The organism is Undibacterium sp. Jales W-56 (assembly GCF_025548535.1).
GTDB lineage: Bacteria > Pseudomonadota > Gammaproteobacteria > Burkholderiales > Burkholderiaceae_D > Undibacterium.
In genome coordinates this window covers 1-57,671 of sequence record NZ_JAJLQW010000007.1, presented here as the reverse complement: position 1 = coordinate 57,671, position 57,671 = coordinate 1, and the positions used below count along the sequence as shown (strand labels likewise).

The following is a 57,671-nucleotide window of genomic DNA, read 5'->3' as shown; positions in this document are numbered from 1 at the left end:
CATCAATATCTACAAGTGAATTGCAATGTCGTCGATGATCAGGGGCGACCCGTGACGGATTATTTCTTGGAATTTTTTGCCGATACCAAACGCAATAACACCGAGGCGAACGTATACCTGCATGCGAATGTCATTGAAGATGTTAAAACCAATTCGCAAAATGCGGCTCTGCGCAATCTGTATTTCGACCGTACCGATCTGATGGAAGGCTATTATCCCTTGCTGCCAAAAGGAACCGATCCGGTATTGTATATGTCGATCTCGGCGGCATCGCCGGGTGACAATATTAATTATTTTGAGCGCGAAAAAGTCGGTGCCGCGATGCAGATTCCGCTGCATTTTTTAAACGATGTGCAGCAGCGCTGGTTGAAGCGTAATTCGACTCACTTGTTGCAGATCATTATTCCGCGCATCCCGAATACCAATGTGTTTAAGCTGACTAAATTGGGCTGAATTTTTCTGCAGCGGCATGTCGCTGCCATATTTGGCAGTGCGGCTTGATCCCTGGCTAGGATTTATCGACGCCAGCCAAATCGATGATCGATTGGGCGTTCAGGTAGCAGCAGCTATTGCGGCCGTTTTGTTTGGCCTTGTAGAGCGCCGTATCTGCCGCTTCCAATAGATGTTGGATAGTGACATCCTGCCCCAGCAAATACGTGCTGATACCGATACTGATGCTGATTTGTTCGCTGATGCGCGATTTCAGATGCGGGATGGCCGACTCCCACACGGCAGCACGCAGTCTCTCGGCAAATTGCATGGCCAGCTCTTCCGGCATATTGGGGAGCATCAGGATAAATTCTTCACCGCCATAACGCGCAACGATATCGCTTGCTCTGGTCAATTGCGATTTCAGGGTCTTGGCGACGCTGATCAAGGCTTTATCGCCAGCGACATGGCCGTAGTAATCGTTGTATTCCTTGAAGAAGTCGATATCCACCATGAACACTGACAGCGGTAATTGTTGCCGCCTGGAGTGACCCATCGCCATCTTGAAATGCTCATCAAAAAAGCGACGGTTGTAGATGCCGGTCAGGCTATCGGTGGTTGCTTCTTTCCTGAATATTTCCGAATGCGAACGGAGTATTTTTTCACGCTTGATCGACGCACTGGAATCCATGATCTGGATCAGGCAATGCGTTTCATCCGGACCGGCCGGGAGGGGCGTGATCGTGATCGACTGGTGCATGCGACCGGACTCTTCTGACAATTCGCCAGGATTGAACAGCGGCAATGGCGAGCGGTGCAAGGCGTTCGATAGAACCGCAGGTAAGCCGTATTGGATGGTATTGCGTAGCGAGGTCAAAAACGCGGCGCTCGGTTTGTCGCTGAACACGTCAGAGATGGTCTTTTGCAATGCGGTTTTAGCATTGATCATGCTGTGTTTGACCATCCAGTCATTCCACATCAGGATGCGCTCGCTGGCGTCAATCAGAACCAGCCCCATATTGATGGCATTAAAAATCTGGCTAGCCTTGGCGCCGGTCAATTGTCCCGGATGCTTCATTAAATATTACCCAAGAAACGATCGATCTGATGTACGAGATTCGACAAGGAAGCGGAGCTGAGCAAGAAGATCAAATGGCCTTTGGAGTGGCGCCTCTCAATCGCCAGATCGATATGTAGTATCAAGATATACGGATGGTCCGCGTTCTGTCCTATGCGTTTGAATAGTTCGTCGGCTGAGGCGAGCGAATAGCTGGGGAGAGAGCTGTTAAAAGAGATATCCAGCATATCGGCAACGGCAGACAGGCAGGCATTGAGAATAATGTTGCCGAGTTCGCACATCGCCTCCTGCTCGAACTCTGCGAGTTCTTCGATGCTCATTTGCGAGCTCATCATGTCCCGCACAATTTCAAGCGCATGATCTTCGGAAAACAGTAATACGGCTTCGGCATTAAATGGTCCGGTGAACTGTTGCATCACCGCGCCGAAGCGATTGCTGTCTAAGGCCAGCATGGAGGCATTCAGTTCTGAAGTTTTCCTGACTTCGACTTTAGGGACCGACAATTTCACTTCATCACCGACGATCTCGCTCAGGCTGGCGGCGGCTCGCCCTGCGCCGATATTGAATACTTCGCTCAGGGCGTCGAGATGAATGTCGGTTAAAGAGTCCACTTAGTTTCCCAAGAAATGCGCTAGCGCTAAGGCGATCGATTTTTCGGTAACAGGTTTGGCGACAAAAACAGCGCCCAGTTTGGTAGAGCGACTTTGAAAAGTTTCTTGAATATTCGCAGAAAATACCACGATACGCATCTCCGGATGCTTGCTCAGAAGCAGTTCGGCGGCATCGGTTCCCAGCAAGCCTGGCATATTGATGTCCATGGTGCAAAAATCCGGACGCTCTTTATCGGCAATCGCAATCGCCTCATCGCCGCTGACTGCCTCCAGAATTTCCCAGTCTTCGTGCTTGGTTTTGATGTGGGCGCGAATGACCATGCGCGAGACTTTGCTGTCATCCACGATCAGAATTTTTTTGGGTGTTTGTGTTTGACTCATTGCCGTTTCTTTTTCTTTGTTTTTACGTGCCTCGATTTTAACCGAAAGAAAATCCTAAGACACCTTGTTTACACGCTTTAACTTCCTCCACAAGGTGGTTCTGCTAATTCCCAGATGGCGCGCCACCTCGTCACGATTATGGTGGAATTGCTCCATAATTTTCCATATGGAAACATTGTTTAATTCGGCTTTACTGGTCTGCTCAGTCGTTGCCGCATGATCATGTTTAGATAAGGTCAACATTGCCGTACCGGTGCCCGCGATTTCCGGGGCGATTGTTGCAATCAGGCCAGGTGTCAGAGCCTGCAAAGGTTCGGCTGCGAGAAACAAGGCCAGGCGCTCCATCATATTGCGCAATTCCCTGACATTGCCTGGCCAGTCATACTGTTCTACCAGTTTGCTGCAAGCCCGTACTTCCGCATGCAGGTTGGCGTGCGGACGGCTGCCCAGAGAGGCCAGCGCATGCTTTAAACACCATTCAGCCAAAGGAACCACGTCCTCTTTGCGATCCCGCAATGGCGGTAACTGTAAGCGTAGTACAGCCAGCCGATAAAATAAGTCGGAACGGAAACGTCCTTCGCGCATGCGGGCATCCAGATCGCAATGCGTCGCGCTAATAATCCTTACATCGACGGGGATCGGACGAATGCCGCCGACCCGGACCACTTCTCTTTCTTCCAATACCCTGAGTAAGCGGGTTTGCAGGCTTAAAGGCATCTCGCCGATTTCATCGAGAAACAAGCTGCCGCGGTGGGCCGCTTCAAACAAGCCGGCATGACCGCCGCGCCGCGATCCGGTAAACGCGCCCTCTTCATAGCCGAATAATTCAGATTCCAGCAAAGATTCGGCAATGGCGCCGCAATTGACCGCCACAAAAGGATGGCGCGCGCGCGGACTTTCCTTATGCATGGCCTGTGCCGCCAATTCCTTGCCGGTGCCGGTTTCACCTTGTATCAAGACCGTGGCAGGAGAGCGGGCGAACAGCATGACCGATTGCCGCATGCTTTGCATCGCCGGCGATTCGCCGCGCAGGTCGGCCAGACCGTGTCGTGCCCGCAGCGATTCGGTAGCCGGATGATGTCGTCCGCGCGAGGATTCCAGGCGGGTCAGGCGGGCTATTTCCAGCGCATCTTCAAACGATTGGCGTATCGATTCTGCCGAATACATGAAGATGCCGGTCAGTCCTGCTTCTTCCGCCAGATCCGTGATCAGGCCGGCACCGACGATGGCTGTAATGCCCTTGGCCTTGAGTTCGCTGATCTGGGCGCGGGCATCCTCTTCCGTGACATAAGTGCGCTGCTCGAGTTTGAAACCGAAGGTATTTTTAAAATCGACCAGCTCGGGCATGGTTTCCTGATACGTGATCAAGCCGATCTCGGGCGACACCCGTCGTGCCCTGGCGAGGGCCTGCATTACGTCAAAGCCGCTGGCTTTTGCGATCACCACCGGAACCGGCAAGCGGTTTTTCAGATAGGCGCCGTTCGAGCCTGCCGCGATCACGGCATCGCAACGCTCGGTTTGCAAACGTTCGCGCAGATGCTGCGCGGCTTCTTCAAAACCCATATGGATAGGCTCGATATTCGCGCTGGCATCGTATTCCACCATGATGTCGCGGAATAAATCAAACAGGCGCGAGATCGATACCGTCCAGATAACCGGTTTGTCGTTGCTGTCACGAGGAATCGGCGGTTGCGGGCGCATAGTTCACCTGGTGTGTTGGGGTTGATTGTTGTGTATCGGTAGCGGCGGATGTTTCAAATCAATTGAAATCGCATGTTTCGATGTTTCAAATTAAACGTCATTATGAAACAAAATTCATGGGATAGCGAATGAATTACCGCCAGCATTACAGGAGCTGCTTAATTAAGTTATTGATATTCATGGATTTTTTCATAAACCTGATTTGCTCAATGAGGCTGGCACGCTGATTGCAATATGCTCGGCAGCAAAACCCTATTCTGAAAGGTAAGAACATGAGTCAACTCTCCGCAGGCGCTGCGTTCCGCAAGGCCATGCAAGAAGAATCGCCCTTGCAAGTAGTCGGTGCGATCAACGCAAACCACGCCTTGCTGGCCAAGCGCGCCGGTTTTAAAGCGATTTATCTGTCCGGTGGCGGTGTCGCTGCCGGTTCGCTGGGCTTGCCAGATCTGGGTATTTCGAATCTGGACGACGTGCTGACCGATGTGCGCCGGATTACCGATGTCTGCGATCTGCCTTTGCTGGTCGATGTGGATACGGGTTTCGGTTCTTCCGCCTTCAACGTGACCCGCACCGTCAAATCGATGATCAAGTTCGGTGCGGCAGCGATGCATATCGAAGACCAGGTCGGCGCCAAGCGTTGCGGCCATCGCCCCGGTAAAGAGATCGTCAGCAAGTTTGAAATGGTCGACCGCATCAAGGCCGCCGTCGATGCACGCACCGATCCCAATTTCGTGATCATGGCGCGTACCGACGCATTGGCAGTCGAGGGTTTGGAGGCCGCGATTGAGCGTGCCCAAATGTGCGTCGAGGCCGGTGCCGACATGATCTTCCCGGAGGCGATTACCGAGCTGGCGATGTACAAGCAATTTGCGGCCGCAGTCAAAGTGCCTATTCTTGCCAACATCACGGAATTCGGCGCGACGCCTTTGTTTACGCTGGAAGAGTTGCGCTCTGCCGATGTCGGTCTGGCGCTATATCCTTTGTCGGCATTCCGCGCCATGAACAAAGCAGCAGAAAACGTGTACGGCGCGATCCGTCGTGACGGCACCCAGAAGAATGTGGTCGATACCATGCAAACCCGCATGGAATTGTACGAACGCATTAACTATCATGAATTTGAACAGAAGCTGGATGCCTTGTTTGCCCAGCAAAAAGCGAAATAATCATGCATATAGCGGAGTGTTGCATATACTCCCCTTAAATTTTTAAAAAAATAACCGATTCCGCATATCTGGATTGCGGGTTAAAAATATACTGGGTAAGAGTATTTATCCATATCGTTTAAATGGAGAACTACATGACTGAAGCCGCCATCCCTTTCAAACCGAAAAAATCTGTCGCCTTATCGGGTGTCACCGCAGGCAATACAGCCTTGTGTACCGTGGGTAAGACCGGCAATGATCTGCACTACCGCGGTTACGACATTCTTGACGTCGCCGATGCTTGCGAATTTGAAGAAATCGCCCACCTGCTGGTGCATGGCAAGTTGCCGACCGTTGCCGAATTGTCTGCCTACAAGACCAAGCTCAAGGCGCTGCGCGGTTTGCCGGCGAACCTGAAGGCGGCCTTGGAAACCTTGCCGGCTTCTTCGCATCCGATGGACGTGATGCGCACCGGCGTATCCGTGCTGGGTTGCACTCTGCCAGAAAAGGATGACCACAATATCCCCGGTGCGCGCGATATCGCAGATCGTCTGATGGCATCCCTGGGTTCCATGCTCTTGTACTGGTACCACTTCAGCCATAACGGCAAGCGGATTGAAGTTGAGACCGATGATGCATCGATAGGCGGTCATTTCCTGCATCTGCTGCATGGCAAAAAGCCCAGCGCATCGTGGGAAACCGCCATGCATACGTCCCTGACTCTGTACGCAGAACACGAATTCAATGCGTCGACTTTCACCGGTCGCGTGATTGCCGGCACCGGCTCCGACATGCACTCAGCGATTACCGGTGCGATCGGCGCATTGCGCGGCCCTAAACACGGCGGCGCCAATGAAGTCGCGTTTGAAATCCAGAAGCGCTACGACAATCCGGATGAAGCAGAAGCCGACATCAAGAAGCGTGTAGAGAACAAGGAAGTCGTGATCGGCTTCGGCCATCCGGTGTACACCATCTCGGATCCGCGTAACAAGGTGATCAAGGAAGTCGCTCGTAAATTGTCGGCCGAAGCCGGTTCCACCAAGATGTTCGACATCGCAGAACGTCTGGAAACCGTGATGTGGGATATCAAAAAAATGTTCCCGAATCTGGACTGGTTCTCCGCCGTGTCGTATCACATGATGGGTGTGCCGACTGCAATGTTCACGCCGCTGTTCGTGATTGCACGCACCTCCGGCTGGGCGGCGCACATTATCGAACAACGCATCGACAACAAGATCATCCGTCCGAGTGCGAATTATGTGGGGCCAGAAGATTTGCAGTTTGTTGCACTGAAAGACCGTAAATAAACATTTTTATCGAAGAGGTGCAGACAAGAATTTGTAGGGTGCGCCATGCGCGCCGATGCAATTTAATTCAGATTCAATTTGGATTGAAAACGGTGTACACGGTGCGCATGGCGCACCGTGTACTACGAACTGTGCCTTTGTGCTGAGAGGTCTTGATTTACCAATTTGGACAATATGATGAATACACAATTCCGCAAACAGCTGCCAGGCACTGCGCTGGATTATTTCGATACGCGTGCGGCGGTCGATGCGATTGAGCCGGGTGCTTACGACAGGCTGCCATACACTTCACGCGTACTGGCCGAGAACCTGGTGCGTCGCTGCGATCCGGCGACGCTGACCGATTCGCTGAAACAGTTTATCGAGCGCAAGCGCGATCTGGATTTTCCATGGTTCCCGGCGCGCGTGGTGTGCCATGACATCCTGGGGCAAACCGCGCTGGTCGATCTGGCCGGCCTGCGTGACGCGATTGCCGAACAGGGCGGCGATCCGGCCAAGGTCAATCCGGTCGTGCCTGTGCAACTGATCGTCGATCATTCGCTGGCGGTGGAGTGCGGCGGCTTCGATCCTGATGCCTTCGCCAAGAATCGCGCAATCGAGGACCGTCGCAATGAAGATCGTTTCGACTTCATCAACTGGACAAAAAAAGCCTTCAAGAACGTCGATGTGATCCCGCCGGGCAACGGCATCATGCACCAGATCAATCTGGAACGCATGTCGCCGGTGATCCAGGTCAAGGACGGCGTGGCGTTTCCCGACACGCTGGTCGGTACCGACAGCCACACCCCGCATGTCGATGCGCTGGGCGTGATTGCGATTGGTGTCGGCGGTCTGGAAGCCGAAAATGTGATGCTGGGCCGCGCTTCCTGGATGCGTCTGCCGGACATCATCGGCGTCGAACTGTCCGGTCGTCCGCAAGCGAACATTACCGCGACCGACGTGGTACTCGCTCTGACTGAATTCCTGCGTAAACAAAAAGTCGTCGGTGCTTATCTCGAATTCTATGGCGAAGGCGCAGCGGCGTTGACGCTCGGCGACCGCGCCACCATTTCCAACATGGCGCCGGAATACGGTGCGACAGCCGCGATGTTTTCCATCGACCAGCAAACCATCGATTACCTGAAACTCACCGGCCGCGCTGACGAACAGGTCAAGCTGGTCGAGACTTACGCCAGACATACGGGCTTGTGGGCGGACAGCCTGAAGAACGCCGAGTATGAGCGGGTCCTCAAGTTCGATCTGTCGAGTGTGGTGCGCAATATGGCGGGTCCATCGAATCCGCACGCCCGCGTCGCCACTGCCGATCTGGCCAGCAAAGGCATCGCGGGCAAATGGGATGACGTACCTGGTCAGATGCCGGACGGTGCAGTGATTATTGCTGCAATTACCAGTTGCACCAACACCAGCAATCCGCGCAATGTGATCGCTGCGGCCCTGCTGGCGCGCAATGCGAACAAGCTGGGACTGACCCGCAAACCCTGGGTGAAAACTTCGCTGGCGCCCGGTTCCAAAGCCGTCACCTTATATCTGGAAGAAGCGGGCCTGATGGGCGATCTGGAGAAGCTCGGATTTGGCGTTGTAGCGTATGCCTGCACCTCGTGCAACGGCATGTCCGGCGCGCTCGATCCTTTGATTCAGCAAGAGATTATCGATCGTGATTTGTACGCGACCGCTGTGCTATCCGGTAACCGCAATTTCGACGGCCGCATCCATCCTTACGCTAAGCAAGCCTTCCTCGCTTCGCCGCCTTTGGTCGTGGCTTATGCGATTGCCGGGACCGTGCGTTTCGATATTGAGAAGGATGTACTGACCGTGGTCGATGGTAAGGAAATCCGTCTGAAAGACATCTGGCCGACCGATGAAGAAATTGATTCCATCGTCAAATCCAGCGTCAAGCCCGAGCAGTTCCGCCAGGTCTACGATCCGATGTTCGCGATTCAGCTCGACAACGGTCAGAAGGTCAGTCCGCTATACGACTGGCGTCCACAGACGACCTATATCCGCCGCCCGCCTTACTGGGAAGGGGCGCTCGCCGCAGCGCGCACCATGAAGGGTATGCGTGCTTTGGCGGTGTTGGGCGACAACATCACGACCGACCATTTGTCGCCGTCGAATGCGATCATGCTCGACAGTGCCGCCGGTGCTTACCTTGCGAAAATGGGTTTGCCGGAAGAAGACTTCAACTCGTACGCAACGCATCGTGGCGATCACCTGACCGCACAACGTGCGACCTTTGCGAATCCGACGCTGAAAAATGAAATGGTGCTGGAAAACGGCAAAGTCAAGGCCGGTTCACTGGCGCGCATAGAACCGGAGGGCAAAGTCACCCGTATGTGGGAAGCGATCGAGACTTACATGGAGCGCAAGCAGCCACTGATCATCATTGCCGGTGCCGACTACGGCCAGGGTTCTTCGCGCGACTGGGCGGCCAAAGGCGTGCGTCTGGCGGGGGTGGAAGCGATTGCGGCGGAAGGTTTTGAGCGCATTCATCGTACCAATCTGGTTGGCATGGGCGTACTGCCGCTGGAATTCAAGCCAGGCGTCAACCGCCTGACCCTGGGCATCGACGGTACCGAAACCTTCGATGTGACCGGTGAGCGTACCCCGCGGGCGACCTTGACGCTGGTGATCCATCGCAAGAACGGCGAGCGGCTTGAAGTACCGGTCACTTGCCGTCTCGATACCGCCGAAGAAGTCTCGATCTATGAAGCCGGCGGCGTATTGCAACGTTTTGCCCAGGACTTTTTGGAGTCGACCAAAGCCGCTTGAAATAGCTGCTCGGGACATTAAAAAACGATGCCATTCTTCAGGCCTCATGATCTCTATTTTAGTCGCATGAAAACTCCCCCTCCCGCTGGCGGGAGAGGGGTGGGGTGAGGGCGGTTCCAATGTACTCGGCTCCCTCGGAATCACTTGAACAGGACCCAGCATGACCTACGTACCACAAATCAAAATTCCCGCTACCTATATCCGCGGCGGCACCAGCAAAGGCGTGTTCTTCCGTTTGCAGGATTTACCCGAAGCGGCGCAAGCCCCCGGCGCGGCGCGCGATGCATTGCTGCTGCGCGTGATCGGTAGCCCGGACCCATACGGCAAGCAGATCGACGGCATGGGCGGCGCAACATCGAGCACCAGCAAAGCCGTCATCCTTGCCAAAAGCAGCAGGGCGGATCACGATGTCGATTACCTGTTCGGTCAGGTCGCGATCGATAAAGCCTTCGTCGACTGGAGCGGCAACTGCGGCAATTTGTCGGCGGCGGTCGGTTCGTTCGCGATCAGTGCCGGTCTGGTCGATGCCAGCCGCATTCCGCACAATGGCGTCGCAGTCATCCGCATCTGGCAGGCGAACATCGCCAAGACCATCATTGCGCATATACCGATCACCGGCGGCGAGGTGCAGGAAACCGGCGATTTTGAACTTGATGGCGTGACCTTTCCAGCCGCGGAAGTGCAGCTTGAATTCATGGATCCGGCGGCAGACGAAGACGGTGCCGGCGGTGCTATGTTCCCGACCGGAAATCTGGTCGATGATCTCGAAGTTCCGGGTGTCGGCACGTTGAAGGCGACGATGATCAACGCCGGCATCCCGACTATCTTTGTGAATGCTGAAGCGATCGGCTACACCGGAACCGAGTTGCAGGACGCCATCAATAGCGATGCCAAGGCGCTGGCCAGGTTTGAGACCATACGTGCGTATGGCGCAGTGCGTATGGGTCTGATCAAGCACATTGACGAGGCTGCTCATCGTCAGCACACACCGAAGGTCGCCTTTGTCGCCAGACCTGCCGGTTATGTGTCATCAAGTGGTAAGCAAGTTGCCGCCGTCGAAATTGATCTGCTGGTACGCGCACTGTCCATGGGGAAATTGCATCATGCCATGATGGGTACCGCCGCCGTCGCGATCGGCACTGCCGCCGCGATACCGGGCACGCTGGTGAACCTAGCGACCGGCGGCGGTGAGCGCACTGCGGTGCGCTTCGGACATCCTTCCGGTACTTTGCGGGTCGGCGCAGAGGCGACCCAGATCAAGGGCGAATGGGTAGTCAAAAAAGCCATTATGAGCCGCAGCGCCCGGGTGCTGATGGAGGGATGGGTACGGATTCCCGGCGACGCATTCTGAAGATTTGTATAGTCCCCTTAAATAATGGAAAAAAATAAACCGGGGGATAGCTGTGCCGCACAAATTCAATCCCGATGGAGACACCATGAATTTCGCAGACTTCTACAAGAAATCGATCAACAATCCGCAAACATTCTGGGACAACGAAGCGCAACTGATTGACTGGCAACAGCCCTACACCCAAGTGCTCGACTATACTCGTGCGCCGTTCACGCAATGGTTCGTCGGTGGCACGACCAACCTTTGCCACAATGCGGTCGATCGCTGGGTCGCCACCCAGGCCGATAAACCTGCGTTGATTGCGATTTCGACTGAAACCAATTCAGAGAAAGTATTCAGTTTCGCCGACTTGCATGCGGAAGTGCAGCGTATGGCAGCCAGTATGCTATCGCTGGGCGTAAAGCAGGGTGACCGGGTCCTGATTTATATGCCGATGATCGCAGAAGCGGCCTTTGCCATGCTTGCTTGCGCCCGGATAGGCGCGGTGCATTCGGTGGTGTTCGGCGGCTTTGCGGCCAAGAGTCTGGCGACCAGGATCGATGATGCGCAACCCGTTTTGGTGGTGTCGGCGGACGCCGGTATGCGCGGTGGCAAGACGGTGCCGTATAAGCCTTTGCTGGATGAGGCGATAGCGGCAGCGACGCACAAACCGCAACATGTGTTGCTGGTGAACCGTGGCCTGGAGACGATGCGTCTGGTCGCCGCTCGCGACGTCGATTATACGAGCTTGCGCGAGCAGCATCTGGATACCCCAGTGCCAGTCACCTGGCTGGAATCGAATGCCATCTCCTATGTGCTGTACACGTCGGGCACCACCGGCAAGCCCAAAGGCGTACAGCGGGATGTGGGCGGCTACGCAGTTGCTTTAGCGTCTTCAATGAAGCATATCTATTGCGGCAATCCCGGAGAGACTTATTTTGCAACCTCCGACATCGGCTGGGTCGTCGGACATTCCTACATTGTGTATGGTCCTCTGATTGCCGGGATGGCGACGATTATGTATGAGGGCACGCCGCTGCGTCCCGATGCCGGTATCTGGTGGAGCATCGTTGAAAAATATAAAGTCACGCGCATGTTTTCGGCACCGACGGCGATTCGCGTTTTGAAAAAGCATCCGCCTGAGCTGATGAAAAAATATGACTTGTCTTCGCTTAAGGCCTTGTATCTCGCAGGCGAACCCCTCGATGAAACGACCTCCAGCTGGATAGCGGCCGAGCTTGGCGTACCGATTATCGATAACTACTGGCAGACTGAAACTGGCTGGCCTATCTTGTCCATCGCACGCGGCATCGAAAATACCGCGACGCGACTCGGCAGTCCCGGTGTGGCGATGTATGGCTACGACGTCCGGATCATCGACGAATCGACGGGCGAAGAATGCGCTGCCAATGAAAAAGGGGTGGTTGCCATCAAAGGACCATTGCCACCGGGCTGTATGCAAACGGTGTACGGCGATGATCAGCGTTTTGTGCAAACCTATTGGAGTAATTTTGCGCATGCGCAGTTGTACTCGACGTTTGATTGGGGCATTAAAGATGCAGACGGTTATTACTTTATCTTGGGTCGTACCGATGATGTGATTAACGTCGCCGGTCATCGGCTCGGCACACGTGAAATCGAGGAGAGTATCTCCAGTCATCCGCAAGTATCCGAAGTGGCCGTAGTCGGTGTCGAGGATAAATTGAAAGGGCAGGTTGCCATTGCCTTCGCAATTTTGAAACATCCTGAGCAGGCGGCAACGGACGCGGAGAGACACGCTTTGGAAGCGGAGATAATGGCCGTCGTCGATAAGCAATTAGGCGCTGTGGCACGACCGTCACGCGTATATTTTGTGAGCAGTTTGCCCAAGACGCGTTCAGGGAAATTGCTACGTCGTTCGATTCAGGCGATCTGTGAGGGACGTGATGCGGGAGATTTGACGACGATAGAAGATCCGGCATCGTTACAGCAGATCCAGGCGGTATTACAGCAGGATGGATGATGACGCCAGATCGTGATTTTGTGTCTTGCGGAAATGGCGATGCGCATTCAGATAGATACCAGGGTCTGCAGCAATTGACAGGATTTAACATTAGTTTTCTTGAGTAATGGCTACTAACAACGAATACTGAGAGATAGCTTATATATTGAGGATCAGAGATGAAAACTATATTTAAAATCATTGCTGTCATCGCATTGAATGCATTCTTGATCGGCGGATCGCTGGCCGCGGACCGCGGCTCTGAAGCGGAGGCCGAGGCGATGGTAAAGAAGGCGGTCGCATTGATTAAATCTGCAGGCACTGAGAAAGCGTATGCCACTTTCACTGAACATCCGGGCGGTGCTTTTAAAGATAGGGACCTGTATATTTTCGTCTACGATTTCAAGGGCAATTGCCTGGCGCAAGGGGCAAATCCCAAGATGGTCGGTAAAAATCTGGTCGGTTTGAAAGACGTTGACGGTAATGCCTTTATTCAAGGCATGATCAATGTGGTTAAAGAAAAACAAAAAGGCTGGTACGGTCCATACAAGTTCACCAACCCAAATACCACGGAATATGAATTGAAAAAATCGTACTGCGAAAAAGGCGAGGGCGAGACCATGGTCTGTGTAGGCGCTTACCTGGTCAAATAGAAACTTGATCCGTATCTGTAAATCATCGGGCAATAAAAAAACCTCCAGTTCTGGAGGTTTTTTGGGAATGGAGACACAAAATTCAGGTGAGTGATGGCATGGCTTACGTCAGCAATGCCGCAGTCAACGATCTAACCTCGTCTTCGGATTCTTCAAGAATACTATTCAAAGTACCGTCGCCGACCACGAAATCGATCTCCGACGCGTACTGATTAGATTCCCCTTCGAAACCCATTTCCAGCGGTGAGCGGATGGAGGCAAGTTCATTTGCCAGCAATAGAGTGTCGCCCAGAGTTTCGGGCGGCATGGCGCGCAAACCAAACCACAGCGCTTCCACCGCATCCAGTACTGGTTGCGGCAGCATCAGGTTTTTCAAGACCACACGGCCGATAATTGTTTCCGGCGTTTCTTCGGTAGATTCAACAATGGTATCGGCAAAGGCTGGCAGATCGCTGGCCAGAGGATTCGGTTGATTATCCAGCAGGCAGGGAAATTCTTCGACGCGCGAGAGTAAATAAAAACCGCCGACTTCATGCACGATACCCGCGAACATGGCGGTATCCGGATCGAGTTTGGTAATGCGGCGGGCAATCACTTGCGCCAGCGCGGCGACCTGGGCTGTATGCTCCCAAAGCTGGTTCGTCTTGGCGCGGGTTACAGGATTTTTGCTGGCACCGGCGAGTTGACGCACGATCAGTGACGCTACAATAGAGCGTAAGGTGCGAAAGCCAAGCCGGGTGATCGCTGCCTTGACACTGGTCACATCATTGCCGCGGTTATAGGCAACCGAATTGGCGATGGCGACTACGCGGGCAGATAACAGAGGTTCATTCATTACCAGCTTGGCTGCGGTATCCGTACTGCAATCAGGCGCATCTAGTGCCTGCTGGATTTTAAGAGAGGCCGTCACATTGGTGGAGAACACCAACTCTCCCCGATTGGCCTCGGCAACGATACTATTGAGGGCTTCCGTTTTATCCATGGCAGAATTCATATTGGCATTGATAGACATATACACCGGCATCGCCGGACCTGTAATCTCACTGTGAAATCAACTCGCACCGGATACGTAGTGGACCCCGACTCATCAATGAAATTACGTCATCGCATATCGTGCTAACTCAGCAGCTGACTAATCATCACCTCATTCTGAGCGACTTGCCGTTGCAGGTCAATGAGTATGGAGATTATTACTATTTGTTGTAACTTATTGCAAATTATTCTACAACTTCTGCTGTTCTATGATCCATTTGTCGATTTTGGCTTCGAGCAGAGCCAGTGGCAAAGTACCATCGCTTAAAATCGCATCGTGAAAATGGCGTAAATTGAATTTTGCCCCCAATTGGTTCATGGCGCGTTGCCTGAGTTCCATTATTTTCAATGAACCTATCTTATAACCTAGTGCCTGGGCCGGCCAGGCCATGTAACGTTCAGTTGCGTTGCGTGCAGTTGCTTCATCATACCCCAATGTTGCTTGGAGGTATTTAATTGTTTCTTCGCGCGTCCAGCCTTTTGCATGCAGACCCGTATCAACCACCAGCCGGGATGCGCGCAGCAACTCATCCGTCAGATGACCGAGATAGGCGTTAGGGTCTTCAAACACCCCCATTTCTTTGCCCAAGGTCTCGGCATATAAAGCCCAGCCCTCGGTATAGGCATTATTCCCGCCAAATTTGCGGAACTTCGGAATGTCCAGCTCTTGCAAAAATGCCAGATGAAAATGATGCCCCGGCTGGCCTTCATGCAGAAATAGCGTCGTCATCCCGGTAGTAGAGTAGTGCTTAGGATCATTGATGACGGCCCAAAACACCCCCGGGCGTGAGCCATCGATGGCGGGAGCTGAGTAGTGATCAGAGGCGGTCTTACGGCTGATTTCCGGTTCCGGGCGTATGTCTAGCGGTGCTTTCGGAATTTTGCCGAACAGTTCCGGCAACTTACCTTTGATGATGCCATCGATACGACGGTATTCGGCCAGTATCTCGGCTTCTGTGGAAAACGGACGATACTGGGTTTGCGTATCTATCCAGGCCGGTAAACCTTTGGGGTCGCCGTTATAGCCTAATTGGGGGCCGAGCAAGACAAATTCATTTTGAATGCGGGCTACTTCTTTCAGACCTATCGCATGGATAGTTTCCGGATCGAGAGTGGTGGTAGTCTGATCGCGCACCAGTGCCTGATACCATTTTGCACCGTCAGGCAAGACGCCTAAACCTGAACTGCTGCGGCTGGCCGCCAGATAGTCCCGCTGCATAAATGCATGGAGTTTGCGTAATGCGGGCAATGCTGTATGTGCAATGGTGTTGCGATAGGCTGTCGTCAACCGCGTTTTATCTGCCTCGCTAAAACTGGCGGGAAACTTTTTAACCGGTGCGTAATAAGCATGGTTTTCTGCATTGTCAGTGACCAGTGTTTGCAACTGCGGCAGTGTCGATACAACCAGCGCCCGTGGCAGCACAATACCTTGCCGCATGCCTTCACGCATATTGATGATGGCCTGATCTATCCAGGCGGGTAATTGCGCGACCCGTTTCAGATACATCTCGTATTGCGCTGGTGTCTGCAAGGGCTGAGAACTCTGTCCACTGGCAAAATTCGCCAGCACGACAGGGATGCTATCCATCTGATTCAGTGGCATCAGACGATCCTTAAATGCGAACATGGCTAACGCAGACCGGACATCGTAATCGAGACAATCGTAAGTCACCTGATCCGCTGCGCTGAGCGTGCTGCGATGAATGCTGGCAAGCTCTTTTGCGACTTGCCGATACATCGCGACCTGACGCGCCCTGACAGCCGGCACCAGAGTCATCGGCAATTGATCGTCGAAACGATTGTCTCCATTCGATGTTGCCATCAACGGCTCGAAGCGGGCCGCCTGGTTATAATAATTTTCAGCAAGCGTATTGAGACGTTTACCTGCAAGATTGACGACAGCAGCGTTGCCGGCGACGTCATTCGGATGAGCAAAAACAAGTGGCGCCAATGCGAATGAACTACCCAGTAAGCCCAAAGAAAGAACGAGTGTGGCCAGTGATACAGGCTTGCGCATGAAATACATCCCGGTTCAAGAAAAGTGATGAATAAAATCAATAAAATAAAGCTGAGTCAAAAAAACCTGAAGCTATTCGCAGTTGATCATCCACGGTGTGCCGAACTGGTCAACCAGCATACCAAAACCTTGTGCCCAGAATGTTTTTTCCAGCGGCATGATGATCGTCGTCGCCTGTTCTGACAGTGCCGCAAACAAACGTTGTGCTTCCGCCATATCTTTGGTGTTCAAGGATAAAGAAAATCCCTTCATGCCCTCGTAAGGATTGCCGGGCATGTTGTCGGAGCCCATCAAGGTGCGGCCATTTAGCAGCATGCTGACATGCATGATCTGTTGCGCGGCTTCGGGAGGGCATTGATCTGCCATCGGTGATTCGCCAAAGCGATAGAAAGCCTCGATCTTGCCGCCGAGGCGTTGCTCATAAAACCGGAATGCTGCTTCGCAATTGCCATTAAAAGTCAAATAGGGATTGAGTTCCATGCTGGTCTCCTTGAATGAAATAGTGTAAGAGTCGCCTGTAAGATAACTGCATTTAGATGACGACGTTTCATCATATCATCAGGCTAGATTAGGGCAATAAAACCCGACATAAGTTCCATGCCATTCAGGATCAATTTCTTCAGGCTAGCTATTGGAACCGGCTAAAGCCGTCGCCAGCCTGTAGCCGATTGATGTGATGGCCTGATTCACTCCACCGGAAAAATTCAGGCGTCTTCCGATAAGGACCGCGGTGCCGGCGAGTGATGTCGCGCATGCTGAGATATGGGCCGCGTTGTTGAATAAGCGGACTGCTGTGATTGATGCGGCGATGACTGTCTGGAGCGATCCGAACGGGCCCGGGCAGGAGGGCGCGGCTTGCGCTCCACCGGTAACAGGGGATTGTTTACCATATGAGGCAACTGGTTCACTGCCTGAAAAATTTCCAGCTCCGACGGTTTGGTGCGCGACTGCCAGCGCAAGGTTGATACGCCGGCACTGCGGGTCAATTGATCGCGCTCCTTGTCCTTTTCCGCATTATGCATACGGTCATCCAGCTCGACGATGCAGATTAACTCCATGCTTTTGTTGTAAATCGCATAATCGACCCGCTTCTCGTTGATTTTCCAATACGCATAGCGATTTTGCTGAAAACTGTCGACCGGAGTGATCAGTGCCGCCATGGCGACTTGCGGGAATACATGCACGCCCGGCAGCGAACGGCACAGGCGGCCAAAAAACTCAATTTCATTCGGCGTCATCAAGGCTGCCGGTTTGTATTGCGGACGCTTTCTTTTCGGTTTGGCTTTGGTCGCTTTCAGGAAAATACTGAGAAGTAACAAGGCAACAATAAAAAGTAGGAAAACCTTGCCTGGAACGTCGAAAAATTGGTTAATCATGTGAAGCACAAAAGTGTTTTTAGATAGATGTTTAAATGCTAACACGTCTTTGTATGAAAAACGCGGATAATGTTATTAAATTCGTCGCAATCATCATTTACTCATTCATCAATCATCGGTAACAATTTGGAGCACTCTTGAAAACCGCACTCATTCCCGGCAAAGCCGTCGCTAAAATCGACAAACAAATTATCGGCAACCTGTTGCTTACGCAAGTCAGCGTGGATATCGTGAAAGAAGAGAAAATGATTATTGGTATCCGCAACGAGGCCGGCGATATTTACCGGCTGATAGGTGCGACACGGGTTAATAGCTATATGAATGCGATTGAGGAGTTATTCGATCTTGAAATGAGCGACGAACTCGACGGGATAGAAGAAGCCAGAGAAGGTTGTGATGCGATTTTTAGTTTTACCTGATCATTTTACTTATTTTGTACATGTATAAAAAGGCGGCCTGAACGCACTGTCCAGACCCACGATATCGTTAATTACAAAAGGGGTGAAATCTGCTACGCAGTGCATGACATTTTTTGGGGGGGGAATAACTTTTAAGATAGTAATATGAAGACTTGATTCCAGAGGGAATAGAACGACTTACTGATAAGTCGTTATCACGATTGAGTTATCGTGATGTCAATCAGCTTATGCTTTACGGTACAGCGCAGGAATTTTATTTTTACTCAACACCATCATCCACAGGCTTCCCAGGCTTAGCAGCAGCCAGTTCAGCGACGGCATATGGACAGTCTGTGCTAGGTCGAACAGCACACCGCCTGCCAGGCTACCTATCATGGTGCCGACGCTTTGATAGAAAATCTGCTGCGACATCAGCTTGCCCGTGTCTTCCGATGAGCGGTTCGCATGCCTTGCGATCAGCACGTCAAATGAAGGGCCGTAAAACACCTGGCCAAATGACAGCAAGATCGCAGAGGCGATCACTGAAATACCATGATTGCCGGCGACCAGCATCAATGCAAAACTAGCGAATAAGCAGGCGTAGCCGATTTGTAAAAAGCGAAAATGTTCCAAGGTACGCACTGCCCGCTTGGATACCGGAATTTGGAAAAAAATAATCACCAGCGCCGCCAGCCAGAACGGGGTCGAGACCGGAATCTCTGGCGTGTATTTAGGAATGTGCAGGCTAAAACCAATCATCGGTTGTACCGCAAAACACCAGAACACGGCGTTCGATAACAGAAATAAAATAGGCAATCTGGCCGATGATGTTGGTGTAGCCAGCTTGCGAGCGTCGCTTGCTGCCGTGTTTTCAGTCAATCGCTGTGCTGCCAGTGCCGCATTGGCGTTTGCCTCATATCGGGCAATTGCGCGCATCGCATACAGCATGAAGATAGCGTAAGCGATAAAGGTGATCAGTACGATCAGGAACACAATTTTTAAACTATGATTCGGTACCCAGCCCGCAATCAGATAACCCAGTACCAGTCCCATGCGGATAGCGAAAGCGAGACGGCTGAATAGCGAAGCCTGATCCAGCTCTTTAAGCTTGAGTAAATAATTTTTTAATCCGGGAAAAGACAGGCCACTGCCCAATCCCGCGAGCAAGGCAAACACCGCAAGCGCCCACGCTTGTTGCAGGTAGGCCATGCAATACAAGGCTATGCCTTCGAGCAGGATATTCGCCGTAACCGAGAATGGGTGATTCGCCAGGCCAGGGTAGCGGCTACCCAGATGCGAGCCAATGACGCGCCCCAGATTCAAACCAAATAAAATCGACGCAGCCCAGGTGCCGGAAAAGGATTTACCCGTTTCCGATACGATTAAGGGCGTGTACAAGGCAACCCCGGCCGACGCAAGTGCCACGCCGACATAAATCAGATAAGAATTAAAAACAGAATTGAACGGCCTGGACTGGATTTGCATGTGAGAGCGACTAGATTGCGTGTCGATTTTTTGGAACGTTAGCGCAGTCAAATTGGATTTGACTCATTTGATTCAAAGGCGGTGTAAAGTACTGACACCAAAAACAGTTATACAACATAGTCACGCCAACAGGAGACAAGAGCATGATCGCACGTTATATCAAAGCCATACTCATGATCGCCGGCGGCATCATGCTGCTGGTCGGACTACAGTTTATCGCACCAGCGCAACTATTGCATATACAAAACTTGGTTGTCGCTGACAGCGCCGGATTATTATTTGCGCGGCATTGGGGATTACTGGTTGCCTGTCTCGGAGGATTGCTGATGTATTCTGCTTTTCTTCCGGCGCTGCGTACACCGGTCATCATCGCGGTCACGATAGAAAAAATCTGCCTGGTGGGGGTGCTGCTTGGCAGTCTGAACGATCCGGCGCTCAAACCGATGTTGCCGGTGATTGCGCTGGATGGCTTGTTCGTGATTGTATTCCTGCTGTATTTGTCAGGTAAGCGTGATCCTGCTTTATAAGCCGGCCATACTCAATGCCGCGACGAATAAATCGAGTGCATTTCTGAGCCGCTCATCTGGCATATGCAATAGCTGATCGCCAACATACCATTCAAACATCGACTGGTCGGGCAAGGCAGTGTGTACGGCATTGCCAAACAGCCAGATGCCATGCTCTTTAGCGATGTCGTTGCGTATCTCTGTTGCACGGTCTTTATTCACCGGTAAATAAAGATGCAGCATATTCGCCTGCGGTTGCGCCGGATTCACGCGCAATTGCGGATAGCCGGTCAGCACCTCATAAAGTGATTGCGTACGCTGGAACAAGGCGCGCATGTCGGCGATGCGCTGATCGAATTGCATTGCTGCCGCGACTACATACGGTGTGCGGCGAAAGACATTGCCGCCTTGCCGGCGCATCCACAGGCGTGCTTTATCGATCATCTGCTGACTACCCAGGAGCATCGCGCCACCCAGACCGCCTATGCCTTTATAGAATGAGACATAGACGGTATCGAAATCACCGGCAATCTCATGCAAAGGTCGGGCATAGTAACTCTGCGCCTCCCACAAGCGAGCGCCGTCCATATGCAGATGAATTTGCTCTTGCTTGCAATAGGCTTTGATGTCTTCGAGCTGCGCCCAGGTCGGTAGTTGTCCGCCGATTTCGCGCATCGGCAATTCATACTGGACTGCACCGATTTTTTCGGGGATTGCCTTTAAATCTTCCACTGTCCAAGGGCGATGGGCATTCCCGAGTTGACAGGAATGGAAATGCTGGAGCAACTGGTGATTACTGTTTTCATGCACCAGAATATGCGAGGTCGGATGCAGTCCGACCAGATTGCTGCCGCGTTCTGCGCAAGCCAGGCGCAACGCCGTCACTTGGGTCAAGGTACCGGTAATACAAAATAAGGCAGCCTCTTTGCCCAGGAGGGTGGCGATTTTTTTCTCAAAATCCTGGACCAACTCCCCCTCGCCATAAGTATCGTGGCTTACTTCGTTAGCAGCGCACCATTGCGCCATCGCGGCAAATTGCTCAGCAGGCTGCAGTAATTTATGTCCGGGCAAGATCGTATGGCAACTCAGGCGCAGCGCGGCGATTTCAGCATTCGTCAATCTGTGACTCCTCAAAGCAAAGTGGGTAGGCTTACCCATTGTAATGGATCAAGGCGCTCATCCATCTGAGCGGATATGTTTGAGACAGCGCCATGCATATCCGCGAAAGTTTTTAATGAATGGGATTTTTTATTTAGAGGTAGGGAATGTTAAGATCTTTCCAAATGGCGGGATACTGGGCAGCATTGCGGATACCGGGGTGGAATTCTTCATGACACAGAAAAATGATTTGATTTTATGCATATCCTATTGGTAGAGGACGATAAAGTATTGGCTGAGGGTGTATCCCAGATGCTGCGTGAGCAGGGCATGCTGGTCGATGTCGTTCATCACGGCAGGGATGCGGTCTTTCTCGCAGAGCAGCAAAATTTTTCGGTCATGGTGTTGGACATCGGACTGCCGGATATCGACGGATTTGAAGTATTGCGACGGCTGAGAAAAGAAAAAAGCAATACCGTTCCGGTGTTACTGCTGACGGCCAGAGATGCTATTTTGGATCGGGTGAGCGGTTTTGAGCTGGGCGCGGACGATTATTTAATCAAACCTTTTTCAACGCTTGAACTGGTGGCCCGATTAAAGGCCCTGGTACGTAGGAGTTCACCAAAGAGCGTCGAAATACAGTTAGGTAAGTTGGCGTTCGATTCAGTCACCAAACGTGCCCACGTTAACGGTAATTCGATCGAACTGTCGGCACGCGAATGGACTATTTTAGAATACTTGCTTGAACATGAATCACGGGTAGTCTCAAAACAGCAAATCATCGACGCCATTCTGCAATCTGACGAAGATATCAGCGTCAATGCCATCGAAGTTTATATTTCCCGAATCCGGCTGAAACTGACAGGGGCAATGGTCGTGATACGCACTATTCGCGGGTTCGGTTACATGCTTGAAGAGCAAACCCAAATTCAATGAAAACGCATCGACCGAGCATACGCCGCAGCCTGCTACTGCGACTGATTGTCCCTTTGTTAGCCGTGAATTTAATCGGCGGTAGCCTGGTCTATTGGTTGGCATGGACGCCGGCACAAATCGCTTTTGATCAAAGTTTATCTGAAACTTGCTGGGCTTTGAGCACGCGCCTCACCAAGCAGTCGGGTAACATCGACGTGGATCTGCCGACTTCAGTCGAGCAGGTATTGAGAGTGGATCATTTCAACACGATTTATCTGGTGATACGCAATCAGTCTAACCAAACGCTGGCAGGAGACAAGGATTTCCCGAATACAGAAGTGCCATTGAAATTTGATGAGCCCTATTTCCAGAATGGGGCAATGCGCGGAGAGGAAATCCGTATTGCCAGCATCAAATTTATGATCGGGGATGAACCTGTCGTCATTCATGCCGCTGAAACATTAAAAAAACGCAATGCAATTCAATTGCGCATACTCTTTGCCCTCATCCTGGTAGAAGGCAGTATCACCGCGTTGTTGCTGGGAGTGGCATGGATGGCTGTCACGAATGGCTTGCTGCCGCTAAACAAAATCCAGGCGGACTTAAATCAACGCAATTTTGACGAACTGTCAGCGATCTCGGTAGAAGAAAATGCGATTGAACTAGATGCGGTTGTGACGGCCATCAATCGATTGCTGCATAAAATTGAAATCGGTGCGATCACCCAACAAGAGTTTTTAGCCACGATTGCCCACCAGTTGCGCACACCGCTGGCAGGTCTCAAGGCACAGCTTGAATGGCTGCAAGATAAATATGCTAACGAGGTCAATACCGCAAGATCTGTCGATTTGATGATGATGTCAACCGAACGGATGATACGGCAAACGAACCAGTTATTATCTCTTGCGCGCGCCGAGCCGAGCAAGTTTGAGCGCAAAAGATTAGAACCGGTTTTTCTGGATAAGATCGTGGCAGATAGTATCCATTCTTTCCTTGGGGCTGCGGACCGCAAGCTGATTGATTTAGGTTTTGATCTTGATCCGGTGCAGATATCCGGCGATGCATTTCTTTTACGCGATCTCGTTGAAAACTTGATTGATAATGCCATTACCTACACGCCAGAGCATGGAGTCGTGACTGTGCGGACTCAGGTCAGTCAGGGCATGGCGGTTTTTTCAGTGGAAGACAACGGTCCGGGGATCCCTGAAGCGGAACGGGAATCCATTTTCCACCGCCACTATCGCATCAACGAAAGCATCGCCGATCGCACCATAGGCAATGGCATAGGTCTGGCGATTGTCTCTGACATAGTCAAAGATCATGCTGCCCGGATCATTATTGGCGACACGCCGGGAGGTGGCACCATATTCACCGTACTATTTAATCAATACTCAGAATAATTATTTCAATTACTCTTCTTGTCAGCTAATTGTCAGCTTACTGTCATTGTCGCGACAGATACGCTCAGTATAATTTTCATGCCTTATATCTTTTGTGCAGAAAATTATGATGACTTATTGCCTGACAAGGCGTAGCTGGAAAATAATTGCATTACTCGGCGCAGCTCATATCGCTGCGGACGCAGTCGCTCAGACAAATTCAGTGACTGAGGCAAATTTCAATGCCAGCCCCAAGATAGTTGTCAGCAACGATCAGCCAGGTTTGCATGATCACGAGTTGATGCCGTCACTTTCACAACTGACTTTAGCGCAGGCAGTGAAATTAGCGCTGCAAAATAATCACGATCTCAGGTCGGCTCAAATAGCCATCGGCAACGCCGAAGCGATGACCACGATAGCCGGTGCGGCGCCTAATCCAACACTGACTTTACAAACCGTCGGGATCAATCCAGCGCTCGGTATAGGTCCCGGCAATCTTAAACAGAAAACGGTTGATAGCACTATCCGTGTGGATCAATTAATTGAACGCGGCGGCAAGCGGGAATTGCGTTTAGCCAGCGCGGGTCATCTGGAAAAAGCAAGCCGTCTCGATTGGATTGATGCCAGACGCCAGACCCAGCAGGCTGCCAGCGCCGCTTATTTCGATCTCATCGCCGCACAACACAAGCTGAGAATTGCCAGGGAAACGGCCGGACTATTTCAAGTCACGCTGGTCGCTGCCGGTAAAAGGAAATCCATCGGTGATATCGCGGGCGCAGATGTTGCCCGTTTACGCGTAGATGCCTTGCGTGCGGAGAACGATGCTCGTCTGGCCTCCGCCGACTTATTGCGTGCGAAGATGAATCTGACGTTGATGCTTGGACTGAAAATTCAGCCAGATAGTGTGCAGGCAATTGACGAATGGCCAGAGCAAAGGATACCTGCGCTCAATAACGAAATGGAAAAATTACTACAGCAGCGCCCGAATATTCTGGCAGCAAAAGCCAGACTGGACGCTGCCGTGGCAGCACGTAAGCTGGCGATCGCGAGCAGAACGCGCGACGTTTCCGTCGGGCTGCAATTTGAACACTACCCGACCAGCCCCGGCAATACACAAGGTTCCGGCAATAGTTATGGCGTCGCGCTGCAGATTCCTCTATTTACCCGTTATGAATTCCAGGGCGAGATACGCGCAGCAGAAATAGCCGTTGATGCGGCGCAGGAAAATTTGAATAAGCATATCGATGCGGCACGCAGTGAAATAGCCGTCGTTATAGAGTCAGCACAAGCTTCGGAAGAATTGCTCAGGCGATTCAAGATGGATTTATTGCCTGCCGCGAAGCACTCAGCCGACGCGGCTGAATTCGCATTCAAAAACGGTGCTATCGGCGTCATGGATGTGCTTGATGCCCGACGTATTTACCGTGCTACGGAAATGGATGCGATCAATGCGCAAACAGAATTTGCGAAGGCATTCACCACTTTACGCATATATGCTCAAGAAATGAACGACAAATGAAAATCAATAAATCCTACCTGATTGGCCTGGCTATTCTCGCCTTGATCGGCGTCGTCACCTATACCAGCGGCTTGGTCAAGGCAACGGAGAAAAAACCGGAATCTCCCGCCAATCACAAATCTGAACTAGGCAAGATTAGCTATCCAGCCAATGCGCCGCAACTGGGGGCGATCAAAGTAGCTGCGATACAGGAAGTGAACTTACCCGTTAGCGAAGCGATGAATGGAAAACTGGTTTATGACGAAAACGTCACCGCCAGAGTCAGCTCGCCGATTCTCGGGCGCGTGGTGTCGTCCAAGGTAGAAGTTGGCGATGTCGTAGAAAAAAATAAATCCTTAGTCGTCCTTGATTCACCCGATCTGGCTACTGCCGAGACCGATCTGGCAAAAGCGAAGGCCGATGAGCATCGCAAAAAATTGGCCTTTGAGCGTTCGAAAAAACTGTACGAACATGAAGTAATTGCTGCCAAAGACCTGGAGTCCTCCGAGGCAGACTATGCGCAAGCGGCAGCGGAAGCGCGACGCAGTAGTTTGCGTCTGCGTAACCTGAATGCGGTCGGCAATGACAATGGCAACTTTGCATTAAAAGCGCCAATTTCGGGCACGATTACGGACAAGCAAATCAATCCCGGTATGGAAGTGCGCCCAGACGCTCCTAATCCGCTTTTCGTTATTAGCGATATCAGTCGGCTTTGGGTGGTGATTGATGTCCCGGAACGCTATATGGGCGGGATTAAGCCGGGACAAAAATTAGGCCTTGAGTTTGACGCTTATCCGGAACAGATCTTTGAAGCCAGAGTCGATCGGATCGGCCTCGCGCTAGATCCGGGTACGCGACGTATCCAGGTGCGAGGACGACTGTCGAACAATGATTTGAAACTAAGGCCTGAAATGTTTGCGAGAGTGAATTTCTTTACCGACGGGGACAAAAAAGCGTTGCAGATTCCTAACGCGGCATTGATTACAGAAGGTCTTTACAGCTACATTTTTATTGAGAAACGCCAGGGTGAATTTCAGAAGTTGAAGGTAAATATTATTCGTAAAGGCCGTGATGCCAGTTATGCCGACATAGCGGGTAATACCGATCTCAGTAAAGGTCAGCGAATTGTCACAGCGGGTGCACTGTTGTTGAATTCCGAGGCGGCATCCCATGCTCAATAAATTCGTCAATTTCGTACTTACTCAAAGGATATTTGTTTTAGTACTCACCTTGGCATTGATGGTATTCGGCTATCGATCATTTACCAATCTACCTATCGAGGCTTTTCCCGACGTGCAGGATGTACAGGTGCAAATTGTTACCCAGTTCCCGGGCCAGGCTGCCGAGGAAGTGGAACGCGCCGTCACCTTACCGATCGAGCGCGAGATGAGTGGCGTACCCGGGCAAACGCAACTGAGGTCGGTTTCGATTACGGGTTTATCGGTCGTTACCATGACTTTTAAAGATGGTACCGACGATTATTTCGCTCGCCAGCAAGTGCTGGAAAAACTCCAGGGCGTCACTTTACCCACCGGAGTACAGGCAAGCATAGCGCCACTCACTACTGCGGTCGGTGAAATTTATCGCTATATTATCGAAGCACCGGCAGGTACTCCTGAGAACGAAATCCGCTCACTGCAGGATTGGGTAGTCAGGCCGGAATTGCGTATCGTGCCCGGCGTCGCCGACGTCGTGAGCTTTGGAGGGACAGTCAAAGAATATCAAGTCCAAGTGGATCCAAATGCACTGAAGCGTTATGGCATTACCCTGGACCAGGTCAATGCGGCGCTGACAAACAATAGCAGTAACGTCGGTGGCGGGACGATACGTCGAGGAGATGAGGCGCTTGTGGTGCGCGGTGTCGGCTTATTCAATCGCACAGAAGATATCGGACAAGTTGTGGTAACCGCCAAGAATGGCAAGACTGTCCTTGTATCCGATATTGCTGAAGTAGCAGTCGGTCATCGCCAGCGCTCAGGCATTGTCTCCTACAACCAGGGTGATAGCTATGTGATGGGCATCATACAGATGAGCAAGGGGGGGAATGCCGCCAAGATCATCGAAAATCTTAAGCAAAAGATCGATGTCGTTAATCAAAAACTACCGAAAGGCGTGAAGCTTCGTCAAATCTATGACCGGACAGAATTACTGCATCACACTGTCATGACCGTGTTTGAAAATCTGGTTGTCGGTGCTGTATTGGTCATGACTATCCTGATGATATTTCTCAGAAACTGGCGCGCTGCATTGATTGTAGTCACGGTGATTCCCTTGTCGCTCCTGTGCGCTTTTATCATGCTCGATATCAGAGGAATTCCGGCTAACCTGATTTCTTTGGGGGCGGTCGATTTCGGTATCATCATCGATAGTGCCGTTGTGCTTGTCGAGGCATTAATGGTGCGCCTTGCACTGAAACATCACGAAGAAACGAGTAATGTTTTTTTATGGCGTAAGCATGTCCTGAAAGACACCGTGGTAGAAATGGGGCACCCTATCCTCTTTGCCAAAGCGATCATCATCCTGGCTTTCATTCCAATTTTTACATTTCAAAGAGTAGAAGGAAAAATCTTCTCTCCCGTGGCATTGACTTTAAGCTTTGCCATGCTGGGGGCATTGATTTTAACCATGACCTTAATTCCTACGCTCTTAATGTTGACAATGAAGCACCATAGTCTGGCCGAGCGACACAGTCAATGGATGCACAATATACAGGAATGGTATCGCAAGGTTTTGCAAAAAGCAGACAAACAAAAACGCAGTGTCATGCTTGTTTCCACCGCTTTATTAGCTATTACATTAGGGCTTGCGCCCGGCTTGGGGAGTGAGTTTCTGCCTAAACTCGATGAAGGAAATATCTGGCTGGCGATCAGTCTTCCGCCTTCGACAGCGCTGGACAAAACCAAAGAAATCGAACGGCAAGTCAGAGCTATTTTGCTCAGCTATCCGGAAGTAAAGACGGTCGTGTCCCATGTAGGGCGACCCGATGACGGTACCGATCCTAAAGGTCCGAATAACATGGAAATACTGGCGGACTTGAAACCGCACGATCAATGGAAATTCCATGACAAAGAACAGCTAATAGAGGATATGACGAAAAAAATTAGCGTTTTACCTGGTGTCCCGACGAACTTTTCGCAAGTCATTCAAGACAATGTTGAGGAATCGCTGTCGGGTGTAAAAGGGGAAATTGCCGTCAAAATATTTGGCCCAAATCTGGATATTTTGACGCAAAAAAGCGAGCAAGTCGCCAGTATTTTAAAAAATATCCAAGGTGCTACCGATGTTGATGCCGTCAAAATAGGGGGGCAAAGCGAACTCAATATTACGATCAATCGGGAGAAGATTGCCCGGCTTGGTATTAATGTGATCGATGTTAACAACACGATACAAACTGCCTTGGCAGACAATCCCGTCAATACTTTTTTTGAAGGGGATAAGCGTTTCGACATCACGTTACGACTGAAAGCGCCATACCGCGACTCGATTGATAGTATCGGCAATTTGCAAATCAATCTGCCCAATGGTGCAGGTACGGTTGACCTTGCCGATATTGCGCAAATAGAGACCAAACAGGGCGCCGGGCGAATCAGCCGTGAAGCCGGCGGGCGCAACGCTTCAGTCAAAGCCAACCTGCTCGGTCGTGATCAGGGCAGCTTTATCGCCGAAGCGCAACAAAAAGTACGGGATCAAGTCAATCTGCCACCGGGTTATTACATCGTCTGGGGTGGGCAGTTCGAGAATCAGCAGCGTGCAGCCAAGAGACTGGAAATCATCATTCCAATCACGGTTTTTCTCATATTTGCGTTTCTATTTTGGGCTTTCCGGTCGGTTCGCATGTCGATGCTGATCCTGCTCATGGTTCCTTTCACGATGATTGGCGGTATCGCAGGATTGGCTTTAGCGGGTTTGCATTTTTCCGTGTCGGCAGCGGTTGGTTTTATCGCTGTAGCGGGTATCTCAGTGCAAAACGGCGTCATTATGCTTGAGCAAATTTTGCATTTTGAAAAGCATGAATCGAGCGATTTTCACAGCGCAATTGAAGGTGCCGTTGCCCGATTACGTCCAATTTTAATGACTGCACTGATGGCTGGACTGGGTTTGTTACCAGCCGCTTTATCGCATGGAATCGGTTCGGAAACGCAAAGGCCGTTTGCAGTTGTCATCGTCGGCGGGATTGTGTCTGCGACTTTTTTCACCTTGCTATTGCTGCCGCTCAGTTACACCATTTTTAAAGATAAGCCCAAGGAAGAGGAGTAAGGTTTTTTTAAACGTTATGCCGGATCTGATGATTGCCAATGTCTTGTTTCAGATATCTTGTACAAGGCGCGGATAACAATACGTTCAATAAATAAGGAGATATATCATGATGAGGAAATTATTCTTTACCAGTATTTTTTTTACTTTGCTGGGTTCAGTAAGTAGCGCAATCTCTGCGGATGTCGACTGGGAGGCAGGCGGCAAGCATGGCTGGGTACTCCAGGTGTACGATGACAAGTCCGCGGAAAATCAACTGCCGGAATGCCTAAAGAAATTAAATTCTTCGGAGCGTGAAAATAGATATTTCGTGAAAATTCATTATCGTCATGTGAAAAAATTCTATACCACGATTGCAGAAATTCCAAAAGACATGGATTTGAAGATTGATGAAGAAGTAGAAGTATTTCCAGCAAATTGCGATCTCGGAAAATTTGCAAAGATCACTAAATCGCTTCTGAAAAAACATTGAGATCTGCTTGTTTTCTATCCTTACATTGAATTTACGCATCTATCACTTAATCAATACCATCAAAGGAAATCTGGAATATGCATTACCAATTAATGTGCAAAAATGAAAAACATGAAATTACAAAAACCGTCGATGCCGGCGATGATTTTTTAGCGGCATTTAGCAAAGCTGCAGTTTTACGGCATGATTTGAATGCGTCATTTCAAATTGACGTGGTTTCAATTAGTCATGACGGTCAAGAACATAAATTAGCTCAGCTAGGCGGTTTTGTCTGAGTCTGATAATGAAAGATATAAATATGCAGGCTCATTCCTGAGTTGATGTTAGTAGAGTCAAATACTCAATTCATAAATTAGCAAAGTCTATTTGTATCCCCAATACGAATTTCTTTTTTTACACAGCGCGATTGCCATGATAAATATCTGCAAATCAATCCAAAATTTTAATCTTGGCCGGGATCAGGATCGATTGGAGATGAAGTATCGCAAAATGCGCAGTAATGCCTTCGTATTTATGCGGGGCACCTGCCATTTATTTTACGATCGCCTTCCAAGAGAAAAAATACTAGATCGAGCTCCTTTAACCTGGTGTTGCGGTGATTTGCATTTAGAAAATTTTGGTAGCTATAAAGGCGATAATCGCCTGGCTTATTTTGATATTAATGATTTTGATGAGGCTGCACTTGCTCCATTAACCTGGGATTTGGTTCGCTTGGTTTCCAGTATTCTGATTGGATCAATCAACCTGGGCGTTACAAAAAAAGAGGCAAGTTTTTTAAGTAAAACTTTTTTAGAATCGTATCGCATATCTCTTGTCCATGGAAAAAGCTATTGGATTGAAAGAGAGACGGCCATTGGGAAAATCCGCGTATTGCTTGATAATGTGAGAGAACGTACGCGCGCTGATTTCTTGAATAAAAGAACCAAAATTTATCGAGGCAAACGTCAACTCAAGATTGACGGGCAAAAAGCACTTCCAGTATCGTCAAATCAATTCGATTTGATTCATCAATTCATGAGTGTTTTTGCCAAAAAGCAGGTTGACCCAACTTTTTTTGAGCCTATTGATGTTGCTAAACGTATTGCCGGAACAGGTAGCTTAGGAGTAGAGCGCTATATTATTTTGATCAATGGTAAAGGTCATCCAGATGGAAATTATCTGTTGGATCTGAAAGAGGCTTTACCATCGTCTTTAATTCCTCATTTGACAGTGAAGCAGCCAAAATGGAAGACTGAGTCATTCCGGACGGTAGAATTGCAGCACCGTATGCAAGCTGTTTCAATGGCATTTTTGCAGCCGGTTAAGATAAAAAAAACCGATTATATTTTGCGGGCACTACAACCGAGCGAGGATAGGATTATCCTGGATCGATCGGTTAATTCTCTAAACGAATTGGAGCAGATACTTCAAGCTATGGGGAATATTGTGGCATCAGCGCATATTCGTAGCGCGGGCAGAAATGGTTCGGCAATCGCCGATGAATTGGTCGAATTCGGCCAGAATAAATTATGGGGTAAGCAGCTATTAAAGATTGCAGATGAGTGCGCCCAGCAAATCGAAAAGGATTGGAAAACTTACTGTTGCGCCTTTGATGACGGTTTTTTTAATTCTTAAATTGTCGGATTTATTGACGGCGCTGGCGTTTTTGATTATCTATTTTAATTTCGGCATTCACTTTCGACCAGACATTTTTCTTCTGCCATTTGAACCATATCATCGACACTAAGGTCGCTGATCTCTATCTTGTCTATGGTGTGAATACCTGCCTTTATCAGCACTTGCTGTGCCGGTATTTTTAAACGTGCAAGAAATAGGTAAGTATTTTTAGCCGATATTTCTTCGCAAAAATGAATGATTGCTTCCACACTTGAACTATCCAGATCCGGAGATTCCTCTAAACTAAGAATAGTGACTTTTGCGTCATCTCCAGCTATAGCAATATAGTTTTTAGCGAGAGCGAGAATTCGTTCAGCGTTAGCAAAAAAGAGTCCCGATTCTGGTCGCAAAATTAAAATTCCAGGAATCGATTTTGCATCTGGATAAGCCACTTTGCTGACGAAGTCATGGCCATTTTTTAAACGTCCAAGGATCGACAAAGTAGATTCCGACAATTTCCGCAATAACATTAAGAGACTCACTCCGATTGCAACCAGTAAACCATCCAACACACCTAACAGCAAGACTGCAATTACGGCCGCTATAACGACAAGTCGATCGCGATGTAAGGTGAAGTAGGGATAGAAAATTGATAAGCGCAAGGTATGACTTACCGCATGTATGACGATTGCTGCCAGCACAGGTTCTGGCGTTAGCGCAATCATCGGTAACAAAGTTAACACAATCACGAGCAGTGTCATGAGCGCGACCCATCCGGCAAGACGTGAGGTGGCGCCATTCGCTTCATTTGCTGAGGTGGCAGAAAACCCGGCGCCTACAGGCATGCCGTGGAATAGCCCTGAAATGACATTGGAAAAACCGAGCGCCAGCAAATCACGATTTGGCGACACTTGGTCGCCGTGTTTCATCGCGAAATTCCGAATCGAACTATAAGATTCCGCATAAAGAATCATGACCATGGCGATGCTCATCTCGCCGATTCTAAGCCATTCCGGGTAGGACATTCTTGGCAAGGAGGGCGTTTCCAGATGTAAATTTATTTCCCCGACGTAGCCAACTCCATACTGGGAAAGATCAATCCATTTGCCGATCAAGATACTTAAAATAATGACGATCAATCCTCCGGGGAGCCCGGGTATTCGGGCGAAAATAAATAATAGAACTAATGCGGCTAACCCTATACCACCCGAAACCAGATTCCAGTCATGAACCTGACCAAACAGTTCTCCCAGGATGCGAATAATGTCGGAGTGATGGAGATGAATATGCAAGACATTGGCAGCTTGTTTAATAATGATGATGCTGGCAAGACCAAATGCGAATCCGCGCAAAACTGGTTTGGCAATAAAATCAGAAATGCTGCCTAGTTTAAATAGGCCGGCCATAACAAAAAAGATACCCGTCAGCATAACCAGGCCAATAGCGGCCGCTAATCGTATTGAATTATCTCCATTTGCCATTGCCGCAGAGGCGGAAGCCAGCACTGCTGCAGATGATGATGTCGCCGCTACAATCGCATAACGACTGCTCCCAATGACGCCGTAACAAAATAATCCTGCGAATAAAGCAACGATGCCCGCTTGAGCCGGTAGATTGGCAATACTCGAATACGCTACCGCTTCAGGAAGTAATAAGCCTGCGAGCGAGAGGCCCGCAATGACATTCGTCCATAAAGAAGTATTTTTCATATTGTTTATATTGAATAATGTTGGCTGCCTTAGACGGTAGCACAAATGACAACGCCGTTTTTAATACTTCATTTGGTTTGTCGTTGAATTGGCGAAATTGACGACCAAATAATTTTGTAATTACACTGGCTTATCCCTGAACTCGATGGAAACGATGAGTCCTGTTTCATGCTCGGGAGAACTCAATGTGATCGATGCATTCAGCATGTCACAAATCTCTTTTACGATAGATAATCCTAATCCGGAGCTATTCGGTTTATCTTCATTCAGCCTGTAAAACCGTTCGAATACTTTGTTGCGTTCGGTAGCCGGAATGCCCGGTCCGTTATCCGACACTACTAATAATACAGCGTGCTCTAATTTTCTGAGAGAGACGGTAACTATCCCTGCTAACGGCATGTGTTGAATTGCATTGTCGATGAGATTGGAAATTAATTCGCGCAGCAAATATCGCGGCGCATTGATTGCACAATTCTCGTCAAGAGTATCGATACCGAGATCTATATTTTTTTGTTGTGCTAACGGAGCCAGTTCTTCTATCGCCGCCTGTATAACGTCAGAAAATTGAGTAACAGTTTTTTGAGTTTTGATGTGGCGATTTTGTTCTATCGATGCCAGAACTAATAGCTGATTGATGACTTTCGTCCCTTGTACGATAGTCTTTTGAATCGCATTGAAAATGTCTTTTTGCGATTGATCAAGCTGGCTATTTCTATTACCAAAATTAATTTGAGAGGTAACAATCGCAAACGATGTCCTGAGTTGATGCGCAGTGTTAGCGACAAACTGCTCATAGGATGTCAATGTCTTGTCTAGCCTGGCTACATAGTCGTTCATTGCAAAGATGACCGGCCGCAGTTCATCAGGTGCGTTATCTTCATCGAGTTTTTCTAATGAGCCTGGCTGGCGTTTTAGCAGTTTTTCGCCGAAGACAATGAGCGGGCTGAGCGTCCACCGAAAAGCAATGATTAATCCAAGCAAAACTAAGGACAGGAGAATTAAGTGTTCCCTCATTGTCAGTAGAAATAAGTCTTCCCTGAATGCATCATGACTGCGTAAAGTTTGCGCTACCTGAGTAATCGCAAAGTCATTGTTTGATGTACTTGGAAGCGCGTGCGCATACACGATCACTCTTACTTGCTCCCCCCGTACTTTTGCCAGGAAATATTTTTCCTGTTCGATCTGCAGACCAGCTCGGTAGCTGGCGAGTTCTTCATCTCCAGCAATGAGCCGCCCATCCTTACTGCGCACTGAATAAAAAACACGATCCTGATACTTGCTGGCGAATAATTCGAACGCCGCTGGAGGGATACTTATTTCATAACCGCCGTCGCTGCTGACGAGTTGTTCCGAGATGATTTTTGCAGAGCCCTTCAATAGCTGCTCTTGCACTAAGGTAGCAATACTATCCGTGCTCTTATAAGTAACCACCAGATCAATGGCGGATATCAGCAATGTAGGTAAAAAAACCCACAACGCTAACCGGCTTTTTAAACTCTTAAGTTGCGGCAACATAAGTCAACATATACCCCAATCCACGTAAAGTAATAATTTGCGCGCCGGAATGTTCTATTTTTTTCCTGAGTCTAACGATGTAAATTTCTAACGCCTTGGGTGATACCGTATCGTTCAGGGTAAACAAGCCGTCCGCTAATTCTTTTTTTGAGACGGTTTTCCCGCATTTTCGAATTAATGCTTCAAGCACGGCATGTTCTCTTGGGGTCAAATTTATATCGATTTCTTTATTGCTGAATATCTTTGTATTGCTGTTATAGCTCAGGGCGCCGCATTGAATTACAGGATTCGTCTTGCCGCTAGACCTTCTTAAAAGTGAACGCAAGCGCGCTTCTAACTCTTGGATATCGAATGGCTTTGCCAGGTAATCGTCGGCACCTAAGTTCAGGTTTTCTATGATATCCCCTAAAGAATCTAAGGCGCTAATGATTAATACCGGCACATCATTATTTTTGCTTCTCAGATTCTTTAAAACAGCCTGACCTTTAATGCCTGGGAGCGTCAAATCCAGCAGGATCGCATCGAAATTTTGCGTTATCAGCAAATGCGATGCTTCTTCACCGGTAAACGCTTGCTCAACCGCATAGCCTGATTGGGTCAATAAGCGTGTTAGCCAAGACGAGAGCTCACGATTGTCATCTACTAAGAGTAATTTCATAGCGATAAGACTAAATCATTTTGATATGCCACTGAATGAAACTGTTTATCTCGTTTCATTTTTTCCACAAGATTTGTATTGAAGGCTTGTAGAAGGCTTTACCCCACTACATTGACCTGCGTAGGCTCACTCAACCAAGCAATAGGTCCGTGAGATACGACTTTATTAATCGGGAGACATTCAAATGAAAAAAAAGTTAATGGCCATCGCCATTTTAGGTGTGTTGGCTGGTTCAACTCAAGCGCAATCGGTACAAGATTTACAGCAGGCTTTGGTTCAAGCGCAAAAGGCAGCGGCTGATGCTCAAAAAGCTGCACAGCAGGCTCAGGACGCTCTGGCGCAAATTCAACAAGCAACGGTAGCGGCTAAAGAAGCCGCAGAGGCCACAAAAAAATCCGCAACGATAAGTCAGCCGGCGGGTGAGGGATTGGTTTATAAAAATAGCGGAGATAGTATTCGTTTATATGGCTTGATTGATTTAAGTCTCAGCAGTAAAGATAACGCAAATAAAGCGGGTAACAGCCAGAAGGATATGTCGATTGCCTGGTTTAGTGGCAATCGCTGGGGGATAGAAGGAGAGCATGCCTTAAAAGACACCGACGGCTTAAAAGCCATCTTCAGATTGGAAAGCGAATATGAATTGCCTACCGGCAGTATGGATTCACCAGGCGTTTTGTTCAATCGCGATGCCTGGCTCGGTGTGCAAAGTGAGACTTTAGGTAAATTGACTTTCGGGCGCCAGAATACATTGGCGCGTGAATTTTCAAAAATCTATGGCGATCCGTATGGAACAGCCGCAGTAACCCTGGAAGAGGGCGGCTATACCAATAATAATAATTTCAAACAATTGATTTTTTACTCCGGTAGCGCAACAGGGACTCGCTATGATAAGGGTATCGTTTGGAAAAAAGAGTTTGGCAACATTGTTGCCGGGATTGGTTATCAGGTAGCCGGAATTCCTGGCGATACGTCAACCGGCACTACCAAGTCTTTAGGATTGGCCTATAACGGCGGACAAGTCAATGTGGCTGGTTTTTATAACTCTGCAAATGTGAATGGCTATACGCATACATCGTATTCTATCGGCGGCAATTACCAGTTCGGCTTGGTGCGCCTCAATGCTGGCTACATCAGCTACAAGGCAGACCAGCCGTTAGCTGTCGGCAATCGTAGCGATAAGGCGTACACATTGTCAGCCAAGTTTACGCCTGCCGGCAAGTTTGATTATGAATTAGGCTGGCAGACCATGAATGCCGAGAATGCGGCTGTGAATGGCAGCGGCTATGTGCTGAATGCCTATGCTAATACCGGCAATGCGACGAAGACCGCGACTGGAAAGCGTAAGACCTGGTATGGCTCAGCGTTCTATCATTTTGATAAGCGGACCGAACTCTACTTTGCTTTGGACCGCCTTAATACGGACGGCACTTATTTAGCCTCTCAGGCGAATGGATTTAATTCGCAAAATGAATATGCAGTGGGTATGCGATTCAAATTTTAAGCCATCCTGACAAATAAATTGAGTCTTTGAGAATAGGGGACTGGCATTGCCAATCCTCTATTTCCAGCGATTGATATAAAAATTTCAATTCGCATCCAAGGTCATCCTCATTGAATCAGATGTTCATCGTTTTCAATTCAAAATTATTTAATAGTGAAAGCTAATTGAAGGAATCAATCAGGCACACTACAGCCGTAACTCACTATAAAAAATGGAGACAAATATGAAATTAACATACCAACCTTTGGCGTTAACTATCCTGTTAGCAGCCAGTCTGAATGCTTTTGCCGCAGAAAAAATTACCATTATGGTAGGCGGCATAGAGAAGCAGATTTATCTCCCGGCCAAACTTGCGGAACAGCTTGGCTATCTCAAAGAAACCGGTCTGGAAATTGAACTGCTAAGCGAACCGGCCGGTGTGAACGCAGAAACGGAAATGTTGTCCGGCGCAGCACAGGGTGTGGTCGGGTTTTATGACCATACAATTGATTTGCAGGCGCGCGGCAAATTAGTGCAATCAGTCGTGCAGTTCAGCCAGGCTCCCGGTGAAGTTATTCTGGTGTCTAAGGCCGCAGCCAAAGACATCAAATCTCCTGCTGACTTTAAGGGTAAAACATTAGGCGTGACCGGCTTAGGTTCATCGACTAATTTTCTGACCCAATATCTGGCGGCAAAAGCGGGTGTAAAAAATAGCGAGTTTACGACCTTGCCGGTCGGTGCCGGATCAACTTTTATCGCTGCAATGGCGCAAAATAAAATTGACGCAGGCATGACTACCGAGCCGACCATCTCTCGCTTGACCTCTACCGGCGCGGCCACGATTCTGGTTGATTTACGTACGGTTAAAGAAACCGAAGCAGCACTGGGCGGCACTTATCCGGCCGCATGCCTGTATATGCCTACCGCCTGGGTCTCTTCACATAAAGACGAAGTACAGAAAATCGTCAATGCGTTTGTCAAAACATTGAAGTACATCAAAACGCATACCGCTAAAGAAATTGCAGAAAAAATGCCGGCTGATTATTACGCGTCAAACAAGCAAATGTATATCGACGCACTGGAATCAAGCAAATTGATGTTTACTCCTGATGGAATAATGCCAGAAAACGGCCCGGCAACGGTATTGAAAGTCTTGAATGGATTTGATAAAGCCGTCCAGGGCAAGTCCATTAATCTGGCGAATACGTTCACCTCAGATTTCGTGAAAGCTGCAAAATAATGAAAAATGTAGCGATCGAATTGACCAGTGTCAGTAGGAAGTTTATCAGCCCCGCAGGCAAGGTGACCTTGGCCTTAAAAGATTTTAGTCTGACTGTTAATGAAGGCGATTTTTGCGCCATCGTCGGTCCGACAGGCTGCGGAAAATCAACCACCCTGGGCATGATTACCGGCCTCAATCCGCCATCAACAGGGAGCGTTAAAGTATTTGGCAAGCCTGTTACTGGCATCGACCCTGATATCGGTTTTGTGTTTCAGGCGGATGCCGTATTCCCATGGAAAAATGTGATCGATAACATTGCGATTGGGCCTATTTACCGCGGTAAAGATAAGCAGACCGCTAAAGATATGGCGGCAGATTGGGTGCGCCGGGTAGGTTTGTCCGGCTTTGAATATCATTATCCGCATCAATTGTCAGGCGGCATGAGAAAACGGGTTGCATTGGCCCAAACCTTTATTAATGAGCCGAAGATCTTGCTGATGGATGAACCATTTTCAGCATTGGATGTACAGACCCGTGCTCTGATGCAGGATGAGTTGCTCGGACTCTGGTCGGAAAAGAAAGCATCCGTCGTATTTGTTACCCATGACATCGAGGAGGCAATCGCACTGGCCGATCGCGTGATTGTCTTGTCTAAAGGGCCGGGTTCAGTAAAAAGTAGTTATGAGATTCCGCTGACACGCCCTCGAGATGTTTCTGAGGCGCGTTATACCAATGAGTTCATCCATCTGTCCAAGCAGATTTGGTCCGATTTAAAAGATGAAGTACAAATTTAAAGCGGAAATAATCACTATGAACACTGCAACTATGAAACAAAATTTGAATACAGCTATCCTTGGCGATGAGGAGCGCAAAGCCATTGCTCGCGCAACGAATCACAAACGATTAGTGATTTTTTTACGGATTGCCTTAGCGGTCGTTACTTTGATTGGCTGGGAACTGGCAGTCAACTGGGGACTGATGGATGCATTTTTCTTTTCCAAGCCATCGGCAATCTATGAGCAATTAATGATCTGGCTGACCGAAGGTACGGCGCAGGGACCTTTGTGGCGCGAGTTGATGGTCACGATGGAAGAAACCGTACTGGGTTTCCTGATAGGAAGTCTGCTCGGGATCTTTTTTGGCATAGCGCTTGGCCGTAACAAGCTGGCTGCAGATGTGTTGAGTATTTACATTAAAGTCGCTAACGCAATACCGAGGGTAGTCCTGGGATCCATCTTTATCATCATGTTTGGATTGGGCATGGGATCGAAGGTTGCGCTGGCCGTGGTCATGGTTTTTTTCGTGGTATTCGGCAATGCTTTTCAGGGCGTTCGTGAAGCCGATAAAAACCTCATCGCGAATGCCTACATCCTTGGTGCGAATAAGCGTCAGGTCACTTTCTCGGTGGTGTTTCCTTCCGCATTGACATGGATCTTAGCGAGTCTACACGTCAGTTTCGGTTTTGCTCTGGTGGGTGCTGTCGTCGGCGAATTTCTCGGTGCCAGACATGGCATCGGTTTGTTGATTGCAACTGCTCAAGGCACTTTTAATGCGGCAGGTGTGTTTGCTGCAATGATCGTGCTGGCCATCGTTGCCCTTGCCGCGGAATACTTACTTACTGCAATAGAAAACAAACTATTGAAATGGCGGCCGGCACAATTTGTTGAACATGGCATGTAATTTTATTGAATGAAATTTTAAGCTTGTATTTGCCCGCTCCCGCGGGCATTTTTTTGTACTTTTTTCGCTTTCATTCCTGGCGATTGAAGCATGGTAAAAATCCAAAATAGACATATCAGGAGACGATAATAATGAAATCAATATTAACTTTTATTTTGGCTGTTTTTTTCAATCTGGCACAGGCAAGTGATAAGCCGTCGACGGAAAAAATTGTGATTGGTCAATCCGTTGAATTATCCGGGGAAGCTACCGGAAAAGAAAATATGGAAGGCGCTTTAGCCTATTTTAAATGGGTCAATTCCCAGGGCGGCATTTATGGGCGTCATATCGAACTTAAAACTTATGACGACAAACGAAAGCCGGAAATAACGAAAGCCAATACGGAAAAATTAATTAAAGAAGATCATGCCTTAGCTTTGTTTGGTTACCGCAGTACGCCGACAGTCGAGGCCGCATTGCCATTGCTCCTATCAGAAAAAATACCGATGATCGCGCCGTTTTCAGGTGCCCAGACATTACATCAGCCGTTGAATCCTTATCTCTTTCATTTGCGCGCCAGTTATCAGGATGAGACCAGCAAAATGGTGGAGACATTGATGCCTCTAAAGATCAATCAGATTGCCATTCTGTATCAAGACGACTCGTTTGGGAAAGACGGACTGCTTGGTTTTAAACGCAGCCTGGCTTTGCATCGAATCAAAGCGCTAGCCGAGGCAAGCTATGATCGCAAAGATTTAAAAATAGACAATGCAGTCAATGAGATCATCTCCGTCAATCCACAGGCGGTACTGATGGCATGCACTCCGTCAGTCTGTTCCGATTTCGTGAAGCAAATGCATAAACGAGGTTTTTATCCCAGGTTCTTGATGTTATCGAACGTCAGTTCGGATAGTTTTTTCAAATCTCTGGGCGATGACGGTCGTGGGGTAGGGATCATGCAAGTCATGCCATATCCCAAAGATATTGGCGTACTGGTAGTAAGAGAATTTCAGCACGTATTGAAGGGCATGGATAATCCGCCCCCGGTCTCGTACGCGACTTTGGAGGGCTTTGTCGCCGCAAAATTACTCACTGAAGGCTTGCGGCGTGCCGGCCCGTTAGTCAATAAGGAGAAATTGATTGCAGCATTCAATAGCATGCGTAATCTTGATCTGGGCGGGGTCAAAGTGAGCTATGCGCCCAATGCACATGACGGTTCAAAATTTGTAGAGTTAACCGTTGTAGGGAAAAATGGCGTGATTCAAAGGTAAGACTTCTGTAACGATAACTCGTTACGAATCTTGTCTATCTGACACATTCAGCAATGGTTTCTTGTGAAAATAATTGCCACATGGAAATTAAAAAGTTAAACTATGCGCCTTTGCTTTTGACCTCGGTTGTCAGGGCAATTTCTCATATCTTCTTAATTTTTGGTGTAATGATGAAAAAATCCCTGATTGCAGCTTTGTTTTTGGCTTCCGCTTCATCTGTTTTTGCTTCTGAAATGTCTCCCGTATTGGAGAAGCAGTCTTGTGAAAAGCCAGCCTACCCAAAAGCTTCCCTGATGAATGAAGAGTCTGGCACCGTGGTGTTCTCTGTCCTGGTCGGTCCTGATGGCAACGTGATGGATTCTAAAATCGACAAATCCAGTGGTTCCAAAACTTTGGATAAGGCTGCCTTAAAGACTTATGCCGCATGCAAATTCAAGCCGGGTACAAAGGATGGCAAGCCTCAGCAAGCCTGGACAAAAATCGAATACGTGTGGAGCCTGACCTGATCGTCGGTCTTCATCATCCTCAGAAAGTCTTCAAGAATTTCCGATCGGGACAATAGCATCTTGATGAATCCCGGCTAAGGCAGATCACGCATAAGCATGCTTGATCATGTTTGCTTTAGCCGGGGAACTTCAAACCCTCGCTGTTGATATATTTGCTAAACTAAAGAACTCACCACTTTTGGTTTTCGCAAATCATCTGATCCCATGAAAATTCATTCTGTTTTATCTTCCGGCCCATCGCGCTTACTAACCGGTTTATTGTTGAGCTCCATCGCCAGCCTGCTTCTGTGCGCCGCTCCGCCAGTATTCGCTGCGACTGACAAGCCCGCCGCTACTGCCGGCCACAACGATGCCGGTGGTATCGGCTGGCGCAAAGACAATGATGTCGATGCTGCATTTGCGCTAGCCAAGGCATCGAAGAAACCGGTGTTTTTGTACTGGGGTGCGGTCTGGTGCCCGCCCTGCAATCAGGTAAAGGCGACGATATTCAATCGCCAGGATTTCATTGATCGTTCACGTCATTTCATTCCCGTGTATCTGGATGGCGATACGCCGAGCGCGCAAAAGCTGGCCGCGCGTTTTAAAGTGCGCGGCTATCCAACCATGATTCTCTTCAAACCGGATGGCGCTGAAATCACGCGCTTGCCGGGCGAGGTCGATGCTGAACGGTATTTGCAAGTCTTGGTCTCTGCCATGAATAGCAGCCTGTCGGTGCAGGACAGCCTGAAGCTTGCTCTGACAGGAAGTAAAAAAGTAAGCGTAGAGGATTGGAGTTTGCTGGCCGATTATTCCTGGGATGATCCTGAACAAAAACTGGTCAACAATAAAGATGTCGCGATTACCTTATTCCGTCTTGCAGAGCTTTGCCCGGCGGGACCGAATGCGACACGTTTGTATTTAAAAGCCTTGTCAGTCAGTGCTAATACGCCGCCAGCGCAGGCCGGCATCGATAAGGCAGCGGCGCTGGATAGGCTGATTAAAGCCCTGGCTGACCCTCGTCTTGCCAGGGACAATATGGACGTGGTAACGAGTGTGCCGGGCGAATTGCTGGAGTATCTCAGCACCCCTAAAACGGATGCGCGCGGCAAGTTGATGGTGGCCATGAATGCCGCTTTGCTTCAATTGGCAGATGACACGACGCTCTCAAAAACCGATCGCTTAGCTGCGGTGAATGGCTTGGCGACTCTGGCTAAGTTAGACAATGCCAAACCCGACGCCAGCTTCCTCAAAGATGTGCAAAAACGCATAGTGCAGATTGAACAGGCCACCACCGATGCGTATGAACGTCAATCGGTAGTGAATGCGGCGGCGCATGCCTACGGTTCTGCCGGATTGCTGGATGAATCCGATAATTTGCTGAAGGCCGAATTAAAACGCTCGCATTCACCGTATTATTTCATGTCCAGCTTGGCCTCGAATGCCAAGAAGCGTGGCGACAAGGCTGCAGCCGTGAATTGGTATGAGCAAGCCTACAATGCAGCCAAAGGTCCGGCAACCCGTTTGCAATGGGGCTCAAGTTACGTCAGCGGTTTGACTGAGTTGGCGCCGACGGAAGATGCGCGCATAGAAAAAGCGGCGCAAAGTGTGTTGGCGGAAATCGGTACAACCGAAAACGCATTTTATGAGCGTAACCGCGCTTACCTGGACCGGATGGGCAAGAAGCTGCTCGAATGGAATAAGGATGGCAAGCACCAGGCATCCTTCCAAAAAGTACGCACACAACTCGATGGCATTTGCGCCAAATTACCGGCCAGTGACCCGCAACGTGCGGCGTGTCAGTCGGTATTGAGTAACGCTAAATCCTGATCTGTTTAGTTGAACAACTGTTTTTGACCTGACAATCACCAGCGTCAAACCGGGTAACTGTCAGATCAGATCGTATTTGCTACACTTTATCAAACTGGATAACTCCGCCCTCTCGTAAGGTCCTACTGTGCGATCAAGTCCAATTACTACGTTTTCTTTTCAAGGCTAAAACAAATAGTGTTCAATTTCGCGAAAGTTCCCTATAACTATCTGTTGTGCCTCAGGATGTATTTCTTGCTTGTGAGGGTCAATATTTAATGCTTGCAACATATAAGCGACGAGAGGCGCACGGATTTTTATGTCAAGGCAACGGTTTTTCATATCAAAATCACGTGCAATTATTTCTTGCTGCGCCTCTCCTAACCGGCTATCTGGCACTATTTTTAAGGTGATTTCTTTATTCCAAATCTTGTCCGCTTCGCCGGTAAATTTGCTTTCATTCAAAATTTCGGGATTACCTCGAAATCGGCTTAATACAAAGTCTCGAAAATCACGATGCTTCTCACAGTAAGCACGTACGTGCCAACGTAATGGTGTGCAAACAAGCGTGTGTGGCACAATAATCCGATCTTCTTCAATGCCAGACGTCATTGATATGTAGCTTAAATCGACACGTTTATGTTCTCTTGATGCTTGAACTAGCGATCGTAAAATAACAGGATCAATGCGGCGCAATGGCACCTGCAGCATTTCGGTATGAGCAAAACCTAGATCTAATCCCTGAAAGGTATGTACGATGTCTTTATTGCGGCTAAGCACATGTAAATATTCATCTGCAGTACCCGTGGTTAACTTAGGCGCAAAGTTTTTGCTTGGAATGTAGCCCTTCAAATACTTATCATAAAGTAGGTTGCTTGGAGCGATATCGAGCAAATATGCATTGATGTCTTTACTCGCTTGTTGCCTACCTATACCAAAACTATTGCACAAGTGATTCGTCGTCAAACGCCCTTCCCAATACGCCACGATCTCGATAAGACGATAACGCATCAACAAATCCCAACGTAGTGGCCAATTCATTTTTAGTCTCCGAGATGTGCCTGAAAAATCGACATGTACATGCAGTCAGTATAGATATGTAATCAATATAGACATATTATGGATGCAATAGATTTTAAACAATGAAATTTTCAAATCGTGTTGCTCTAAATTTGCCTTGAATAAAGGAATAAGCGTAATGGAAGACCTTTCGCCTTCAGACTTAAAAGCCATTCTGCATTCAAAACGCGCCAATCTGTATTACCTGGAGCATTGCCGGGTCATGCAAAAAGACGGGCGCGTACTCTATCTGCAAGAAGCCAAGAACGAAAATCATTATTGGAATATCCCGATAGCCAATACCACCGTGCTGATGCTGGGCAGTGGTACATCCATCACCCATGCCGCCGTCAGAATGCTGGCGCGGGCAGGCGTGTTGGTCGGCTTTTGCGGTGGCGGCGGCACACCGCTGTACATGGGCAATGAGATTGAATGGATGACGCCGCAAGGTGAATATCGCCCCACCCAATATTTACAAGGCTGGTGTTCATTCTGGTTTGACGACCAACAACGCTTAGCCGCCGCCAAACAATTACAACAAGCGCGCATCCGCTATTTAAGTCAGGTCTGGCAAAAAGACACAGACCTCAAAGCAGAAGGCTTCGATGTCAATGATGCTGAGATTCAAAAAGCCTTAGACCTTTGCAGCCAAAGAATAGAGCAAGCAAAAAATCCAGCAGAGCTATTATTGAACGAAGCGCAGCTCACCAAAATGCTCTACAAATACGCAGCCAATCACACCAAGCAAAGCGGCTTCACGCGTAAGCATGAAGAAACCGATAAAGCCAACGCTTTTCTGAATCACGGCAACTACCTCGCCTACGGCCTAGCCGCCTGCACGCTGTGGGTACTAGGCATACCACACGGCTTCGCAGTCATGCACGGCAAAACGCGCCGTGGTGCGCTGGTATTTGACGTCGCCGATTTAATCAAAGATGCCATCGTCCTACCTTGGGCATTTGTCTGCGCCAAAGAAAACGCCACCGAACAAGAGTTTCGCCAGCAATGCCTGCAAGCCTTCACCAATCACAAGGCGCTCGATTTTATGTTCGACCAAATCAAAGAAATCGCACTACGGGGTGAGCTAGAACAAGACCCCAATGTAGCTGCCGATGCGATGATAAGCGACGCGACAAATGACGATAGAAATGATGAAATGGGTGATGTGGCTGATGACGAAACGGGCGAGGGAGACGCCACATCATGATGGTCACCTTCGTTTCACAATGCCAAAAAAATGCCCTCAAAAAAACTCGCCGTGTACTAGACGCATTTGCCGATCGCATTGGTGATAATACTTGGCAGGCTGTGATTACTGAAGATGGTTTGGCGGTTGTAAAAAAGATGCTGCGCCAGACTGCTAGTAAGAATACGGCGGTGGCATGTCATTGGATACGGTCGCGAAGTCGATCTGAGTTGACTTGGATCGTGGGTAATCGCAGGCAATTTAATACGCAAGGGATAGTGCCAGTAAGCTCAACTAAAAAAGATCATCAACATGAAGAATGGGAAAATAATTGGCAATATCTACCACTGATAAAAGCTTTGGCCGCACTTGCTGCGCTGCTGCATGATTGGGGTAAAGCGACACTGCTATTTCAGACAAAATTGAAAAAAAGTAGCAAAGAAGGTGACCCGCTTCGGCACGAATGGATGTCGTGTTTGTTATTGCATGCATTGGTCACTCATTCTGGCGATACCAAAAATGATCAGGCATGGCTGAATTTACTTTCCCAAGGCAAAATTGACGAGAAAGTATTGATCGAGGCTGTCAGTAAAAACCAAGGTAAACCTCTAGAAAACCTACCGCCATTGGCGCAACTCACTGCATGGTTAATTGTGACGCATCACCGTCTGCCAGCTACACAGAATAAGTATGAATATGCAGATACTGAGAAAAATGAAATTAATTCACTTTTCAAAAGTATTAACGCGGAGTGGGGTTATCAAAACAAGTCCGATGCAAGTGATTATAAAAAACGCTTAGCCGACTGTTTCAAGTTTCCTGAAGGCTTGTTGTCGCAATCGGAAGCATGGCTTAGCAAAGTAAAAAAATGGTCTAAGCGTCTGTTACAGGAAGAATATACCGCATTGCGATTGCTAGAAAACGGCGCATATCGCTTGGTTCTACACCACGCCAGGCTATCGCTCATGCTGGGCGATCATTACTACTCGTCGTGTGAAGCAAGCACAACATGGAAAACCGACCTCAAGCTGTTTGCAAACACGGATTCCAAAAGAGAACTCAAACAACGTCTTGACGAGCATTTGGTCAATGTCAGTCAACAGGCTTTATGTGTGACGCAGTCTTTATCCAGGTTTCGCCTGGACATGGTTCCTGCCTACGATATCAAGAACCTTAAGAAGAAAGGTCCGCCGGGCTTTGAATGGCAAGATGTAGCGACAGATAAAGTCACTGCGTTCCGTAAACAAAATCAGTCTATCGACACCAAGTACGCTTGGTTCATAGTCAATATGGCGAGCACAGGTTGCGGCAAAACGATAGCGAATGCCAAAATTATGCGCGCGCTCTCCGATGACGGTGAAAGTTTGCGATTTATTTTGGCACTTGGTTTGCGGACATTAACACTGCAAACTGGTGATGAATATCGCGACAGGATAGGCTTAAATAAGGAAGAACTCGCTGTCTTGATAGGCTCTTCAGAAGTAAAAGAGTTGCATGAGAAATCAAACGAGAAAAAGGACAGCACAGAACCGCTATACGAGGAAGGTGGTTCTGAATCGATGGGATCATTACTGGACGAAGATATTGAGTTCCATGAGCCGGTCGCCGCTAATTTTTTAGATGCGATTTTTCCCACAGATCAACCGAAAGTTATTGATAAGAACAAAGCATTCCTCTACAAACCTGTACTTGTCTGCACGATAGACCACATCATGGCTGCGACTGAAACCAAACGCGGCGGTAAGTATATTCTGCCCTGTTTGCGTTTGCTATCTTCGGACTTAGTCATTGATGAAATTGACGATTTCGATGTCAATGATTTGATCGCGATCGGGCGTTTAATTCACTTGGCTGGCATGCTCGGACGAAAAGTAATGATTTCGTCCGCCACCATTCCGCCCGCATTAGCCGAAGGCTATTTCAACGCCTATCAAGAAGGCTGGCGTTTGCACCAGCATTTCTTGGGAGCAGATGCGAAGATTGCCTGCACCTGGATCGATGAATTCCAGACGCAGGTACAATTTATCGATCAGACCAAGTCTGCCGATCATTGCCAACAGTATCGAAACCTGCATCAGCAATTTGTAAAAGGTCGGGTAAAGAAATTACTAGATCAGATTATTAAGCGTAAAGCTTATATCGTGCCGTGCCTCGATCTTTATCCGCAGGAAAAATCGAAAAAACCCGGTGACGCGAATAGCGCTGAAAGCGTGTACTTTGAACGTATGAAGCAAGCCGCGATGGATTTGCATGTTCACCATCATTCCATCGATAAGCTCACTAGAAAAAAAGTCTCATTCGGCATCATGCGAGTAGCCAATATTCCACCTTGTATTGCGCTGACGCAGCACTTAATGGAAGCAACTTGGCCGGAGCAATACGCGCCAAAAGTCATGGCATATCATAGCCGTCAAGTTCTTCTTTTAAGACACGAACAAGAACAACACTTGGATAGTGTTCTTAAACGGAAAGAGAAAGCTGACGAGATACCTGATGGTTTCAAAAATTCCATTATCCGCAAGCATCTCGATCAAACTAATGCGGATCATGTCTTGTTTATTTTAATTGCGACACCGGTAGAAGAAGTAGGACGGGATCATGATTTTGATTGGGCAATTATCGAACCATCGTCTTATCGTTCCATCATTCAGTTAGCTGGACGTGTACGCCGGCATCGGCAAGTTGGAATTGACCATCCCAACATCGCCATTATGCAAACCAATTTAAAGGCCTTACGCAAAAAGGATAGCCCAGCCTATTTTCGACCAGGCTTTGAAAACGCCAAAAACCTGCGCTTGAAGAGTCATGATTTATGCACCTTGCTTGACGAGGATGTCATTAATAAAAAAGTCGATGCGACCCCGCGCATCGCACCGGCAGAAACCTTGCGTCCGAATGAACGTCTGGCCGACTTAGAGCATCAAGCCATTGGTAATGCATTGACCAATTACACAAAAAAAGGCCCAGAGCATTTGCAGGCATGGCTAAGCGCTTCTTGGTGGATGACGGCAGTACCTCAAAATTTGATCAAATTTCGCGCCAGCAGCCCTGAACTTTCTATGTACTTAGTGTGGGAAGACAGGCGTCCTGCATTTTGTACGAAAAATGAAAAAGGCAAACCTATTCCACGAGAAAAATCCGTTGGAATACATCGAAATGATGAAATGTCAAATCAGATGGCAGGGCGATTCTGGCTCAATCGGAATTATGAACACTCACTTCGTGCTGAATGTAACTTGGATCTACGCGCGAATTTAACCGAGCGAGATCATCAAATGATGCGTGCTAAGTCACTGCGATATGGAGAAATATCGATTCCTATCAATCCAGATGATGACCGCGATAAAGGGAAGGAATTTGAGTATTCCGATCAATTTGGACTTCGCGAGAAAATTGATCGAAATTTGTAAACTGCCTGCTCGGCAGTGATGTTAAAAAAGCAAATGATATTTTCTAAGCTGCTTTTTCAGCAGGCCTTGCATCATAAAGATTAAAGTCGAATATTGCAATTCAAGAAAATTTCGAAAAATGCAAATGATATGGATAAGTTATAAAAAATATCTTACAATGAATCAACTTAATGAGGTGATGCCGATATGAACAAACAAATTACTGAGTTTTTCGCTGATCGCAAAGCCGCATGGATTAAGGCAAAAACCAAAGCGATCGCTGACACAATAGAACAAAACAAGCTCAACCAAGAAGCAGAAGATAGGTTTTCTCCCACAAATTGGTTTCCAGATGCGGCAAGGCGAGCTTCGCAACTTTCTATGGTGAGCCACCCTGGAAAATTTAGTCATCCAAGCGCAAAGACCTCTTCCATTATCGCGCACTGTGAACATGCGGATGACGGCTATCTGCGCACAGGCAACCTCAGTTATGACTTGGATGTATTTGGCAATGCAGCAGCAATGGATGTGTATAAATTTTTGTGCTTGCAGATGGATGATGGGCGCACTGTGTTGACCCACCTCGAAACAGATAGCGAAGCAATAAAGTCTATGCTGACGATACCTGCGGCCAGCTACGAAGACATCAAGCAAGGATTACTAAGTATCAAACAAGTAGATAACTCGATCAAGACAGATAGGCTGGTGAAGCAAGTTTACTTTCCTGTCGATGATGCTTATCACTTGCTATCCATACTTACCCCTTCGGGTTTGTTGAGCGAGCTCAAGAAGCGAGTGGATGCGATACGTTTTTCGGATGCAACGAAAGAAGGAAAAGAGGCGCGTAAAAAAAATGAGATGCATGCTACTGGTTATGACGATTTATTCGATTTGACAGTTACTGCATACGGGGGAACTCAACCCCAAAATATTAGTGTCCTGAATAGTCAAAATGCCGGGCGTGCTTACTTATTTGCAGGCACTCCACCTAAACTTTCAAAACGCGATGTCCGCTTACCCCCAAAAGACTTTTTTAGAAACAGCACTAGTCCATTTCTATTTAAAGAACATTTCTTCGCATTACATGAGTTGATGAAGTGTGAAGTCAATAACCGGGCTACACGCGATCAAATTTCCAATATCATCATTCGAATAATTGATCAAGTGCTGGAACAAGTATTTAAAATCCGATTGTTTGGAATTGGATGGTCAAACTCTGATTACTACCAATCTTTACCTCTATCGCAACGTATTTTCTTAGACGATTTTCATTTGGAAAGGCGTGAATCCGATACCGACTGGACGGACAACATCACGCTCAATTTTGCGCGCTGGATATTACAAACTTACGAAGCGACGCTAAAAGACAATCACGTTGTTTTAAGCGACAACGAGCTGATACATATTCGAAAATTTGTTGAGGATGCGATTGAAAAAGATAAGGAGTTTTTCCAATGAGACGCTTTGTACTGATACCTCACATCAAAATTCACAATGCCAACGCGATGAGTAGCCCCTACACGATTGGTTTTCCCGCAATGACTGCCTGGTTAGGCGCAGTGCATGCACTACAACGCAAATTAAGGGATGCAGGCTTAAATGAGCTTACTTTCCCATCGGTCGCGGTGAGTTGTCATGATTTAGATCTGCAAACCTATAAAGGCGATGGCGACTACGTACACTCAATTATCGGTACTTCTAATCCACTGGATAAAGATGGCAGTCGTCCTGCATTTATTGAAGAGGCGCGCTGTCATTTAGAAATCTCACTGTTGATTGAATATAGCGGTTTAGATCCTGACGATAATGATCGTTTTATACAAGAAATTGATGCTTGTATATTGCGTATGAAAATGGCGAGCGGTGATATTCAATCGGCAAAAAAAACCGAACTACTGCCGGTCGACGAAGACGATGAAGGCAGTGTTCGCGCACTTGTCCGCAAACTCATGTTGGGTCACGTATTAGTTGAGCGTCGTGAGCTGATGATTGCGGCAATGAAGAATGGCGAAGATGCCTTAAGCGCGTTAATCAACCACTTAAGTCTACAACACAGGTCTAAGCAAGATAGTGAAGGCAAAGTCACTTGGACGAGAAAACGCCGCGAACCAAGTTGGCTGGTGCCAATTGCGGTTGGTTTTCAAGGAATATCTGATTTGGGCAAAGCCGCCAATCAACGCGATATGGATACGCCACATCGCTTCGCAGAAAGTATTGTCACACTCGGCGAGTTTGTAATGCCTTACCGGATTAGTAATTTGGATCATATGCTATGGCAATACCATATTGATCAAGTACAAAATTTATACGTTTGCCGCACCATAGCATCGACTTCAAACACCTTCAACGCATAGGAGAATTAACATGGCTAAATATGACAATATGATCGCATCTGTACTCGCGTTTGAAAAAAAACTCGTTGCTTCTGATGGCTATCTGTATGGCGCAACTTGGGATAAACGTACTCAGGAATCGAAACCATTGAGTCTCATTGAAAAATCAGTGCGTGGCACGATTTCGAACCGGCTTAAACCGGCAATTCAGAATGATCCATTAAAACTGAATGCAGAAGTTGAAAAAGCCAATTTACAAAAAGTGGACGCTTGCGCTTTAGGTGAACATCAAGATACTTTGAAGCTGCATTTCACTTTAAAAATTCTGGGAGGAGTAGAAACGCCTTCGGCATGTAATAACGCCTTGTTTAAGCGATCTTATGAGACCGTCGTCAAGACGTATATTGAGCAAGAGGGCTTTACAGAGTTAGCCCGACGTTATGCCGTAAATATTGCTAACGGTCGCTACTTGTGGCGCAATCGCATTGGTGCAGAAAAAATTGAAGTGAGTGTGCAGATTGGTAATGATCAGTGGGTCTTTAATGCCAGTGATTTTTCATTGCGACAGTTTGATAGTACGCATCCTGATGTACAAACTTTAGCCAATAGAATTGCCGATACGCTGAGTGGAAAAGCACCTGCTTTTCTCATTTCAATCAATGCTTATGCGTTGGTAGGGAAGGCTCAGGAAGTCTATCCTAGTGAAGAGTTGGTTTTAGACAAAGGCAAAGGCGACAAAAGCAAAATACTGTATGCGGTGAAAGGTGTCGCGGCAATGCATTCACAAAAAATTGGTAATGCTTTGCGCTCGATTGATACTTGGTACCCAGAGTTTGAAACCGCAAATATTGGACCAATCGCGATTGAGCCATATGGAGCAGTCACTAATCTCGGTAAAGCATTCCGGACGCCAAAAGAGAAAGTGGATTTCTACACTTTGTTTGATCGTTTTGCTTTAGGTGAAAAGCTTGCGAACAAAGAACAAGAACATTATGTGATGGCGGTCTTGGTTCGAGGTGGCGTGTTTGGTCAAAGTAGTAAGGAGTAGATCATGAATTACTACCAGGAACTCACTCTATTACCGCAAACAGAGGTAAGCGTGCATTCAATTTGGCCAAAACTTTATCAACAACTTCATCTGGCATTGGTTGAACTTCAAAAAGCGCAACCTGAAAAACCGGTTGGTGTGTCATTTCCACAGTACAAATTCAATGGACGAGACGCATCCGGTTTTATAGGAAGTAAACTGAGAATTTTTGCCTCAGATGAAGTCACGTTGGTACAGTTAGATTTAGCAAAGTGGCTTAATCGTTTGCATGATTATGTACATATAACGCAAACACGAGCAGTGCCGGAAAACATCAATCGTTATTTCTGCTTTAGCCGGGTACAAGTAAAATCCAATGTCCATCGACTTGCCAGAAGAAAGGCGAATCGTGAAGGTATCAACGTGGAACAAGCATTGGTTTTACTCAATGGTTTCGAAGAAAAAAAACTGAAAAAACCATTTATTAACCTATGCAGTTTAAGTGGTGGGGAGCGTTTTCAATTGTTTATCGCTCGAAAAGAATCTCCTCTAGCTGTATCCGGTTCTTTTAGTTCGTATGGACTAAGTGCAGTTGCCACCGTTCCTGATTTTTGATTCGAGCGTAATACCATGAAAACTAAGCTCCAAGTTCTCGATCAGCAAGTTGGTACATATACCCAAAATGGGATTGAGTATATTTGCATTACGGATATTGCTCGCTTCAAAAACAGCGATCGTACCGATGACTTGATTCGTAACTGGTCGCGTAATCGCAATGCCACCGAGTTTTTGGGGATATAGGAGTAATTGAATAACCCGGATTTTAAACCTGTGGAATTCGACGTGTTTGAAAAACAGGCTGGTCTGAATAGCTTTACCCTGACACCCAAGTAAAGAATTCCAGCGTCTTAAAGAACAGAAATTTACCCAATTAGGCTGGGATATCCGGCGTAATCTGGCGAAGGTGAATTACCAGATTCACCCCGATGCGATTAAAGAAAATCTGGTACCCGATACGCTCACCAAGCAACAAATAGGCGCAGTCTACGCAACAGAAGCCGATTTACTGAATATCGCTTTATTCGGCGTGACGGCGCAACAATGGCGTAATGAAAATTCCACGCTTCAAGGCAATAGCGCGACCACGCTAATATGCATCAGCTAGTGTGTCTGGCAAATCTGGAATCGATGAATGCGAATTACATCACGGGAAGTTTAATTCAGATTGAGCGATTGCAAAAACTAAATGACTTGCCACCTCACAAATGACGATCTTGTTGAGCAGCACGAATAAGCAAATAAAATAAAGTCATAAGTTAATCAATCTAATTTTTTTAAATGTTTGATCAAAACGATTGCACACCAATTTTTACCAATCAATTTGCTCTTTAAAAAAATCATATAAAAATCAAGAAGTTGCAACAAGCTCTTAGATCATTGGTGAAACCCGAAAAAATGCGCTAAGTGTTTGTTGTAACTTATTTTTTTCTGCGTAGGATACGTTCACTGCCGCACAGGCAGCTTAGAAAATAGGTATTTCGTGAGAAATCCACGATTCTATGTTCACTGCCGCACAGGCAGCTTAGAAACGCCCGGTGGTCGCGCCAGCCGGCGATATTGGCGTTCACTGCCGCACAGGCAGCTTAGAAACATAAAGTCCGACGTAATACCCGGGGTTATCAGTTCACTGCCGCACAGGCAGCTTAGAAAGAAAAAATTAGGCAAGGCAGTAATCGCGAATCGTTCACTGCCGCACAGGCAGCTTAGAAACATTCGTCGTCAATGCGCCCGTTGAAGTCAACGTTCACTGCCGCACAGGCAGCTTAGAAAGTACCATGCCCTGGTAGTCAGTGTGTAGGACCGTTCACTGCCGCACAGGCAGCTTAGAAAATTCATTTCAACTACTTCAAAGCCAGATAACGGTTCACTGCCGCACAGGCAGCTTAGAAAAGCGACAGGTATTCCATTGCTGGCAAATACATGTTCACTGCCGCACAGGCAGCTTAGAAATTGGTGAAAGAGATGTTATATAATTTCACTCCGTTCACTGCCGCACAGGCAGCTTAGAAAGACAGCAGGCAGCTTATCCATCGCCAATTTGTGTTCACTGCCGCACAGGCAGCTTAGAAATGTATCAGCGAAATAGAACGAGTCGTCCCGTTGTTCACTGCCGCACAGGCAGCTTAGAAAAGCCACAGGGCAATACGGCATTGATTGCCGCGGTTCACTGCCGCACAGGCAGCTTAGAAATTTTGTATGCAAATCCAGCATTGTCATCAGATGTTCACTGCCGCACAGGCAGCTTAGAAATGTAATCGGCCTGCGCACCTCAACCAAGACATGTTCACTGCCGCACAGGCAGCTTAGAAAGCACATCGATGAGAACTGGAAGATTTGGGCTTGTTCACTGCCGCACAGGCAGCTTAGAAATTTGAACCAGGGTGTCATTCCTGTCGCGAATAGTTCACTGCCGCACAGGCAGCTTAGAAATTTTTGCTTCAGCACGAATTAATTTTAAAGCCGTTCACTGCCGCACAGGCAGCTTAGAAAGACACCGGCGAATACCATCTGATTGAACGAAGGTTCACTGCCGCACAGGCAGCTTAGAAATCCTGAAAAAACCTGAAATTGCAGATGAAATCGTTCACTGCCGCACAGGCAGCTTAGAAATAGTACCTTTTCTATTTGCCCATATTTCCACTGTTCACTGCCGCACAGGCAGCTTAGAAAACTCTTTATGAGAGAGAAATTAATCTGCATGAGTTCACTGCCGCACAGGCAGCTTAGAAATATCGAGTTATCAGGCTTGAATGTGGCGCTTTGTTCACTGCCGCACAGGCAGCTTAGAAATTATCGTGTATTGAACAAAGAAGGGGAATTGCGTTCACTGCCGCACAGGCAGCTTAGAAATGATAGCTGGCAATTTGAGCCGCAATCTGGGCGTTCACTGCCGCACAGGCAGCTTAGAAATCAATCACAATTTTAAAAAGGATGTAAATCATGTTCACTGCCGCACAGGCAGCTTAGAAAATGCAAGCATTTACCATCGTTTTACAAGTCATGTTCACTGCCGCACAGGCAGCTTAGAAAAGCAGACCCGCAAGACCTAGCCCGCCGGATAGGTTCACTGCCGCACAGGCAGCTTAGAAATCAATCACAATTTTAAAAAGGATGTAAATCATGTTCACTGCCGCACAGGCAGCTTAGAAAAATAAGATTGGCGGACTCCACATCAATCGGCAGTTCACTGCCGCACAGGCAGCTTAGAAATAGATCGCGCTGTAGTCAATTTCTTTACCGTTGTTCACTGCCGCACAGGCAGCTTAGAAATCAAAAATCATCGTGGTTTCAACCAGGACGTTGTTCACTGCCGCACAGGCAGCTTAGAAAATGATGTAACGCGATTCGACCATTGCCTTTGAGTTCACTGCCGCACAGGCAGCTTAGAAAGAAGTCGAGCGCCGGATTGCGACAGGTAATACGTTCACTGCCGCACAGGCAGCTTAGAAATGATAAGCCCGCTGCATCAGATCCACAAGACCGTTCACTGCCGCACAGGCAGCTTAGAAAGTTCCAGCATGTGCAGGGATTGATATCGCCTTGTTCACTGCCGCACAGGCAGCTTAGAAAAACATGATGCCTGCGCTAATAGCTGCACAAGCGTTCACTGCCGCACAGGCAGCTTAGAAATTTAGGAAATTGATGTTGCATGTTGCCTCATTGTTCACTGCCGCACAGGCAGCTTAGAAAAAATCATAATTTGCAATTGTCATGCATTGAGCGTTCACTGCCGCACAGGCAGCTTAGAAAGTTAAGCGAGTCCGAGCTTGCTAAGCGTTTAGGTTCACTGCCGCACAGGCAGCTTAGAAATGTACAAAATCCCATTTAAGCGGATCGAGATCGTTCACTGCCGCACAGGCAGCTTAGAAAAGTGAAAAATTGGCGTCGTGAACGAAGATTTCGTTCACTGCCGCACAGGCAGCTTAGAAATCTGCCAAAGCTGCTTCGACAGCGGCACCAAGTGTTCACTGCCGCACAGGCAGCTTAGAAAAATGAAAAGGCACTGAAACTCGAACAAGCTGCGTTCACTGCCGCACAGGCAGCTTAGAAAATTCCAAAAATACGCTTTCGATATCAACGTCAGTTCACTGCCGCACAGGCAGCTTAGAAATGACCGACCCGGTTTTGACCGAATAACCACCAGTTCACTGCCGCACAGGCAGCTTAGAAAGAGTAGTCCGTGATGCCCACCTTGGCGCCGTAGTTCACTGCCGCACAGGCAGCTTAGAAATCAAAGCCTGCGAAGCACTTGGCAGCACCCCCGTTCACTGCCGCACAGGCAGCTTAGAAACGGTAAAGCGGCTGATATTGGACAGCGCATGCGTTCACTGCCGCACAGGCAGCTTAGAAAAATACCGTTTACATCGCTGCAAGCCCTTCCAGGTTCACTGCCGCACAGGCAGCTTAGAAAACCGGTATAGACAGGGCCACGGAATTGCTTCAGTTCACTGCCGCACAGGCAGCTTAGAAATGCGTGAATTGCAGCAGCGCCAACAGCAGCATGTTCACTGCCGCACAGGCAGCTTAGAAAAATCAAAGAAGTCGAGGCCGAGTTCAGTTCATGTTCACTGCCGCACAGGCAGCTTAGAAAGTTTGTTGTAAGGGTTGCTGAGTAACCTAAAAGTTCACTGCCGCACAGGCAGCTTAGAAAATTCGCAGCCAGTGAAAAATTGGCGTCGTGAAGTTCACTGCCGCACAGGCAGCTTAGAAAATATAGGATGACGATGCGCACAATCCATCGCGGTTCACTGCCGCACAGGCAGCTTAGAAAATTGAGATAATCACTCCACGCGCACTGTCGGAGTTCACTGCCGCACAGGCAGCTTAGAAACGCATCAAAATGAACCAGCGGGCCGGAATAATCGTTCACTGCCGCACAGGCAGCTTAGAAATTACTACGGCAGTGGAAGCGGAACGACCGGCCGTTCACTGCCGCACAGGCAGCTTAGAAATTTACCAATACGGCTGTTGGGCTAAAACCATTGTTCACTGCCGCACAGGCAGCTTAGAAAAGCGACCTCAATGCATCGATTTTCATCAAGGAGTTCACTGCCGCACAGGCAGCTTAGAAACAGCGGCGCATGGTCAAGATCGAGCGCATCCCGTTCACTGCCGCACAGGCAGCTTAGAAACAGCGGCGCATGGTCAAGATCGAGCGCATCCCGTTCACTGCCGCACAGGCAGCTTAGAAAAAGGAAATATCTTGGGACGAAGAAGCTTGAAAGTTCACTGCCGCACAGGCAGCTTAGAAATTGTGCAAACTAAAAAAAGTCGCTCCCGGTTTGTTCACTGCCGCACAGGCAGCTTAGAAATAATATGAAACGGGCGACAAAGCCAAAGTGACGTTCACTGCCGCACAGGCAGCTTAGAAATATAAAGTAATTTTTGCACCATATCCGCGGCC

The 57,671-nt window shown here is 48.3% G+C and carries 46 protein-coding genes and 1 CRISPR repeat array (1 of these 47 running past the window's edge); of the genes, 32 read left to right on the top strand and 14 right to left on the bottom strand.

Annotation, left to right across the window (positions count from 1 at the left end):
* A protein-coding gene (locus LPB67_RS17195; RefSeq protein ID WP_262838530.1) for an esterase/lipase family protein crosses the window boundary here: on the top strand, positions 1-453 show its 3' portion. It extends 1,005 nt beyond the left edge of the window; 453 of the gene's 1,458 nt are visible here — the last part of the coding sequence; its start codon lies off the left edge, out of view; it ends in the stop codon at positions 451-453.
* 55 nt (positions 454-508) lie between these two features.
* On the opposite strand, the gene LPB67_RS17190 is transcribed toward LPB67_RS17195, so the two are convergent.
* Genes LPB67_RS17190 through prpR form a run of 4 tightly spaced genes read right to left on the bottom strand, consistent with a single transcriptional unit; the run spans position 509 to position 4,200 of the window.
* Positions 509-1,507: a GGDEF domain-containing protein gene (locus tag LPB67_RS17190; protein WP_262838529.1), complete on the bottom strand. Its 999-nt coding sequence runs from the start codon at positions 1,505-1,507 to the stop codon at positions 509-511.
* Positions 1,507-2,118 (bottom strand): chemotaxis protein CheX, encoded by a 612-nt coding sequence (locus LPB67_RS17185; protein WP_262838528.1) that lies wholly within the window; start codon positions 2,116-2,118, stop codon positions 1,507-1,509. The genes LPB67_RS17190 and LPB67_RS17185 overlap by 1 nt, the downstream gene beginning before the upstream one ends.
* A complete protein-coding gene (locus LPB67_RS17180) occupies positions 2,119-2,499 on the bottom strand; it encodes a response regulator (protein WP_262838527.1) in 381 nt (126 codons plus the stop codon).
* A 54-nt stretch (positions 2,500-2,553) separates the two neighbouring features.
* Complete coding sequence (gene prpR, locus LPB67_RS17175) at positions 2,554-4,200, bottom strand: propionate catabolism operon regulatory protein PrpR (protein ID WP_262838526.1); 1,647 nt, start codon at positions 4,198-4,200, stop codon at positions 2,554-2,556.
* 272 nt (positions 4,201-4,472) lie between these two features.
* On the opposite strand from prpR, the gene prpB reads away from it, so the two are divergent.
* The 6 genes from prpB (at position 4,473) to LPB67_RS17145 (ending at position 13,382) form a co-directional block, all read left to right on the top strand.
* Positions 4,473-5,363, top strand: a complete 891-nt coding sequence (gene prpB, locus LPB67_RS17170; protein ID WP_262838525.1) for a methylisocitrate lyase — start codon at positions 4,473-4,475, stop codon at positions 5,361-5,363.
* A gap of 134 nt (positions 5,364-5,497) precedes the next feature.
* Positions 5,498-6,649: a 2-methylcitrate synthase gene (prpC, locus tag LPB67_RS17165; RefSeq protein WP_262838524.1), complete on the top strand. Its 1,152-nt coding sequence runs from the start codon at positions 5,498-5,500 to the stop codon at positions 6,647-6,649.
* Between the two features lie 177 nt (positions 6,650-6,826).
* On the top strand, positions 6,827-9,418 hold the full coding sequence (gene acnD, locus LPB67_RS17160) for a Fe/S-dependent 2-methylisocitrate dehydratase AcnD (protein ID WP_262838523.1): 2,592 nt from the start codon (positions 6,827-6,829) through the stop codon (positions 9,416-9,418).
* A gap of 160 nt (positions 9,419-9,578) precedes the next feature.
* Positions 9,579-10,769: a 2-methylaconitate cis-trans isomerase PrpF gene (prpF, locus tag LPB67_RS17155; protein WP_262838522.1), complete on the top strand. Its 1,191-nt coding sequence runs from the start codon at positions 9,579-9,581 to the stop codon at positions 10,767-10,769.
* Positions 10,770-10,854: 85 nt separating this feature from the next.
* The gene (locus LPB67_RS17150; protein WP_262838521.1) at positions 10,855-12,750 is read left to right on the top strand and encodes a propionate--CoA ligase; all 1,896 of its coding nucleotides are present in this window, start codon (positions 10,855-10,857) and stop codon (positions 12,748-12,750) included.
* A gap of 158 nt (positions 12,751-12,908) precedes the next feature.
* Positions 12,909-13,382, top strand: coding sequence for a cache domain-containing protein (locus tag LPB67_RS17145; protein ID WP_262838520.1), 474 nt, complete (start codon positions 12,909-12,911; stop codon positions 13,380-13,382).
* Between the two features lie 103 nt (positions 13,383-13,485).
* On the opposite strand, the gene LPB67_RS17140 is transcribed toward LPB67_RS17145, so the two are convergent.
* The 4 genes from LPB67_RS17140 to LPB67_RS17125 all read right to left on the bottom strand — a co-directional run bounded on the left by LPB67_RS17140 (position 13,486) and on the right by LPB67_RS17125 (position 17,807).
* Positions 13,486-14,364: an HDOD domain-containing protein gene (locus LPB67_RS17140; RefSeq protein WP_262838519.1), complete on the bottom strand. Its 879-nt coding sequence runs from the start codon at positions 14,362-14,364 to the stop codon at positions 13,486-13,488.
* 240 nt (positions 14,365-14,604) lie between these two features.
* Positions 14,605-16,431, bottom strand: a complete 1,827-nt coding sequence (locus LPB67_RS17135) for a DUF885 domain-containing protein (protein ID WP_262838518.1) — start codon at positions 16,429-16,431, stop codon at positions 14,605-14,607.
* A gap of 72 nt (positions 16,432-16,503) precedes the next feature.
* Positions 16,504-16,911 carry a VOC family protein gene (locus tag LPB67_RS17130; protein WP_262838517.1) on the bottom strand — a complete coding sequence of 136 codons (408 nt, stop codon included), beginning with the start codon at positions 16,909-16,911 and terminating at the stop codon, positions 16,504-16,506.
* A gap of 224 nt (positions 16,912-17,135) precedes the next feature.
* On the bottom strand, positions 17,136-17,807 hold the full coding sequence (locus tag LPB67_RS17125) for a DUF2726 domain-containing protein (RefSeq protein ID WP_262838516.1): 672 nt from the start codon (positions 17,805-17,807) through the stop codon (positions 17,136-17,138).
* A gap of 137 nt (positions 17,808-17,944) precedes the next feature.
* On the opposite strand from LPB67_RS17125, the gene LPB67_RS17120 reads away from it, so the two are divergent.
* The gene (locus LPB67_RS17120; RefSeq protein WP_262838515.1) at positions 17,945-18,226 is read left to right on the top strand and encodes a hypothetical protein; all 282 of its coding nucleotides are present in this window, start codon (positions 17,945-17,947) and stop codon (positions 18,224-18,226) included.
* 225 nt (positions 18,227-18,451) lie between these two features.
* Here LPB67_RS17120 and LPB67_RS17115 read toward each other — a convergent pair whose 3' ends face one another.
* The gene (locus LPB67_RS17115; protein ID WP_262838514.1) at positions 18,452-19,690 is read right to left on the bottom strand and encodes an MFS transporter; all 1,239 of its coding nucleotides are present in this window, start codon (positions 19,688-19,690) and stop codon (positions 18,452-18,454) included.
* 143 nt (positions 19,691-19,833) lie between these two features.
* Between LPB67_RS17115 and LPB67_RS17110 the strand changes: the two genes are divergently transcribed.
* A complete protein-coding gene (locus LPB67_RS17110) occupies positions 19,834-20,217 on the top strand; it encodes a hypothetical protein (protein ID WP_262838513.1) in 384 nt (127 codons plus the stop codon).
* Here LPB67_RS17110 and LPB67_RS17105 read toward each other — a convergent pair.
* Complete coding sequence (locus LPB67_RS17105; protein WP_262838512.1) at positions 20,212-21,315, bottom strand: threonine aldolase family protein; 1,104 nt, start codon at positions 21,313-21,315, stop codon at positions 20,212-20,214. The genes LPB67_RS17110 and LPB67_RS17105 overlap by 6 nt on opposite strands.
* Positions 21,316-21,552: 237 nt before the next feature.
* Here LPB67_RS17105 and LPB67_RS17100 point away from each other — a divergent pair, with 237 nt between their 5' ends.
* The 8 genes from LPB67_RS17100 (at position 21,553) to LPB67_RS17065 (ending at position 31,426) form a co-directional block, all read left to right on the top strand.
* Entirely contained in the window at positions 21,553-22,230 is a 678-nt protein-coding gene (locus LPB67_RS17100) for a response regulator transcription factor (RefSeq protein ID WP_262838511.1), read from the top strand.
* Entirely contained in the window at positions 22,227-23,609 is a 1,383-nt protein-coding gene (locus LPB67_RS17095) for a sensor histidine kinase (RefSeq protein ID WP_262838510.1), read from the top strand. Before LPB67_RS17100 ends, LPB67_RS17095 begins: the two co-directional genes overlap by 4 nt.
* 106 nt (positions 23,610-23,715) lie before the next feature.
* A complete protein-coding gene (locus tag LPB67_RS17090) occupies positions 23,716-25,107 on the top strand; it encodes a TolC family protein (protein WP_262838509.1) in 1,392 nt (463 codons plus the stop codon).
* Entirely contained in the window at positions 25,104-26,267 is a 1,164-nt protein-coding gene (locus LPB67_RS17085; RefSeq protein ID WP_262838508.1) for an efflux RND transporter periplasmic adaptor subunit, read from the top strand. Before LPB67_RS17090 ends, LPB67_RS17085 begins: the two co-directional genes overlap by 4 nt.
* The gene (locus LPB67_RS17080) at positions 26,257-29,343 is read left to right on the top strand and encodes an efflux RND transporter permease subunit (RefSeq protein WP_262838507.1); all 3,087 of its coding nucleotides are present in this window, start codon (positions 26,257-26,259) and stop codon (positions 29,341-29,343) included. The genes LPB67_RS17085 and LPB67_RS17080 overlap by 11 nt, the downstream gene beginning before the upstream one ends.
* A gap of 109 nt (positions 29,344-29,452) precedes the next feature.
* Positions 29,453-29,812 (top strand): hypothetical protein, encoded by a 360-nt coding sequence (locus LPB67_RS17075; RefSeq protein ID WP_262838506.1) that lies wholly within the window; start codon positions 29,453-29,455, stop codon positions 29,810-29,812.
* Positions 29,813-29,889: 77 nt separating this feature from the next.
* The gene (locus LPB67_RS17070) at positions 29,890-30,087 is read left to right on the top strand and encodes a hypothetical protein (RefSeq protein ID WP_262838505.1); all 198 of its coding nucleotides are present in this window, start codon (positions 29,890-29,892) and stop codon (positions 30,085-30,087) included.
* Between the two features lie 136 nt (positions 30,088-30,223).
* Complete coding sequence (locus tag LPB67_RS17065) at positions 30,224-31,426, top strand: DUF2252 domain-containing protein (RefSeq protein WP_262838504.1); 1,203 nt, start codon at positions 30,224-30,226, stop codon at positions 31,424-31,426.
* 44 nt (positions 31,427-31,470) lie between these two features.
* Here the strand turns inward: LPB67_RS17065 and LPB67_RS17060 are convergent, their stop codons facing one another.
* The 3 genes from LPB67_RS17060 to LPB67_RS17050 all read right to left on the bottom strand — a co-directional run bounded on the left by LPB67_RS17060 (position 31,471) and on the right by LPB67_RS17050 (position 35,290).
* Positions 31,471-33,117, bottom strand: coding sequence for a SulP family inorganic anion transporter (locus LPB67_RS17060; RefSeq protein WP_262838503.1), 1,647 nt, complete (start codon positions 33,115-33,117; stop codon positions 31,471-31,473).
* A 120-nt stretch (positions 33,118-33,237) separates the two neighbouring features.
* On the bottom strand, positions 33,238-34,632 hold the full coding sequence (locus LPB67_RS17055) for a sensor histidine kinase (RefSeq protein WP_262838502.1): 1,395 nt from the start codon (positions 34,630-34,632) through the stop codon (positions 33,238-33,240).
* Positions 34,616-35,290: a response regulator gene (locus LPB67_RS17050; RefSeq protein WP_262838501.1), complete on the bottom strand. Its 675-nt coding sequence runs from the start codon at positions 35,288-35,290 to the stop codon at positions 34,616-34,618. Before LPB67_RS17050 ends, LPB67_RS17055 begins: the two co-directional genes overlap by 17 nt.
* A gap of 184 nt (positions 35,291-35,474) precedes the next feature.
* Here LPB67_RS17050 and LPB67_RS17045 point away from each other — a divergent pair, with 184 nt between their 5' ends.
* The 7 genes from LPB67_RS17045 to LPB67_RS17015 all read left to right on the top strand — a co-directional run bounded on the left by LPB67_RS17045 (position 35,475) and on the right by LPB67_RS17015 (position 43,234).
* Entirely contained in the window at positions 35,475-36,791 is a 1,317-nt protein-coding gene (locus LPB67_RS17045; protein WP_262838500.1) for a porin, read from the top strand.
* Positions 36,792-37,014: 223 nt separating this feature from the next.
* Entirely contained in the window at positions 37,015-38,010 is a 996-nt protein-coding gene (locus LPB67_RS17040) for an ABC transporter substrate-binding protein (RefSeq protein WP_262838499.1), read from the top strand.
* Positions 38,010-38,786: an ABC transporter ATP-binding protein gene (locus LPB67_RS17035; protein WP_262838498.1), complete on the top strand. Its 777-nt coding sequence runs from the start codon at positions 38,010-38,012 to the stop codon at positions 38,784-38,786. Before LPB67_RS17040 ends, LPB67_RS17035 begins: the two co-directional genes overlap by 1 nt.
* A gap of 16 nt (positions 38,787-38,802) precedes the next feature.
* Positions 38,803-39,672 (top strand): ABC transporter permease, encoded by an 870-nt coding sequence (locus tag LPB67_RS17030; protein ID WP_262838497.1) that lies wholly within the window; start codon positions 38,803-38,805, stop codon positions 39,670-39,672.
* Between the two features lie 131 nt (positions 39,673-39,803).
* Positions 39,804-40,922 carry an ABC transporter substrate-binding protein gene (locus tag LPB67_RS17025; RefSeq protein ID WP_262838496.1) on the top strand — a complete coding sequence of 373 codons (1,119 nt, stop codon included), beginning with the start codon at positions 39,804-39,806 and terminating at the stop codon, positions 40,920-40,922.
* Between the two features lie 80 nt (positions 40,923-41,002).
* Positions 41,003-41,428: an energy transducer TonB gene (locus tag LPB67_RS17020; RefSeq protein WP_316685262.1), complete on the top strand. Its 426-nt coding sequence runs from the start codon at positions 41,003-41,005 to the stop codon at positions 41,426-41,428.
* Positions 41,429-41,632: 204 nt separating this feature from the next.
* Positions 41,633-43,234, top strand: a complete 1,602-nt coding sequence (locus tag LPB67_RS17015; RefSeq protein ID WP_262838495.1) for a thioredoxin family protein — start codon at positions 41,633-41,635, stop codon at positions 43,232-43,234.
* 165 nt (positions 43,235-43,399) lie between these two features.
* On the opposite strand, the gene LPB67_RS17010 is transcribed toward LPB67_RS17015, so the two are convergent.
* A complete protein-coding gene (locus LPB67_RS17010) occupies positions 43,400-44,254 on the bottom strand; it encodes a WYL domain-containing protein (RefSeq protein WP_262838494.1) in 855 nt (284 codons plus the stop codon).
* A 157-nt stretch (positions 44,255-44,411) separates the two neighbouring features.
* On the opposite strand from LPB67_RS17010, the gene cas1f reads away from it, so the two are divergent.
* The 8 genes from cas1f to LPB67_RS16970 all read left to right on the top strand — a co-directional run bounded on the left by cas1f (position 44,412) and on the right by LPB67_RS16970 (position 53,372).
* On the top strand, positions 44,412-45,479 hold the full coding sequence (gene cas1f / locus LPB67_RS17005; RefSeq protein WP_262838493.1) for a type I-F CRISPR-associated endonuclease Cas1f: 1,068 nt from the start codon (positions 44,412-44,414) through the stop codon (positions 45,477-45,479).
* The gene (gene cas3f, locus LPB67_RS17000; RefSeq protein ID WP_262838492.1) at positions 45,476-48,868 is read left to right on the top strand and encodes a type I-F CRISPR-associated helicase Cas3f; all 3,393 of its coding nucleotides are present in this window, start codon (positions 45,476-45,478) and stop codon (positions 48,866-48,868) included. Before cas1f ends, cas3f begins: the two co-directional genes overlap by 4 nt.
* A gap of 186 nt (positions 48,869-49,054) precedes the next feature.
* Positions 49,055-50,305: a type I-F CRISPR-associated protein Csy1 gene (gene csy1 / locus LPB67_RS16995; protein WP_262838491.1), complete on the top strand. Its 1,251-nt coding sequence runs from the start codon at positions 49,055-49,057 to the stop codon at positions 50,303-50,305.
* Entirely contained in the window at positions 50,302-51,201 is a 900-nt protein-coding gene (gene csy2, locus LPB67_RS16990; RefSeq protein ID WP_262838490.1) for a type I-F CRISPR-associated protein Csy2, read from the top strand. The genes csy1 and csy2 overlap by 4 nt, the downstream gene beginning before the upstream one ends.
* A gap of 10 nt (positions 51,202-51,211) precedes the next feature.
* Entirely contained in the window at positions 51,212-52,228 is a 1,017-nt protein-coding gene (gene csy3, locus LPB67_RS16985) for a type I-F CRISPR-associated protein Csy3 (protein WP_262838489.1), read from the top strand.
* Between the two features lie 3 nt (positions 52,229-52,231).
* Entirely contained in the window at positions 52,232-52,822 is a 591-nt protein-coding gene (gene cas6f / locus LPB67_RS16980; RefSeq protein ID WP_262838488.1) for a type I-F CRISPR-associated endoribonuclease Cas6/Csy4, read from the top strand.
* Positions 52,823-52,837: 15 nt separating this feature from the next.
* A complete protein-coding gene (locus LPB67_RS16975) occupies positions 52,838-53,008 on the top strand; it encodes a KilA-N domain-containing protein (RefSeq protein ID WP_262838487.1) in 171 nt (56 codons plus the stop codon).
* Between the two features lie 163 nt (positions 53,009-53,171).
* Positions 53,172-53,372, top strand: a complete 201-nt coding sequence (locus LPB67_RS16970) for a hypothetical protein (protein WP_262838486.1) — start codon at positions 53,172-53,174, stop codon at positions 53,370-53,372.
* A 336-nt stretch (positions 53,373-53,708) separates the two neighbouring features.
* A CRISPR array of direct repeats spans positions 53,709-57,639; the repeat unit is 28 nt; unit sequence GTTCACTGCCGCACAGGCAGCTTAGAAA.
* Between the last annotated feature and the right edge of the window lie 32 nt (positions 57,640-57,671).

Excerpts from the sequence above, each read along its gene's own strand:
- cas6f (WP_262838488.1), top strand. The coding sequence starts at position 52,232 with ATGAATTACTACCAGGAACTCACTCTATTACCGCAAACAGAGGTAAGC.
- LPB67_RS17180 (WP_262838527.1), bottom strand. The coding sequence starts at position 2,499 with ATGAGTCAAACACAAACACCCAAAAAAATTCTGATCGTGGATGACAGC.
- LPB67_RS17110 (WP_262838513.1), top strand. The coding sequence starts at position 19,834 with ATGATCGCACGTTATATCAAAGCCATACTCATGATCGCCGGCGGCATC.
- LPB67_RS17135 (WP_262838518.1), bottom strand. The coding sequence starts at position 16,431 with ATGCGCAAGCCTGTATCACTGGCCACACTCGTTCTTTCTTTGGGCTTA.
- LPB67_RS17150 (WP_262838521.1), top strand. The coding sequence starts at position 10,855 with ATGAATTTCGCAGACTTCTACAAGAAATCGATCAACAATCCGCAAACA.
- LPB67_RS17065 (WP_262838504.1), top strand. The coding sequence starts at position 30,224 with ATGATAAATATCTGCAAATCAATCCAAAATTTTAATCTTGGCCGGGAT.
- LPB67_RS17035 (WP_262838498.1), top strand. The coding sequence starts at position 38,010 with ATGAAAAATGTAGCGATCGAATTGACCAGTGTCAGTAGGAAGTTTATC.
- prpR (WP_262838526.1), bottom strand. The coding sequence starts at position 4,200 with ATGCGCCCGCAACCGCCGATTCCTCGTGACAGCAACGACAAACCGGTT.
- cas1f (WP_262838493.1), top strand. The coding sequence starts at position 44,412 with ATGGAAGACCTTTCGCCTTCAGACTTAAAAGCCATTCTGCATTCAAAA.
- csy3 (WP_262838489.1), top strand. The coding sequence starts at position 51,212 with ATGGCTAAATATGACAATATGATCGCATCTGTACTCGCGTTTGAAAAA.
- LPB67_RS17090 (WP_262838509.1), top strand. The coding sequence starts at position 23,716 with ATGATGACTTATTGCCTGACAAGGCGTAGCTGGAAAATAATTGCATTA.
- LPB67_RS17130 (WP_262838517.1), bottom strand. The coding sequence starts at position 16,911 with ATGGAACTCAATCCCTATTTGACTTTTAATGGCAATTGCGAAGCAGCA.
- LPB67_RS17190 (WP_262838529.1), bottom strand. The coding sequence starts at position 1,507 with ATGAAGCATCCGGGACAATTGACCGGCGCCAAGGCTAGCCAGATTTTT.
- LPB67_RS17025 (WP_262838496.1), top strand. The coding sequence starts at position 39,804 with ATGAAATCAATATTAACTTTTATTTTGGCTGTTTTTTTCAATCTGGCA.
- LPB67_RS17080 (WP_262838507.1), top strand. The coding sequence starts at position 26,257 with ATGCTCAATAAATTCGTCAATTTCGTACTTACTCAAAGGATATTTGTT.
- LPB67_RS17075 (WP_262838506.1), top strand. The coding sequence starts at position 29,453 with ATGAGGAAATTATTCTTTACCAGTATTTTTTTTACTTTGCTGGGTTCA.
- LPB67_RS17100 (WP_262838511.1), top strand. The coding sequence starts at position 21,553 with ATGCATATCCTATTGGTAGAGGACGATAAAGTATTGGCTGAGGGTGTA.
- acnD (WP_262838523.1), top strand. The coding sequence starts at position 6,827 with ATGAATACACAATTCCGCAAACAGCTGCCAGGCACTGCGCTGGATTAT.
- LPB67_RS17095 (WP_262838510.1), top strand. The coding sequence starts at position 22,227 with ATGAAAACGCATCGACCGAGCATACGCCGCAGCCTGCTACTGCGACTG.
- LPB67_RS17115 (WP_262838514.1), bottom strand. The coding sequence starts at position 19,690 with ATGCAAATCCAGTCCAGGCCGTTCAATTCTGTTTTTAATTCTTATCTG.
- LPB67_RS17030 (WP_262838497.1), top strand. The coding sequence starts at position 38,803 with ATGAACACTGCAACTATGAAACAAAATTTGAATACAGCTATCCTTGGC.
- LPB67_RS17125 (WP_262838516.1), bottom strand. The coding sequence starts at position 17,807 with ATGATTAACCAATTTTTCGACGTTCCAGGCAAGGTTTTCCTACTTTTT.
- LPB67_RS17085 (WP_262838508.1), top strand. The coding sequence starts at position 25,104 with ATGAAAATCAATAAATCCTACCTGATTGGCCTGGCTATTCTCGCCTTG.
- LPB67_RS17040 (WP_262838499.1), top strand. The coding sequence starts at position 37,015 with ATGAAATTAACATACCAACCTTTGGCGTTAACTATCCTGTTAGCAGCC.
- LPB67_RS17140 (WP_262838519.1), bottom strand. The coding sequence starts at position 14,364 with ATGGATAAAACGGAAGCCCTCAATAGTATCGTTGCCGAGGCCAATCGG.
- LPB67_RS17015 (WP_262838495.1), top strand. The coding sequence starts at position 41,633 with ATGAAAATTCATTCTGTTTTATCTTCCGGCCCATCGCGCTTACTAACC.
- LPB67_RS17050 (WP_262838501.1), bottom strand. The coding sequence starts at position 35,290 with ATGAAATTACTCTTAGTAGATGACAATCGTGAGCTCTCGTCTTGGCTA.
- LPB67_RS17010 (WP_262838494.1), bottom strand. The coding sequence starts at position 44,254 with ATGAATTGGCCACTACGTTGGGATTTGTTGATGCGTTATCGTCTTATC.
- prpC (WP_262838524.1), top strand. The coding sequence starts at position 5,498 with ATGACTGAAGCCGCCATCCCTTTCAAACCGAAAAAATCTGTCGCCTTA.
- cas3f (WP_262838492.1), top strand. The coding sequence starts at position 45,476 with ATGATGGTCACCTTCGTTTCACAATGCCAAAAAAATGCCCTCAAAAAA.
- LPB67_RS17020 (WP_316685262.1), top strand. The coding sequence starts at position 41,003 with ATGGAAATTAAAAAGTTAAACTATGCGCCTTTGCTTTTGACCTCGGTT.
- csy1 (WP_262838491.1), top strand. The coding sequence starts at position 49,055 with ATGAACAAACAAATTACTGAGTTTTTCGCTGATCGCAAAGCCGCATGG.
- LPB67_RS17060 (WP_262838503.1), bottom strand. The coding sequence starts at position 33,117 with ATGAAAAATACTTCTTTATGGACGAATGTCATTGCGGGCCTCTCGCTC.
- LPB67_RS17070 (WP_262838505.1), top strand. The coding sequence starts at position 29,890 with ATGCATTACCAATTAATGTGCAAAAATGAAAAACATGAAATTACAAAA.
- prpF (WP_262838522.1), top strand. The coding sequence starts at position 9,579 with ATGACCTACGTACCACAAATCAAAATTCCCGCTACCTATATCCGCGGC.
- LPB67_RS16975 (WP_262838487.1), top strand. The coding sequence starts at position 52,838 with ATGAAAACTAAGCTCCAAGTTCTCGATCAGCAAGTTGGTACATATACC.
- LPB67_RS17145 (WP_262838520.1), top strand. The coding sequence starts at position 12,909 with ATGAAAACTATATTTAAAATCATTGCTGTCATCGCATTGAATGCATTC.
- LPB67_RS17055 (WP_262838502.1), bottom strand. The coding sequence starts at position 34,632 with ATGTTGCCGCAACTTAAGAGTTTAAAAAGCCGGTTAGCGTTGTGGGTT.
- LPB67_RS17045 (WP_262838500.1), top strand. The coding sequence starts at position 35,475 with ATGAAAAAAAAGTTAATGGCCATCGCCATTTTAGGTGTGTTGGCTGGT.
- csy2 (WP_262838490.1), top strand. The coding sequence starts at position 50,302 with ATGAGACGCTTTGTACTGATACCTCACATCAAAATTCACAATGCCAAC.
- prpB (WP_262838525.1), top strand. The coding sequence starts at position 4,473 with ATGAGTCAACTCTCCGCAGGCGCTGCGTTCCGCAAGGCCATGCAAGAA.